This window comes from Nocardia jejuensis NBRC 103114, assembly GCF_001613145.1.
Classification (GTDB): domain Bacteria; phylum Actinomycetota; class Actinomycetes; order Mycobacteriales; family Mycobacteriaceae; genus Nocardia; species Nocardia jejuensis.
On sequence record NZ_BDBU01000062.1, the window covers coordinates 1 to 55,516 of the forward strand.

The 55,516-nt window shown below is 68.1% G+C and carries 49 protein-coding genes and 3 tRNA genes; 27 read left to right on the plus strand and 25 right to left on the minus strand.

Annotation, left to right across the window (positions count from 1 at the left end; genetic code table 11):
* Both sepH and serC read right to left on the minus strand, forming a co-directional pair.
* Positions 1–818, minus strand: an 818-nt coding sequence (gene sepH / locus NJ1_RS34865; RefSeq protein ID WP_067703739.1) for a septation protein SepH, incomplete at its 3' end; no start/stop codon positions are given.
* A 210-nt stretch (positions 819–1,028) separates the two neighbouring features.
* Positions 1,029–2,153, minus strand: coding sequence for a phosphoserine transaminase (gene serC / locus NJ1_RS34870; RefSeq protein WP_067703647.1), 1,125 nt, complete (start codon positions 2,151–2,153; stop codon positions 1,029–1,031).
* A 146-nt stretch (positions 2,154–2,299) separates the two neighbouring features.
* On the opposite strand from serC, the gene NJ1_RS34875 reads away from it, so the two are divergent.
* Positions 2,300–3,088 (plus strand): hypothetical protein, encoded by a 789-nt coding sequence (locus tag NJ1_RS34875; RefSeq protein ID WP_245717714.1) that lies wholly within the window; start codon positions 2,300–2,302, stop codon positions 3,086–3,088.
* 34 nt (positions 3,089–3,122) lie between these two features.
* Here the strand turns inward: NJ1_RS34875 and NJ1_RS34880 are convergent, their stop codons facing one another.
* Genes NJ1_RS34880 through NJ1_RS34885 form a run of 3 tightly spaced genes read right to left on the minus strand, consistent with a single transcriptional unit; the run spans position 3,123 to position 5,467 of the window.
* Positions 3,123–3,995: a polysaccharide deacetylase family protein gene (locus tag NJ1_RS34880; protein ID WP_245717715.1), complete on the minus strand. Its 873-nt coding sequence runs from the start codon at positions 3,993–3,995 to the stop codon at positions 3,123–3,125.
* A 44-nt stretch (positions 3,996–4,039) separates the two neighbouring features.
* Positions 4,040–4,273, minus strand: a complete 234-nt coding sequence (locus NJ1_RS38570) for a DUF1272 domain-containing protein (protein WP_084479173.1) — start codon at positions 4,271–4,273, stop codon at positions 4,040–4,042.
* A gap of 54 nt (positions 4,274–4,327) precedes the next feature.
* The gene (locus NJ1_RS34885) at positions 4,328–5,467 is read right to left on the minus strand and encodes a citrate synthase 2 (protein ID WP_067703650.1); all 1,140 of its coding nucleotides are present in this window, start codon (positions 5,465–5,467) and stop codon (positions 4,328–4,330) included.
* A gap of 100 nt (positions 5,468–5,567) precedes the next feature.
* Between NJ1_RS34885 and pdxH the strand changes: the two genes are divergently transcribed.
* From pdxH to NJ1_RS34905, 4 genes are all read left to right on the plus strand, one after another.
* Positions 5,568–6,293, plus strand: a complete 726-nt coding sequence (gene pdxH / locus NJ1_RS34890) for a pyridoxamine 5'-phosphate oxidase (protein WP_067703652.1) — start codon at positions 5,568–5,570, stop codon at positions 6,291–6,293.
* 195 nt (positions 6,294–6,488) lie between these two features.
* Positions 6,489–7,772: an MFS transporter gene (locus NJ1_RS34895; RefSeq protein ID WP_067703654.1), complete on the plus strand. Its 1,284-nt coding sequence runs from the start codon at positions 6,489–6,491 to the stop codon at positions 7,770–7,772.
* A 190-nt stretch (positions 7,773–7,962) separates the two neighbouring features.
* A complete protein-coding gene (locus NJ1_RS34900; RefSeq protein WP_084479174.1) occupies positions 7,963–9,276 on the plus strand; it encodes a citrate synthase in 1,314 nt (437 codons plus the stop codon).
* Between the two features lie 868 nt (positions 9,277–10,144).
* A complete protein-coding gene (locus tag NJ1_RS34905) occupies positions 10,145–11,359 on the plus strand; it encodes a GNAT family N-acetyltransferase (RefSeq protein ID WP_067703657.1) in 1,215 nt (404 codons plus the stop codon).
* A gap of 129 nt (positions 11,360–11,488) precedes the next feature.
* On the opposite strand, the gene NJ1_RS34910 is transcribed toward NJ1_RS34905, so the two are convergent.
* Positions 11,489–13,204 carry a hypothetical protein gene (locus NJ1_RS34910; RefSeq protein WP_218025309.1) on the minus strand — a complete coding sequence of 572 codons (1,716 nt, stop codon included), beginning with the start codon at positions 13,202–13,204 and terminating at the stop codon, positions 11,489–11,491.
* A gap of 259 nt (positions 13,205–13,463) precedes the next feature.
* On the opposite strand from NJ1_RS34910, the gene NJ1_RS34915 reads away from it, so the two are divergent.
* The gene (locus NJ1_RS34915; RefSeq protein ID WP_218025310.1) at positions 13,464–13,874 is read left to right on the plus strand and encodes a YccF domain-containing protein; all 411 of its coding nucleotides are present in this window, start codon (positions 13,464–13,466) and stop codon (positions 13,872–13,874) included.
* 55 nt (positions 13,875–13,929) lie between these two features.
* Here NJ1_RS34915 and NJ1_RS34920 read toward each other — a convergent pair whose 3' ends face one another.
* Positions 13,930–14,367 (minus strand): MarR family winged helix-turn-helix transcriptional regulator, encoded by a 438-nt coding sequence (locus NJ1_RS34920; protein WP_067703659.1) that lies wholly within the window; start codon positions 14,365–14,367, stop codon positions 13,930–13,932.
* 158 nt (positions 14,368–14,525) lie between these two features.
* Between NJ1_RS34920 and NJ1_RS34925 the strand changes: the two genes are divergently transcribed.
* Positions 14,526–14,765 (plus strand): DUF2530 domain-containing protein, encoded by a 240-nt coding sequence (locus NJ1_RS34925; RefSeq protein WP_067703753.1) that lies wholly within the window; start codon positions 14,526–14,528, stop codon positions 14,763–14,765.
* 112 nt (positions 14,766–14,877) lie between these two features.
* Positions 14,878–15,492 (plus strand): TetR/AcrR family transcriptional regulator, encoded by a 615-nt coding sequence (locus NJ1_RS34930; protein WP_245717716.1) that lies wholly within the window; start codon positions 14,878–14,880, stop codon positions 15,490–15,492.
* 102 nt (positions 15,493–15,594) lie between these two features.
* Here NJ1_RS34930 and NJ1_RS40740 read toward each other — a convergent pair whose 3' ends face one another.
* Positions 15,595–18,765 (minus strand): sacsin N-terminal ATP-binding-like domain-containing protein, encoded by a 3,171-nt coding sequence (locus NJ1_RS40740; RefSeq protein ID WP_067703665.1) that lies wholly within the window; start codon positions 18,763–18,765, stop codon positions 15,595–15,597.
* A gap of 430 nt (positions 18,766–19,195) precedes the next feature.
* Entirely contained in the window at positions 19,196–20,290 is a 1,095-nt protein-coding gene (locus NJ1_RS34940) for a DUF3027 domain-containing protein (RefSeq protein WP_084479176.1), read from the minus strand.
* Between the two features lie 17 nt (positions 20,291–20,307).
* Here NJ1_RS34940 and NJ1_RS34945 point away from each other — a divergent pair, with 17 nt between their 5' ends.
* The 3 genes from NJ1_RS34945 (at position 20,308) to NJ1_RS34955 (ending at position 23,660) form a co-directional block, all read left to right on the plus strand.
* Positions 20,308–21,102, plus strand: coding sequence for a glutaminyl-peptide cyclotransferase (locus NJ1_RS34945; protein ID WP_067703670.1), 795 nt, complete (start codon positions 20,308–20,310; stop codon positions 21,100–21,102).
* A 265-nt stretch (positions 21,103–21,367) separates the two neighbouring features.
* Positions 21,368–23,104 carry an MFS transporter gene (locus tag NJ1_RS34950; RefSeq protein WP_245717717.1) on the plus strand — a complete coding sequence of 579 codons (1,737 nt, stop codon included), beginning with the start codon at positions 21,368–21,370 and terminating at the stop codon, positions 23,102–23,104.
* Positions 23,105–23,123: 19 nt separating this feature from the next.
* Positions 23,124–23,660 carry a DUF2771 domain-containing protein gene (locus NJ1_RS34955; protein WP_067703675.1) on the plus strand — a complete coding sequence of 179 codons (537 nt, stop codon included), beginning with the start codon at positions 23,124–23,126 and terminating at the stop codon, positions 23,658–23,660.
* A gap of 190 nt (positions 23,661–23,850) precedes the next feature.
* Here NJ1_RS34955 and NJ1_RS34960 read toward each other — a convergent pair whose 3' ends face one another.
* Positions 23,851–24,285, minus strand: coding sequence for a cold-shock protein (locus tag NJ1_RS34960; RefSeq protein WP_174557158.1), 435 nt, complete (start codon positions 24,283–24,285; stop codon positions 23,851–23,853).
* Positions 24,286–24,467: 182 nt separating this feature from the next.
* Here NJ1_RS34960 and NJ1_RS34965 point away from each other — a divergent pair, with 182 nt between their 5' ends.
* The 4 genes from NJ1_RS34965 (at position 24,468) to NJ1_RS34980 (ending at position 28,620) form a co-directional block, all read left to right on the plus strand.
* The gene (locus NJ1_RS34965) at positions 24,468–24,698 is read left to right on the plus strand and encodes a hypothetical protein (RefSeq protein ID WP_067703681.1); all 231 of its coding nucleotides are present in this window, start codon (positions 24,468–24,470) and stop codon (positions 24,696–24,698) included.
* A 454-nt stretch (positions 24,699–25,152) separates the two neighbouring features.
* Positions 25,153–25,779, plus strand: coding sequence for a resuscitation-promoting factor Rpf1 domain-containing protein (locus tag NJ1_RS34970; RefSeq protein ID WP_067703684.1), 627 nt, complete (start codon positions 25,153–25,155; stop codon positions 25,777–25,779).
* Positions 25,780–25,976: 197 nt separating this feature from the next.
* Positions 25,977–26,165 carry a hypothetical protein gene (locus NJ1_RS34975; RefSeq protein ID WP_067703755.1) on the plus strand — a complete coding sequence of 63 codons (189 nt, stop codon included), beginning with the start codon at positions 25,977–25,979 and terminating at the stop codon, positions 26,163–26,165.
* A 97-nt stretch (positions 26,166–26,262) separates the two neighbouring features.
* Positions 26,263–28,620 carry a helicase-associated domain-containing protein gene (locus NJ1_RS34980; RefSeq protein ID WP_067703687.1) on the plus strand — a complete coding sequence of 786 codons (2,358 nt, stop codon included), beginning with the start codon at positions 26,263–26,265 and terminating at the stop codon, positions 28,618–28,620.
* A gap of 9 nt (positions 28,621–28,629) precedes the next feature.
* Here NJ1_RS34980 and NJ1_RS34985 read toward each other — a convergent pair whose 3' ends face one another.
* Both NJ1_RS34985 and NJ1_RS34990 read right to left on the minus strand, forming a co-directional pair.
* Positions 28,630–29,157: an LppU/SCO3897 family protein gene (locus NJ1_RS34985; protein ID WP_067703690.1), complete on the minus strand. Its 528-nt coding sequence runs from the start codon at positions 29,155–29,157 to the stop codon at positions 28,630–28,632.
* A gap of 293 nt (positions 29,158–29,450) precedes the next feature.
* Positions 29,451–31,034, minus strand: a complete 1,584-nt coding sequence (locus NJ1_RS34990; protein ID WP_084479177.1) for an endoglycoceramidase I — start codon at positions 31,032–31,034, stop codon at positions 29,451–29,453.
* 242 nt (positions 31,035–31,276) lie between these two features.
* Here NJ1_RS34990 and NJ1_RS34995 point away from each other — a divergent pair, with 242 nt between their 5' ends.
* From NJ1_RS34995 to NJ1_RS35010, 4 genes are all read left to right on the plus strand, one after another.
* Positions 31,277–32,935, plus strand: coding sequence for a DNA repair helicase XPB (locus NJ1_RS34995; protein ID WP_067703693.1), 1,659 nt, complete (start codon positions 31,277–31,279; stop codon positions 32,933–32,935).
* Between the two features lie 59 nt (positions 32,936–32,994).
* Positions 32,995–33,672 carry a DUF3239 domain-containing protein gene (locus NJ1_RS35000; protein ID WP_067703696.1) on the plus strand — a complete coding sequence of 226 codons (678 nt, stop codon included), beginning with the start codon at positions 32,995–32,997 and terminating at the stop codon, positions 33,670–33,672.
* Positions 33,673–33,769: 97 nt separating this feature from the next.
* Positions 33,770–34,408 (plus strand): LysE family translocator, encoded by a 639-nt coding sequence (locus NJ1_RS35005; RefSeq protein WP_067703699.1) that lies wholly within the window; start codon positions 33,770–33,772, stop codon positions 34,406–34,408.
* A 61-nt stretch (positions 34,409–34,469) separates the two neighbouring features.
* Positions 34,470–35,876, plus strand: a complete 1,407-nt coding sequence (locus tag NJ1_RS35010; RefSeq protein WP_067703702.1) for a M1 family metallopeptidase — start codon at positions 34,470–34,472, stop codon at positions 35,874–35,876.
* 28 nt (positions 35,877–35,904) lie between these two features.
* On the opposite strand, the gene NJ1_RS35015 is transcribed toward NJ1_RS35010, so the two are convergent.
* Together NJ1_RS35015 and NJ1_RS35020 are read right to left on the minus strand one after the other, a co-directional pair.
* The gene (locus NJ1_RS35015; protein WP_067703706.1) at positions 35,905–36,549 is read right to left on the minus strand and encodes a LysE family translocator; all 645 of its coding nucleotides are present in this window, start codon (positions 36,547–36,549) and stop codon (positions 35,905–35,907) included.
* A gap of 74 nt (positions 36,550–36,623) precedes the next feature.
* Positions 36,624–37,811, minus strand: a complete 1,188-nt coding sequence (locus tag NJ1_RS35020) for a pyridoxal phosphate-dependent aminotransferase (protein WP_067703758.1) — start codon at positions 37,809–37,811, stop codon at positions 36,624–36,626.
* A 191-nt stretch (positions 37,812–38,002) separates the two neighbouring features.
* Between NJ1_RS35020 and NJ1_RS35025 the strand changes: the two genes are divergently transcribed.
* On the plus strand, positions 38,003–38,236 hold the full coding sequence (locus tag NJ1_RS35025; RefSeq protein WP_067703709.1) for a hypothetical protein: 234 nt from the start codon (positions 38,003–38,005) through the stop codon (positions 38,234–38,236).
* 62 nt (positions 38,237–38,298) lie between these two features.
* Here NJ1_RS35025 and sigJ read toward each other — a convergent pair whose 3' ends face one another.
* The gene (gene sigJ / locus NJ1_RS35030; protein WP_067703711.1) at positions 38,299–39,222 is read right to left on the minus strand and encodes an RNA polymerase sigma factor SigJ; all 924 of its coding nucleotides are present in this window, start codon (positions 39,220–39,222) and stop codon (positions 38,299–38,301) included.
* A 91-nt stretch (positions 39,223–39,313) separates the two neighbouring features.
* Here sigJ and NJ1_RS35035 point away from each other — a divergent pair, with 91 nt between their 5' ends.
* Positions 39,314–39,898 carry a GNAT family N-acetyltransferase gene (locus NJ1_RS35035; protein WP_067703714.1) on the plus strand — a complete coding sequence of 195 codons (585 nt, stop codon included), beginning with the start codon at positions 39,314–39,316 and terminating at the stop codon, positions 39,896–39,898.
* Between the two features lie 98 nt (positions 39,899–39,996).
* Here the strand turns inward: NJ1_RS35035 and NJ1_RS35040 are convergent, their stop codons facing one another.
* The 3 genes from NJ1_RS35040 to NJ1_RS35050 all read right to left on the minus strand — a co-directional run bounded on the left by NJ1_RS35040 (position 39,997) and on the right by NJ1_RS35050 (position 42,593).
* The gene (locus NJ1_RS35040; RefSeq protein WP_067703717.1) at positions 39,997–41,091 is read right to left on the minus strand and encodes a 3-deoxy-7-phosphoheptulonate synthase; all 1,095 of its coding nucleotides are present in this window, start codon (positions 41,089–41,091) and stop codon (positions 39,997–39,999) included.
* Positions 41,092–41,312: 221 nt separating this feature from the next.
* Positions 41,313–41,675: a PH domain-containing protein gene (locus NJ1_RS35045; protein ID WP_067703719.1), complete on the minus strand. Its 363-nt coding sequence runs from the start codon at positions 41,673–41,675 to the stop codon at positions 41,313–41,315.
* Between the two features lie 36 nt (positions 41,676–41,711).
* Positions 41,712–42,593, minus strand: coding sequence for an oxidoreductase (locus NJ1_RS35050; protein ID WP_067703722.1), 882 nt, complete (start codon positions 42,591–42,593; stop codon positions 41,712–41,714).
* 158 nt (positions 42,594–42,751) lie between these two features.
* On the opposite strand from NJ1_RS35050, the gene NJ1_RS39910 reads away from it, so the two are divergent.
* The 4 genes from NJ1_RS39910 to NJ1_RS35065 all read left to right on the plus strand — a co-directional run bounded on the left by NJ1_RS39910 (position 42,752) and on the right by NJ1_RS35065 (position 46,465).
* Positions 42,752–42,916 carry a DUF5993 family protein gene (locus NJ1_RS39910; RefSeq protein ID WP_169813243.1) on the plus strand — a complete coding sequence of 55 codons (165 nt, stop codon included), beginning with the start codon at positions 42,752–42,754 and terminating at the stop codon, positions 42,914–42,916.
* Positions 42,917–42,942: 26 nt separating this feature from the next.
* A complete protein-coding gene (locus NJ1_RS35055; protein ID WP_218025311.1) occupies positions 42,943–43,650 on the plus strand; it encodes a disulfide bond formation protein B in 708 nt (235 codons plus the stop codon).
* Positions 43,651–43,708: 58 nt separating this feature from the next.
* Positions 43,709–45,379, plus strand: a complete 1,671-nt coding sequence (locus tag NJ1_RS35060; protein WP_067703724.1) for a (2,3-dihydroxybenzoyl)adenylate synthase — start codon at positions 43,709–43,711, stop codon at positions 45,377–45,379.
* 207 nt (positions 45,380–45,586) lie between these two features.
* Positions 45,587–46,465 (plus strand): oxidoreductase, encoded by an 879-nt coding sequence (locus NJ1_RS35065; protein ID WP_067703726.1) that lies wholly within the window; start codon positions 45,587–45,589, stop codon positions 46,463–46,465.
* Between the two features lie 198 nt (positions 46,466–46,663).
* Here NJ1_RS35065 and NJ1_RS35070 read toward each other — a convergent pair whose 3' ends face one another.
* Positions 46,664–47,998, minus strand: a complete 1,335-nt coding sequence (locus NJ1_RS35070) for a salicylate synthase (protein ID WP_067703729.1) — start codon at positions 47,996–47,998, stop codon at positions 46,664–46,666.
* A 208-nt stretch (positions 47,999–48,206) separates the two neighbouring features.
* Here NJ1_RS35070 and NJ1_RS35075 point away from each other — a divergent pair, with 208 nt between their 5' ends.
* Positions 48,207–50,621 carry a glycerol-3-phosphate 1-O-acyltransferase gene (locus NJ1_RS35075; protein ID WP_067703732.1) on the plus strand — a complete coding sequence of 805 codons (2,415 nt, stop codon included), beginning with the start codon at positions 48,207–48,209 and terminating at the stop codon, positions 50,619–50,621.
* A complete protein-coding gene (locus tag NJ1_RS35080; protein WP_157574530.1) occupies positions 50,618–52,177 on the plus strand; it encodes an HAD-IB family hydrolase in 1,560 nt (519 codons plus the stop codon). The genes NJ1_RS35075 and NJ1_RS35080 overlap by 4 nt, the downstream gene beginning before the upstream one ends.
* Here the strand turns inward: NJ1_RS35080 and NJ1_RS35085 are convergent.
* The 6 genes from NJ1_RS35085 to NJ1_RS35105 form a co-directional block, all read right to left on the minus strand.
* A complete protein-coding gene (locus tag NJ1_RS35085; RefSeq protein ID WP_067703735.1) occupies positions 52,174–52,932 on the minus strand; it encodes a polyprenol monophosphomannose synthase in 759 nt (252 codons plus the stop codon). The two genes, NJ1_RS35080 and NJ1_RS35085, sit on opposite strands and share 4 nt — an antisense overlap.
* A 93-nt stretch (positions 52,933–53,025) precedes the next feature.
* The gene (locus NJ1_RS39915) at positions 53,026–53,199 is read right to left on the minus strand and encodes a hypothetical protein (protein WP_169813244.1); all 174 of its coding nucleotides are present in this window, start codon (positions 53,197–53,199) and stop codon (positions 53,026–53,028) included.
* 87 nt (positions 53,200–53,286) lie between these two features.
* A tRNA-Phe gene (locus NJ1_RS35090) sits at positions 53,287–53,360 on the minus strand.
* A gap of 36 nt (positions 53,361–53,396) precedes the next feature.
* Positions 53,397–53,470: transfer RNA gene (locus NJ1_RS35095), tRNA-Asp, on the minus strand.
* 33 nt (positions 53,471–53,503) lie between these two features.
* Positions 53,504–53,576, minus strand: a tRNA-Glu gene (locus tag NJ1_RS35100).
* Between the two features lie 93 nt (positions 53,577–53,669).
* Complete coding sequence (locus tag NJ1_RS35105) at positions 53,670–54,335, minus strand: TetR family transcriptional regulator (RefSeq protein WP_067703737.1); 666 nt, start codon at positions 54,333–54,335, stop codon at positions 53,670–53,672.
* Positions 54,336–55,516 lie beyond the last annotated feature (1,181 nt).

Sequence of the window (55,516 nt, forward strand, 5' to 3'; positions counted from 1 at the left end):
GACGGCGCCACCGGAGCGGGCGCCGGCGCCGCGGCGGCGGGAACCGGAACGGTATCCGCGCCGACGGCGGCACGCTGCTCGTAATAGCCGTCCAGGGACTGCTGATTCGCGACGCGAGCGGAGGTGGACTCGTACTCCGCGCGCTCCTCACGCGGCGCGGGCGCGGGTGTCGGGGCCTCCGCCGCGGCGATCTCGTTCTGGTCCGGCAGGATGCTCGCGAGACCGCGCAGGGCGCGGCCGAAGTCGGGGTCGATCAGATCGGCGGCCGGATCATCGAGCGGCACAACGGAACCGCCGTGCGCGTCCGGCTGGTAGCGCCAGTGCGCGGCGATGACCGAACGTCCGGCCTGCCACTGCAATTGGGCGACCCAGTAGCCCTTCTCGTCTTTCCAGGCGTCCCATTCGGCGACCTCGATATTGTGGCCGCGCTCGGCGAACGCCGCGGACACGATCTCGATGAGGGTCTCGATGGCGGGGCCGTCGTTGCGCACGGGATGCGCCTTCTGCGCCAGCTCGGCGGCCCGAGCCCGTTCCAGGAGTACGGGATACGCGAAGCGCTCCACTCGACTGGCGGGCATGCCGGATTCATCGGTCACCTGCTCGACGGACGCACCGGCACGGATTCGAGCCTGGATATCGCGAGGGCGCATCGTGGCTTCCGTTTCGATCTCGATTTGGCCGAATCGGGCAAGGTCTCCGCGGGCCGCGGCACGCAGTTTGTCGTCGGCGGCGAGCCGGTACTTCTGACCGGTTTCGGTATCGATGCACACGATGTGCGCGGAATCGGGCGTCAATCCGATTACTCGAAGTTCACGCACCGTTACCTCCTTGTCACTGCATCACACTCAGCGCTGCGTTTTTACAGCGCACAGGCTCGCGACATCGCCCACGTTTCTGGAACAGTAGTGCACTTCTGTGGTTCGTGGGGCGAGACACGCGGCGCGAAAATCTGTCGCCAGACTCCCGCGCCGCATACTGTGTCTTCTTTGGACCTTCCGAATCTCTCCGGAGGGCTACCTGTTTCGGGTTCAGCCGATCTTCTCGACGACCCAATCGATGCAGCGGGTCAGCTGTGACACGTCCTCGGGATCGATCGCCGGGAACATTCCGATACGCAGCTGGTTACGACCCAGCTTACGGTACGGCTCGGTATCGACGATTCCGTTGGCGCGCAGCACCTTCGCCACCTGCGCGGCGTCCACCGACTCCGAGAAATCGATGGTGCCGACGACCTGCGAGCGCAGCGCCGGGTTCTGTACGAACGGAGTCGCGTACTCGCTGGTCTCGGCCCACGAGTACAGCCGCGAGGAGGAATCCGCGGTGCGCTTCACGGCCCAGTCCAAACCGCCGTTGCCATTGAGCCATTCGATCTGGTTCGCGAACAGCAACAGCGTGGCGAGCGCGGGCGTGTTGTAGGTCTGGTCCTTGGTGGAGTTGTCGACCGCGATCGGCAGCGACAGGAATTCCGGTGTCCAGCGACCCGAGTTCTTGATCTCCTCGACGCGCTCGAGCGCCTTCGGGCTCATCAGCGCGATCCACAGGCCGCCGTCGGCGGCGAAGCACTTCTGCGGCGCGAAGTAGTACACATCGGTGTCGGCGACGTTCACCGGCAGACCGCCGGCGCCGGAGGTGGCGTCGATGGCGACGAGGGCGTGATCCGAATTCGCCGGGCGGGTGATCGGGATCGCGACACCGGTGGAGGTCTCGTTGTGCGCCCAGCCGATCAGGTCGACGGACGGATCCGAGGTCGGCTCGGGGGCGTCGCCCGGCTCCGACTTGATGACGATCGGGTCGCCGATGAACGGGTTGCCCTTGGCCACCGAGGCGAACTTCGAGGAGAACTCGCCGTTGCTCAGGTGCAGCGACTTCTCCCGGATCAGGCCGAACGCGGCGGCGTCCCAGAACGCCGTGGTGCCACCGTTGCCGAGGACGACCTCGTAACCGTCCGGCAGCGCGAACAATTCACGCAGGCCGGTGCGCACCCGCGCCACTACGTCCTTGACCGGCTTCTGCCGGTGCGAGGTGCCGAACACGGAGGCGCCGGTGTCCACCAGGGACTGCAGCTGTTCGGGACGCACCTTGGAAGGTCCGCAGCCGAACCGTCCATCGGCGGGCTTGAGATCGTCGGGGATGGTCGGGAACGCAGAGGTCATGGCGACCAGAATAAAGCGTGGTAATCCCCATCCGAGCGGGTGGGTAGGCGTCTCGAATCGATCCGACCAGGCGGTTCGGCACGCCGACTCCGCACACACCGCGTAACGCTGTGTCACATGCCACATTGCTATTACGGTTTACCGCCATGGACAAGGCCGCGCACGAGCGACCCGGCACCACCTCCGACGACCCGAGCGTGTCCGCGAATCCTGGACGCGCGCAACGCAGGACGGAGAATTCCGACGATCGTCCGCGTCCCGGGCTGTTCCGCCGCGGCCTCGCCGGACTGCGACTGTCCTCCCAATTCGGCTCGCGAGGGTTGAACCGCCGGGGCCCGGCCCTGGACGACGCCGCTCGCCGCGAATTGCTCCTGCACGGAGCCGAGGGCACAGCGACGGTCCTGAGCGTGCGTGACGCCCTCCCGGCATCCGCCCAGCGCTCCCCCGCCCGGCCCGGGGGCGACACCGAATTCTGGGTCCGCATCCGGCTCGAGGATCAGCATCCGTACGAGACCCGGGTGCGTCAGCGCGTGAACAGCGCCGATCAGGAGTGGATGCGGCCGGGTTCGATCATCGCCTGCCGCGTGGATCCCGGCGATCACGAGCGCGTGGTGCTCTACGTCCCCGCCATCGAGGAGACCAGCCGCACCGGAACGGCCAAGATCCTGCGCGACGGCCGCCGCGCGCGTGCCACCGTGCTCGCGGCCACCCCGGTCGCCGCGAACTACACCGGGCGCGAGGATCCGGTGCTGCGGCTGGATCTGGAACTGCACGCCTGGGACGAGCCGCTGCCCTGGCGGGTGCGGATCGTCCAGTCGGTGCCGCTGGGCGCGCTGGAGCTGATGGATCTGGGGCAGCATCTGCAGGTCGCGTTCTTCACCGTGGATCGAGGCGAATCGGTGGCGGTGGACTGGGCCGCGTCGCACCCGCTCTGAATCGATACCGCCCGCGCGATCGATACCGCGCGCGCTACGGCAGTTTCACGAACTGGAATCCGGCCGCCTTCAACGCCGGGATCGCGGCGAACATGCCGGGCCCGGTGCCGGAGTTCGGGCGGTGCATGTGCGCCAGCGCGATGCCGCCGGGCTTGGCGTTCATCATGTTCGCCCGCACCTTGTCCGCGGCGGAGGTCGCGCCGAAGTCCGCGTTGACCGAGTAGCCGACCGGTGTTTCGCCCAGATCACGCACGATCGACACCGCGACTTCGTCGTATTGCGCTGTGCCGGTGCGGAAGAAGCGCGGCGCGCTGCCCGTCAGCGCCACGAGTCGTTCGTGGTTGCGCCACACCTCGTCCACGGCCTCCTGCGCGGACGCGGTGCCCTTGATCTCGTAGGCGGAGCGGCCGGTGACCGAGAGCGGACGGTGTGCGGTGCCGTGATTGGCGAGCTCGAACAGCGGGTTGGCGGCGAGTTGCGCGGCCCGGGCGGGGTTCGCGTCGATCCAGCGCTTGTTCAGGAACAGCGTCGCGGGCACCTGCTGAGCCTGCAGCAGCGCGAGCAGATTCTCATCGACATCGTTGTTGCCGGGGCCGCCGCAGGCGTCCAGGGTGAGCGCGAATTGTTTACCGGGGGAATCGAATCCGGTCATGATGCCGGACAGGTCCATCCCCCACTGCTGCGGTTTCTGCCCCGCGTACTTGGCGGCAACGGCGTCCGGCCCGCCCTGCGTGGCGAGCGGCATCCGGGCCGGCACCACGGTGGGATCACTCCGGCCGATCAGCGGCTCGAGCAGGCGATCGGGCGAATTGCCCTTGGCCACACCACAACCGGAGGTCACGAAACCGGCCGCGAGGGCCGCACCGGCGGCGAGCAAGCGGCGCCGGGACAGTCCTGCGTCTAGCACCGATGCAGGCTATGCGAAGAAATTCGCAAGAACCAGTCCTCGGCTCACCGTTGTTCCAACCTTCGCGGCCTGGTCACCAACTCGCCACCGCAATTGCGGCAGGTGTAATCCATCGTTCGAGCACAGTCTTCACAGAACGTGCACTCGTAAGAGCAGATCGACGCGGGGCCGTCGGCGGTGAGCTCGACGACCTCGCATCGTTCGCAGCGGGTCCGCATCTCCAGTGCCACGAAACGACTCCTCCGGGAAAGGATCCGGCGCGCGAGCCGGAGCCGCATACGAGTGTGGCCCGCGGCGCACTGCCGCGGGCCACACTCGGGGAAAATGGCGGGTCAGTGGACCACGGTCTCCCAACCGGTCACGGACTCCGGGCTGCGCGGGGCCGGGCCGGTGTAGATGGCGGCCGGGCGAACCAGCTTGCCGAGCTTCTTCTGCTCGAGAATGTGCGCACACCAGCCGGCGGTGCGGCCACAGGTGAACATGGCGGGCATCATGTGCGCGGGAACCTCGGCGAAGTCCAGGATGACCGCGGCCCAGAACTCGACATTGGTCTCGATGGCGCGGTCCGGGCGACGCTCACGCAATTCGGCCAGCGCGGCCTGCTCCAGCGCGGCGGCGACCTCGTAGCGCGGGGCGTCCAGGCGCTCGGCGGTGGCGCGCAGCACGCGGGCGCGGGGATCCTCGGCGCGGTAGACCCGGTGCCCGAAGCCCATGAGCTTTTCCTTGCGATCCAGGATGCCCTTGACCAGTGCGCGTGCGTCACCGGTCTTCTCGACGCCCTCGATCATCGGGAGCACCCGGGCGGGCGCGCCGCCGTGCAGCGGGCCGGACATCGCGCCGATCGCACCCGAGAGCGAGGCGGCCACGTCGGCGCCGGTGGAGGCGATGACGCGGGCGGTGAAGGTGGAGGCGTTCATGCCGTGCTCGGCGGCGGAGACCCAGTAGGCGTCGATGGCCTCGGTGTGCTTCGGGTCCGGCTCACCCTTCCAGCGGGTCATGAACCGCTCGGTGATGGTGGTGCACTCGTCGATCTGCTTCTGCGGCACGGCGGGCTGGTAGATGCCGCGCGCGGACTGCGCCACATAGGACAGCGCCATCACCGAGGCGCGCGCCAGATTGTCGCGAGCGGTGTCGTCGTCGATGTCCAGCAGCGGCTGGTAGCCCCAGATCGGGGCGAGCATGGCCAGGCCGGCCTGCACGTCGACGCGCACGTCACCGGTGTGAATCGGCAGCGGGAAGGGCTCCGCCGGGGGCAGGCCGTGGCCGAATTCTCCGTCGACCAGGAGCGACCACACGTCACCGAAGGTGACCCGGTTCGCGACCAGGTCCTCGATATCGACGCCGCGGTAGCGAAGCGCGCCACCATCCTTGTCCGGTTCGGCGATATCGGTGGTGAAGGCCACCACGCCTTCGAGACCGCTGACGAAGTCAGCCGGGATGACAGGGCTGGGAACCGCAGCGCTGGCAGTCATGTTGTGACTCTCCTTGCAAGTCGGGCTGCCCGATCCGTGGGCGGCCACGCCGATCGCTTAGACCTTAACGCGAGCATTACTCCGGAGTAACCTCTGCCCCATGCGCGACCAGGAGAATTCCGCCACGTCCGATCTCGACATCGCGGCCATGCGCGTGGAGTACGGCGTGGACGCCGGCGACAACCATCCGGGCCTGGAAACCGACCTGGACGAGACCTGGTTGTCCGACGGCTGGGAACCGTTGCTGCGCAATTGGATCGAGCACGCCACCAGTGCCGGGATCACCGATGCCAATGCCATGGTGCTGGCCACCGTCGAGATGACCGACGAGGGCCCGCATCCGGCCTCCCGGACCGTGCTGTGCAAGGGACTCTCGCCCGAGGGTGTGACTTTTTACACCAATTACGACTCGTTCAAGGGCCGCGCCCTGGCCACGACGCCCTGGGCCTCGGCCACCTTCGTCTGGCCGGTGCTCGGGCGGCAGGTGACCGTGCGCGGTCCGGTGCGACGGGTCGGAGCCGAGGTCACGGCCGTGTACTGGCGTTCGCGGCCACGCGGATCCCAGCTGGGCGCGTGGGCGTCGCTGCAGTCGCGGCCGATCGCCTCGCGCGAGGATCTGGACCTGCAGTTGACGGAAGTCACAGAGCGCTTCGAGGGCGTGGCGGAGATCCCGGTGCCCCCGCACTGGGGCGGATTCCAGCTGCGGCCGCACTACGTGGAGTTCTGGCAGGGGCGGCGCAGCCGCATGCACAACCGGTTGCGGGTCGTGCTGGAGCCGGGCAACACCGAGGTGACCGCCATGAAGGTGGAGCGTCTACAGCCCTAGCGGCGGTGCCGATCGATGCCTGGCGGCGGTGCCGTCCGGTGCCTGGCGGCGGTGCCGAACAGCGCTGTGACACAACGGCACCGGAGCCGATCCGAGACAAGGTAATAAGTCGTGGGATCTATCACGTCCGAATGGTGGGATGTTTCGGGCGAATGACCTAGCCAAGCACTGTTTCCCGTCGCTAATGTCACGCCGGTGAAAGTGCTCGCCGACATAACCCCGCTCCGGAATCCCCACTATCGCAGGTTGTGGACCACCGGAGTCGTCACCGTCATCGGTGCGCAATTGTCGGTGGTCGCCGTACCCAAGCAGCTGTACGACATCACGCACAGCTCGTCGTATGTCGGTTTGGCCGGACTGTTCGGCCTGGTCCCGCTCATCGTGTTCGGCCTGTGGGGCGGCGCGCTGGCCGACGTCATGGACCGGCGCAAGCTGCTGCTGATCACCAGCACCGGCACCGGACTCACCGCACTCGCCTTCTGGGCGCAGGCCGCGGCGGGGCTGAACAATCCCTGGCTGGTGCTCGGACTCTTCGCGGTGCAGCAGGCGTTCTTCGCGGTGAACCAGCCTGCCCGCAGCGCCATCTATCCGCGACTGCTGCCGAAAGAGCAACTGCCGGCGGCCAATTCGCTGTCCATGACGGTCATGCAGTTCGGCGCGATCGCCGGGCCCGTGATGGCGGGCATGCTCATCCCGGTCGCCGGGCTGGCCACGCTCTATCTGCTCGACTCCATCGCGCTGCTGGCCACGCTGTGGGCCACCTGGAAACTGCCCCCGATCCCGCCGACCGGCGAATCGCGCCGGGCCGGACTCCGCGAGGTCCTGGACGGCTTCGTCTATCTGGCGACCCAGCGAATCCTGCTGGCCTCCTTCGCCGTCGATGTGATCGCCATGGTGTTCGGCATGCCGCGCGCGCTGTTCCCGGAGATCGCGCAGGACAGCTTCGGCGACACCGCGAGCAGCGGTCACGCGCTCGGCCTGCTTTTCGCGGCGATGTCGGTGGGCGCGGTGTTCGGCGGCGTCTTCTCCGGATGGCTCTCGCGCATCCGCCGCCAGGGTCTGGCCGTGGTGATCCTGATCGTGCTGTGGGGCCTGGGCATGGTGGGCTTCGGTCTGGCCGTCGGCGCGGCCGGGCACTCGCTGAGCCTCACCGTCGCGCTGTGGATCGCCTTCGCCTGCCTGGCGTTCGGCGGGGCCGTCGACATGTTCTCCGCGGCCCTGCGCACCACCATGCTGCAGTCCGTCGCGACCGACGAGATGCGCGGCCGGTTGCAGGGCGTGTTCATCGTCGTCGTGGCCGGCGGACCCCGCATCGGTGATGTTGCGCACGGTTTCGCCGCGGCCGCCGTGGGTACCGCGGCGGCCGCTGCCGGAGGCGGCGTCCTGGTGGTGATCGGCATGGTGATCGCGGCGTTGATCTTCCCGGCGTTCGTCCGATACCGAGTAGCGCGGGCGCACTCGGAGATTCGCGTCGCGTAGGCGCGCCGAGGCGGCCGATGCATATAACACATCACCGCCCGGTACCTCACCTGGCGAGGATGTGACTGTGAGGTAGAAAAGAGAGACCCTCGTTTCTCGGGCCTACTGGACAGCGGCTAGCGTTGAACCAAGCGCGTCGTCGCTACCCGCGTCCGATGCCTACGGTTTCAAGCCTGAGAGGGATTCTTCCGTGCCCGCTGAGAACATCATCAACGTCGACGACGACGCCAAGCCGGTACTGACATACCCCGGCGGCGAGTACCCGATGACCGTTGCCAAGGCTGTCGAGGGCAATGACGGAATCGACCTGGGCAAGCTGCTGGCCAGCACCGGGTACGTCACCTACGACCCCGGCTTCATGAACACCGCGTCGACCAAGTCGGCGATCACCTATATCGACGGTGAAGCGGGCATCCTGCGCTACCGGGGTTACCCGATCGACCAGCTGGCCGGTAAGTCGACCTTCATCGAGGTCAGCTACCTGCTCATCTACGGTGAGCTGCCGACCCAGGCCCAGCTGGACGATTTCACCGACCGGATCCGCCGGCACACGCTGCTGCACGAGGATCTCAAGCGCTTCTTCGACGGCTTCCCGCGCAACGCGCACCCGATGCCGGTGCTCTCCTCCGCGGTGAACGCCCTCTCGGCGTACTACCAGGACTCGCTGGACCCGCGCGATCCCGAACAGGTCGAGCTGTCCACCATCCGACTGCTGGCCAAGCTGCCGACCATCGCGGCCTACGCCTACAAGAAGTCGGTCGGTCAGCCGTTCCTCTACCCGGACAACTCGCTGTCGCTGGTGGAGAACTTCCTGCGCATGACGTTCGGCTTCCCGGCCGAGCCGTACGAGGTCGACCCCGAGGTCGCCGCGGCGCTGGACATGCTGCTGATCCTGCACGCCGATCACGAGCAGAACTGCTCGACCTCGACCGTGCGCCTGGTCGGCTCCTCGGACGCCAACCTGTTCACCTCGGTCTCCGGTGGCATCAACGCGCTCTGGGGTCCGCTGCACGGCGGCGCCAACCAGGCCGTGCTCGAGATGCTGGACGAGATCAAGGCCAACGGCGGCGACGTCAAGGAATTCATCCGCAAGGTCAAGAACAAGGAAGACGGCGTGAAGCTCATGGGCTTCGGGCACCGCGTCTACCGCAACTTCGACCCGCGCGCGACCCTGGTCAAGAAGGCCGCGGACACCATCCTGTCCAAGATCGGCGGCGACGACCAGCTGCTCGACATCGCCAAGGCGCTCGAGGAAGCCGCGCTCACCGATGACTACTTCATCGAGCGTCGCCTCTACCCGAACGTCGACTTCTACACCGGCGTCATCTACCGCGCGATGGGCTTCCCGACCCGCATGTTCACCGTCCTGTTCGCCATGGGCCGGCTGCCGGGCTGGATCGCGCACTGGCGTGAGATGCACAGCGAGCCGCTGAAGATCGGCCGTCCGCGCCAGATCTACACCGGCTACGCCGAGCGCGACTACCGCGACATCACGGGCCGCTGATCCGCGGCCGCCGACGCGATCGGCGGCCGACACAGCTTGTCGCAGACCCGCTTCCGAGTTTCGGAAGCGGGTCTGCGTCGTTTCCGGGGCAGGTCGACGGACCTGCCTCGAATCCACACCGGCGACCCGGCTTCGAATCACGCTGGGCGACAGCGGAGCTCACCTCTCCCGCTCACCCGGCGGACCACGGGCTCGACCCGCCGCCGATGATCGTTTTTCGGGCCGTTCGTGTTTACAAGCTCTTCTTAAGAATCTTGTTGGGCGGCACCGGCATTGTTCTTCTCACGAGGTCGAAACGGCCTCAGAAGTAAGAAGACCGGGGGAACTTCGGAGATTCGGGGGAATCTCCGAAGGCAGGGGATCCGAGTCGGGGGGACGGAGTCGGGGACTCCGGGAGGAGTGGAGTCGGGGGGCTCCTGGGGAACGGGGTCGGGGGATCTCGGGGGGACCTGGAGTCGGGAGACACCGGGGCAGTACGAAATCGGAGCCGGGGGGCTCCAGGGGGAAGGGACGTCGGGGAGGCGTCGGGGGCAAGGAGTGCCGGGAGGCACTGGTGGGGGTCTTCGGTGCCGGGGGGCACCGGGGAGGTACCGGATGCTGGGGGGCGTCCGGGGGGTCCGAAACGCCGGGGGGCGGCTCGGAGGGGGAAGGGATGCCGGGAAGGCATCGGTGAGGGGAAACAGGATGCGGGGGGCGTCCAGGGGACGGTGTCGGGGGGCACCGAGGGGGTCGAGTGTGCACCACCTGCCGCGAAGGGGTCGGCAGGTGGTGCACACGTCGTTTCCCGTCACATCGTTTCCGATTCGGAAATACTCATCCGGAAATATTCACGTGCGCGGGCGCGCCGATTCGTGGCATCGTCCGAGGTATGGCATCGACGAATGGCATTACCGTGCGGTCGGCCACCACGGCGGACCGCCCCGCGATCGTTCAGCTGGTAGAGACCTGTTTCGGCATGCGATACGACAAGGACGAGCTGGAGCATCAGCCGGGAATCTTCCCCGTCGAGCGTGCCCTGGTCGCGATGGACGGCGACCGGATCGTCGGGCACACCGTGGATCGGACCATGATCGTCACGGTTCCCGGCGAGCGCACCGTCGAGGCCTGCGGCGTCTCGGCGGTGGTGGTCGCTCCCACCCATCGGCGACGCGGCATCCTGCGCGAGCTCTACACGCGACAGCACGAGCGCACCGAGGCCGACGGGCTGCCGCTCACCATTTTCACCGCCAGCGAGGGCACCATCTACGGGCGCTTCGGCTACGCGCCCTCCATCGAGAGCAGCACGTTCGAGATCCACGATCCGCGTCGCGCCGAATTCCGGCCCGGCACACCGGATCCCGGCGGGGTCGAGCTGGCCGAACCGGCCGAGGCCGAGGCCGAGGCACATCTGCGCGAGGTCTACGACCGATGGCGGCGACTGGTGCCCGGCGCGCAGGAACGGCCGCCCGCCAAGTGGTCCCTGCTGATGGCCGACCCGGAACGCAATCGGGACGGGGCCTCCTCGCTGTTCGCACTGACGCATCCGGACGGATACGTGCTGTACCGCAGACGATGGAGCGAGAGCGGAAACACCGCGTTCGTGGTGGAGTTCCGCGCGGTGACGACGGAGGCGCACATCGCGCTGTGGCGAATGCTGTTGAGCCTGGACCTGGTTCACAGGATCGAGGGCTCGATCTCGGACGACGACGCACTCCCCTACCTGCTCACCGACCCGCGCCTGGTCCGGATCACTCGCCGCCACGACGAACTGTGGACGCGAATCATGGACGTGCCGGCGGCGCTGTCCGCACGCACCTACCGGCACGACCTGGATGTCACACTGGCCGTGGCGGATTCGTTCCGGAACAAGGGCGGCACGTTCGCGTTGCGGGTGCGCGACGGCATCGCCGAATGCGAACCGACCGATCGCGCACCGGATCTGGAGCTGGGCATCGATGTGCTCGGCGGACTGTACTTCGGCGCGCACCGGGCGCGAGCCTTCGCCGCCGCCAACCGGATCCAGGTGAAGGACGCCGCGGCGCTGCGGGCCTTCGACGACGCGCTCACCACCGACCGCACCGCCGAACTCGGCTGGTTCTTCTGATCCCGCGGATCCGTCCACACTGATCCACAGCGCCTGTGCACAGGCGAAAACGGCCGGGCGTCACGGGAAGTGACGACCGGCCGTCGCGTACATATACCAGCGCGTACCGATACCAGCGCGGTCGAGCTCCTATTTCTCCGCGATGGTGGCGCGGAACGGCCCGCCGATGCTGTTGAACAGCAGGTCGCCGTTCGGGAACGCCTCGACCACCGCGTACGCGCCGTTGCCGAGGTTGGTCTGGCCGAAGATGGTGCGGTGCACCGTTTCTCCGGTCTTCCAGTCCAGGCCGGTGAGTTCCCAGCCGTCGGCCTTCGAGTAGCCGTTCACGAAAACGATTCCGGCGGTGCGAGATACGGCGGGCACCATCGAGGTGGAGACCACGTCACCGCGGGTCCACGCCGACTTCCAGCTGTTCGCGCCGGGGTCCCATTCGAAACGCTGCATACCGTGCGGCGGTTCGTCGACCGGGCCGTTGGCGAGCACGTCGACGAGCCGATCCGGTGAACCGCCCGAACCGATGTTCTGAACGACGAACGCGCCGTAGCCGTTCACCACGACCGATTGCTCCGACTGCACGAATTCCGGCGGGTTGTCCAGCCCGGCGGTCACCTGGATCTGATCGGCGATCCGGTTGGACTTGGTTCCCGGCTTCTGGGTGAAGCCATCGGGAATCTTGTTGCGCCAGAACGCGACCAATTTCATATGGTCGGAGCCGTCGGTGATCACGACGAGCTCGTCGTTGTCCTTGCCGTAACCCATCAGGGTCGGGGTGGAGCCGGTGCCGATGCCGAACTTCACCGCCGGGGGCTGGCGGCCGAAGTCGTACGGGGAGGACCAGGCTCCCTCGGATTCGTCGGTGGAGAGCTTGCCGTCCTTCCACACCGCCTTGCGCATGATCTTGTCGGAGGCGAAGTAGATGCCGCCGTCCGGGTCGACGGCCATCGAATTGGAGACGGTCTCGTCGTCGCCGATGCGAATCTGCTGCGGGTCGCCGGTCAGGTCCCGGTTGAGCACGTACAGCGCGCGGGAGGCCAGCACCACCAGGTGGCCGTCGTAGGTCATGTCCGCGCCGACGATGGTCTCCGGGATCCCGAGCGTGGTCATCGAGGTCGACAGCAGCGGCTTGAAGTCCCGCTGCGCGATGATCTCGATGCCGTCTTCGGGCTTGTCCTGATCCTTCAGCGCGAACACGAACAGTTCGGCGTTCTGGTTCAGGAAGTAGAAGTGGTTGTCCTTGTCGACCATGCCGTAGACGCCATTGGCGATGCGCTGCCAGTTCGCGCCGCCCCAGTCCTGCGCGATGGCGGCCTCGATCTGGCCGGTATCGGTGAACTGCTGGTTCAGCACCTGGTCCAGCTGCGCCGGGGAGATCGGCTGCACACCGGGCGCGTCCATGGCCGCGACCTGCTTGAAGCCGCCGTCCGAGACGTCCACGTAGCGTGGCCCGGACGTGGAGGAGATCCACATGTGGTCCGGCGACGGCGAGGCCAGCGTCATGATGCTGACCGGGCCGGTAGGCACCCGCGGCATCTGCGCGGGATCGACACGGAAGGTGCCGCGCGGCACCGGCGCATCGAAACTGTCCGATTGAGCCGGGTCGAGGTGGGTGACCGCGAGTTTCTCGGCGGCCAGGTAGGGATTGCGGGCGGGACCCGAACCCGCATCGCCCGAACCCGCACCGCCCGATGACGTGGAACCCGAGGGCGTGGAACCCGAGGGCGTCGCCCCGGAGGAGGAACTGCTGCTGGAACTGTCATCGCTGCCGCATGCGGTGAGCGCGGCGGCGGTGACTGTCGCGGTGACCAGGAGCGCCGCACCGGTTCGGCGGCGCATTCGTTTGCCCACAGTGTGCTCCTATCAGTCCGAACAAATGAATGCTCGAATGCGGGTGACTGCAAGACCATCTTTTTCCGGGAACAACGCGAAGGACGCTACCTCGAGCATGAACGTCATTGATCACTCATGAAGTAGCGGAATATTAACTATTTCCAGCCGCATAGATGTGCTGCAAATCCTCTATTTCAACGACGGCACCCATGCCGTCGAGTACCCCCACTGCCGAGTCAGGGTATTTCCCGATGGTCCGGGACCCGATCCGGCTGGCATGCTGGATGGTGTGAAACCGATCCAGTTGGTGTTGAACGTGCTCTGGCTAGTGCTCGTCGGATTCTGGATGGCACTGGGTTACATCCTCGCCGGAGTGATCTGCTGCGTGCTGATCGTGACCATTCCGTGGGGCATCGCGTCGTTCCGGATCGCGTCGTTCGTCCTGTGGCCGTTCGGGCGCGAAGCGGTCGAGAAGCCCGGCTCGGGCGTCGGCTCGATGCTCGGCAACGTCGTCTGGATCATCGTCGCCGGCTGGTGGCTGGCCCTGGGGCATCTGTTCACCAGCGTCGCGCTGGCGATCACCATCATCGGAATCCCGTTCGCCTGGGCGAATCTGAAGCTGATCCCGGTGTCGCTGTTCCCGCTGGGTCGCGAGATCGTATCGAGCGACCGGGCTTTCGGGTACTGAGCGCTTTCGAGTACGAGGGCTTTCGAGTACCGGGCGCCGCGACCGATACCGAGGACTACTCGGATTCGTCGACGATCTGCTTCATGATCGACACCGCTTCGCTGAGCACCAGCAGCTGCTCCGGGCGCAGACCCGAGAGCTGCTCGGTCATCCAGGCCTCGCGCGCGTGGGTCTCGTCGGCGATCAGCGCGCGGCCGGCCGCGGACAGCGACACGATGATCTGCCGGCCGTCGGTGGGATGCGGATTGCGTTCCACCAGGCTCATTTCCGACAGCGAGGCGATCACCCGGGTCATGGACGGCGGTTGCACGCGCTCCTTGGCGGCGAGCGAACCGGGCGTCATCGCACCCTCACGATTGAGCGTCGCGAGCGCGGACAGCTGGGTCAGCGAAATCTGAGCATCGCTGCGCCTTCCCCGCAGGTGTCGCGTCAAGCGCACCACCGCCAGCGAGAGGTCACCGGCGAGCGCTCGAATATCGGAAGGCGTTGTCACAGAGGCAAACGATACGGGACCGTTCGCGACCGGGTCGCCGGTTCGCGCGGTCCGCCCCGCACAGGCGCGACATGCAGGATCGAGGTGCCATCGGCGCGCTCACGTACCGACCGGTACGTGAGCGCGCCGCCCCACGCAGACCCTCTACCCTGGACCTCGTGACTCAGCCCGTGCCCGAGATTCCCTCGCGCCTCACCGACCCGCGCCCGGTCCTGGCCATCGGCAGCCTCGGCTGGTTGATAGCCACCATCGTGGTGTGGTGCAACGACAATTGGGCCGACGCCCGGCCGATATGTCTCATGGGTCTGGCGGTCGGACTACTCGGCTACAGCATCTTCGCCATTCAGCGTCGCGGCGCACGGCGCGGCGACAAGGGTGCACAACTCGGCTTGGAGTAAATCGCACGGGAGCGAACCGCAGGTCTGCGCGAACGGTCCAGACAAGACTTCGGGAGCGCACGAATTGACTGCGCGCGTTTGGACGACTTAACTCCCTGGAGTGTCCTCCCGATTGAGCGTCGAAGAACGACGGGCCCACCTTATCGAGGCGGCCATCGGCCTTGCCGAAAAAAAGGGCGTGGCAGGAGTAACCACGCGCGATGTTGCTCAGGCTGCCGGTGTTTCCCTCGGTGTGGTGCATTACTGTTTCGAAAACAAGGATCAGCTCATGACCGAGCTGGTCAAGGCGCTATCGATGGAATTGCGTGATTCCGTCGATGCCAACGAAACAGTATGGCAGGACGTCGGAAGCGGAAAAGAAGCGCTTCAGAAATTGGTGCGCGCCGCCCTGGAACTCATGTGGCTCAATGTCGAAGCTACTCCCGAACGTCAACTACTCACCTACGAAACCACCACCTACGCACTGCGCGAAGGCGAATCGACACCGGCGAAACTCGCTATTGCCCGCGAGCAGTACACGTTCAACGACACCACGCTCACCGATGTCATCGAGCACGCCCGCGAAGCAACCGGAAATACGTGGACGGTCCCGGTCGGCACCCTGAGCCGGTTCGTGCTCAACACCATCGACGGCATCGTGCTGCGCTGGCTGGTCGACAACGACAGTGCCGCTGTCCGTGAGCAATTGGACCTCGTCGCCGCCATGGTCACCTCGCACGCGGTCTGAGTCGCACAGCCTCCGGCCCCGCCCGATTTCCCTCGGGCCTCGAAACGACAACGCCCGCACCGGATTCCGGTGCGGGCGTTTCGGTATGTCGGGCCCGGCCGGTCAGGCCCTCGGCTGTGCCTGCACGTGGGTCACCTCGCCCTCGCGCCACCAGGGCACCGCGACGGTGCCCTCGTACGCACCCGACAGGCGGACTCGCAGATCCTCGTGCACGACGAGATCACCTGTGGCACGGGGAAGATCGAACTGCAGGCGCAGCAGCACGCCCAGCGGATCCGCACTCCAGGAGGTGGCGCGCCCCTGCCCCAGCACCTCGGCGGTGACCGCCTCGGAGACCAGCGGAAGATCCAGCAGCTCGGCCAGCGCGGGCGCGGTCTCGAGATCACCGACCACCAGGCGATCCGCGGGCACCGCGAGGCCGAACCAGGGCTGATCCAGCACCAGCGCGTCCGAGGAATCGATGACCGCACCGGACAGGGCGCGGACCTGACTCGGCAGCACCATCTGCTCGAGATCCAGCAGGCCCGCCGCCGCAGCCTCGGCCATGCGGCTGTAGGTCTGCGAAATCGCCTCGGGGACGGGCACTCTCGCCGGATCCGCGAGGGCGTCGACCAGCTCTTCCAGCAGTGCGGGAGTGATCACGTCCGGATCGGCGAGCACACCGCGCAGCACCGTCAGGTCGGGTCCGGCGAAGCCCGGGAGCTGCGGGAGCAGGCCCTGGAAGTACCGGTCGTCCGGATGCCGCATGACACCCAGTTCGATGCCGTCGATATGCGCGTGATGGCGCAGCCACCAGGCGGTGTAGCCGTCCCGGTCGGCCAGCAGCGGGCGGGTGATCTCGTCGGACAGCAACAGGCGCAAGGCTTCCGGCCATTGCGCGTCGTCGACCAGATCCAGATCGCGGACGGCCAGCAGGCGCGGCGGATCCTCCGCCAGCCCGTCCCACCAGGAGTCCTCGTCGTCCAGATCATGATCCGGGCCGGTCGGGTCGGCCTCCGCGACGACGGTGAAACTCCAGTTGACGCCGACGGCCCGCAGGGCCTCCACGCCGTAGCGCCGCACCGTCTCGTCCGAGATGGTGGCGAACGGCGAATCCGGCAGCAGCACCCGGGCGAGCGGGGCGTCCGGCAGCAGCAGTTCGTCCGCGTGCAGGAGTTCGCCTTCGGCGGAGGGCAATTCGATCAGGCCGAGCCAGGAGGGCAGCGCCCCGGGGGCGGGCAGGACGTGCGCGGCCAGGCCGAGCACGGCGTCCACGGTATCGGGATCGCCCGGATCGTCCTCGAGGTGCGCCCGCAGAGCGGGATCGTTCAGCAGTTCCTGCGCAGTGGCCGGGAGCGCACCGAGGCGGCCCAGCAATTCGTGCGCCGCCTCGGGATGCACCAGCCGGGCCCAGTGCACCGGAATCGGGCTAGCCAGGCGGTCGTCCAGCACCGTGGTGCGCGGGCCGGTCACCAGGCGGCCGTCCACCAGCGGCACCGCGAGCGCACCCAGCTCCTCCACCGACAGCGGGTCGGTGACGAAGGCTTCCAGGGCCGCGTACAGCGAAAACCACCAGCGCGGTTCACGTTCGAGGCTGTTGGACAGCTCCGCGATCCGGGCCAAGCCGATCCGGTGCACGTCCAGAACGGCCAGCGCGTCCGAGCTCTGACGGCCGGACAGCTCGGGAACGACCAGGGGCTCCACGATGTCGGCCAGCAGACCCGCCAGTTCGGTGGTGACACCGGTGAAGGCGCTCGCGCGGCGCGGGGCGGCGTCGGGGCCGTGCAGCACGGGCAGCCAATCCTGCTCGCGCAGTTCGGCGATCATCGCCTCGCGCAGCAGACTGTCGGCCTCGCTGCGCGCGAAACCGGCGGCCGGGACCAGGACCAGGCGATCGCGCACCGGCAGCGATCGGGCGAAATCGGCGTAGCCCGACACCACTTCGGCCAGCCGGGCGCCCGGGAGCAGACGGCGGCGGTCCGGCTGCATGGGGACGTCCGCGATCAGCAGGGCGGGGAGGGAGAGTTCCTCGTCCGAGCGGGTCGGAGCGCGCAGCACATCCGGCCTGGTGTGCACGGGCCGGCCGTTGCGGATCGGAATCAGCCAGCGCGCCTTGGCAGTTCGGAACTGCCACCAGACCCGGACCTCGGTGTCGGGGCCGGTGATCCGGAGTTCCTGCACGCCGGTGAATTCCGGGACCGAACCGGCGGCAAGGGTTCCCGCACCACGGATCTCGTCGTCGAGCAGCAGGACCGGGTCCGTCCGGTCGGCGACGTCACCGTCGTCCGGGTTCGCGCCGAACCCGGCTGCGGTGCCGTCGAGGTCGCCGTCGGACCGATCCGGTTCAGCGGCAGAGAAATCCGCACCCACCGACCGGTGCCCCGGCTGCGACGACCCGGTGACGGGAAGTGCCCAGTCGTCCTCGCTGTCGTCCGCCTCGGGGGTGACGGGTCGCGCCCAGTCCTCGTCGGCGGCCGTATCCGCCTCAGGTACCGGCAGAATCCAGCTGTCGATGCCACCGCCGGTCTCCGGGAGCGCCCACTCGTCGATGGCGTCGCTGCCCGGGCCGGCCAGGAACGAACCGTCGCCCGGCTGGAGATCCCGGACGGCGCTGGTGATCTCGTCCTCGCCGATCTGCACACTCCGCAGCGCGGGCAGTTCCAGCAGCAGATCGACTGCCTCGCCGCGCATTCCGGTCAGCAGCTCGTCGATATCGACATCGTCGCGGACCCGCAGCACGACCTCGCTGTCGAATCCGGCGGCGGGCTTGTCCTGACTGGGCCAGGCCAGCCGCAGTGCGGGCGGCGCGAAATCCGGGTCGCTGTCCGGGATTCGGATGCCCTCGGCGCGCAGCGCCTCCCAGGTGTCGGCCCGGGAGAACCGCACCGAACCCTGCCCCGACCGGAACTGCACCTCGTCGGACACCGCCAGCACGGCGGTGAAGCCGACACCGAACTGCCCGACCGAGGATTCGCTCGCCGTCTTCGACGACGCACGTAGCGCGGTCAGTGCGTGCACTCCCGAAGTATCCAGTGTCACACCGGTATTGGCCACATGCAGGGTCTGACCCTCGAACCACACCGAGACCCGTCCCGGTACCCCGGCCTTGGCCGCGGCGTCCGCCGCGTTCTGCGCCAGTTCGGTCAGCACCCGATCCCGGTATCCGGCGCGCACCAGATCCGCCTCGGTCGCCGCGTCCTCGCGCAACCGGGTGGGCGAATCCCGCCAGGCGGCCAGCACCCCCGCTCGCAGCGCCGCCGTCCCGAACGGATCCCCCGTCTCATCGATGCCCATGCCCCACACCCCTTCCCGACCACACAGCGCCGCAGCTCACGACATACCTCGAATTCCAGACCGTACCGACGACGAACCGCTCCGCACCACCGCTACCACCGACTCCCTGCCCAGGCCCCGGCGACGATTCCGGGGTCGGCCGGGCGGCACGCACCGCCGATCGCACCCGAAACCTCCCTCCGCCCGGCCCGCATCACACGGCCGGACGTGACCGAGCCGACCTCCGTTCGTGAACGAACGCGCCTGCGATCCCTCAGCACCATGGGCCTTTCGAGCAGCGAGACAGATCGGCGGACAGAGGACTTCCAGGACCGGGATCCCCGCCGACCACGTCGGCGTGCGAGCTCGCGCGCGGTCCATCCCCGAGGGGCCGGGGCGGATCCGGTGTGCGCCCCGGGCGCGGTGTGCCGCCGAGGGATTCGGCCTGACCTCAGTTGTGTTCCGGCGCTCCGGGCTCATCGGGGGCGGCTTCGGATTCCACGCGCACCGAGCTGACGGCCCAGGCGTCGTCGTAGGCGGCATCCGGGTCGGTGACGTCGAACAGGGTGATCGGGGCCGCGTCGGCATCGGCCGCCGGGGCGGCGGAATCGGCAACGGCGGAATCGGCAACGGCCGCTTCGGGTTCCGGATCGCCGGTCACCGAATCCACTGCCGCGCTTGCGCTGTCGGCTGTCGAACCGAGCTCGGAATCCGGCTGGGAGGCGCGCTCCTCGACCACGACGGTCTCGGTTGCCTCGGAAGCCTGTTCCGCTGCCGGGGATTCGACCCGGGGGCGGAACTCGGCGGTGGGGATGATGTCGAAGGCGGCGTCGTCGTAGGCCTCGTAGGCGGGGGAACCGCCGCCGGTGGGGAGTTCGACGTCGGAGTGCGCGCCACAGCCGTATTCGAGGCTGACCACGCGGCCGTCCGCGCCCATGGCATTGGCGCAGACGCCGAAGGCGGCGCTCAGGGAACCGGCCAGCGGGGTGAAGAAGCCGCACACCCCGCAGGTGGCGGGGGCCGAGCGAGCCATCTCGGTATCGGGACCGAATTCGGCGTACCAGCGGTCGGCGGCCTCGAGGCGGCCCTCGCGGCTCAGCACCTGCGGGCGGCCGAGGCCGAGCCGCAGGGCGACGTCGTCGACGGCCGGGTCGCCGGTGGCGACGTAGCCGGGCACGAGGCGCGGGTCGTTCCGCGGCGGCGCGAGCAGATCACCGGGAGACAGATCACCCGGGCGGATGCGCTGTTCCCACGGCAGGAAGTCCGGCGCGATGAGCGCGTCGGGGCCGGGCAGCAGCGCGGATTCACTGACGGTCGCGTAGGTGGCTTCGGGTGGTGCGGCCACCACGACGGCCCACTGCCAGCCGCGATAGCCCGGCAGCGTGGCCTCGAAGTGGTGCGTCGCGGCAGTGTCGTCCTCGGCGGTCACCCCCAGATGCCGGCCCACACCACGGGGTTCCAGCTCCACGAGCGCACGGCGAGCCAGGTCGACCGCCTCCGCCAGGATCGGCCGTACAACGGACTCCGAAACTCCAACCGCGCTCACGCCCTACATTTTGCCGTATGGAGCGCAAACGCCGTGCACCGGTAGCGGCCGTACCGATAGTGCTGACCACAGCCGTGGCCCTGGCCGTGACTACTTCCGCCTGTGGGCACTCCGGCGACACGCCGAGACTGCGCGCTGAGGTGATCGCGACACGCCCGCACGATCCGACCGCGTTCACCGAGGGCCTCGAGGTGGACGCGACCATCCTGTACGAGAGCACCGGCTTGTCCGGACAGTCCTATGTGCGCGCCACCGACCTCGAGACCGGAACCGAGCTCGGGCGCGCCGACCTGCCCGCACCCCTGTTCGGCGAGGGCATCACCCGCGCGGGCGACGTGCTGTGGCAGCTCACGTACCGCGACCACGTCGCCATCGCCCGCGACCCGGACACCCTGGCCGAGCTGCGCCGCGTCACCTACGACGGGGAGGGCTGGGGCCTGTGCGCCCGGGCCGGGCGCGTGGTGATGAGCAACGGCACCGACACCCTCACCTTCCGCGATCCGCTGACCTTCGCCGTGACCGGCACGGTGAGGCTCACCTCGCACACCGATGCCCACCCCAACGAACTCGATTGCGCCCCCGACGGTTCCCTCTACGCCAACGACTGGCCGTCCGAGCGAATCCTGCGCATCGACCCCGACACCGGCGACGTCCTGGACGTCATCGACGCCTCCGGCCTGCTCCCCCGCGGTTCTCGCACCCCCGACACGGACGTCCTCAACGGCATCGCCCACCTGCCCGGCACCGATCACTTCCTGCTCACCGGCAAGAAGTGGCCCTTCACCTACGAGGTCCGCTTCGTCCCGGCCTGACCACCGGATCCACCGACGGCACGAGGCTGCCGGACGACCGGATCCTCGCCGCCCGAATCCGGTGGCCGAATCGGACAGGGGGCTGGACGAGTCGTCCGAAAGCAGCGAATCGAGCGGATTTACGAACCGGACAGTCGGCCTTATGTGGCCGATCAGTCCGAAATGGTCGATATGACTGCTCAAAGTGAGGTTTACCGCAGGTTTGTGGCGGCACACACCTCCCGTGATGGCACCACAGCCGGACGGCACTGCAAGAATTGGGTACGTGAATGCTCCCCGTGACCCAGGCGCCGATTCCGATCGGTGGGGCGGCGAGGAGTCTCCACTGATCGATCGGCACCCGGGCTTCGACCGTTATCCACCCGCCGACTCTCCGCGGCCGGATCCGGAGGATCAGGAGGTTCCGGGCTTCCTGTCCAAGCGCACGCCGACCCGGCCGATGCGGTCCGCCGCCCCGCGCCCGGCGGCGCAGCCGGAGCCACCCGAGGAACCGCCGACGCGGGAACTGACGCAAGCGCCTCGCCCGCAACCGGATTCACCACAGCCCGGCATCGCCGACGTCACCACCACCGGCCTGCGCAAACCACCGCGCAAGCTGACCGTCACCCGGATCGCCGCGCGCCGCAGCAAGGAACTCACCGAACGCGGCATCGCCACCTTCCAGCGCGCGGCCAAGGCCGACGGCGCGGAGGAGTCCGGGCTGACCGCGCTGGTCTACGCCACCATGGCCAATTTCGCGACCGACGCCGCGGTCGCGGTCGCACTGGCCAACACCCTGTTCTTCGCCAGCGCCACCGCGGAATCCAAGACCAAGGTCGCGCTGTACCTGCTCATCACCATCGCCCCGTTCGCGGTGATCGCCCCGCTGATCGGTCCCATGCTGGACCGGCTGCAACGCGGTCGCCGACTGGCGCTGGCCGGTTCCTTCGCGCTGCGCGTGCTGATCGCCGGAATCCTGATCTTCAACGTCGACACCTGGGCGCTGTATCCGCTGGCCCTGTGCATGATGATCCTCAGCAAATCCTTCGCGGTGCTCAAATCCGCGGTCACCCCGCGCGTGCTGCCACCGGGAATCGACCTGGTGCGCACCAACTCCCGCCTCACCGTGTTCGGACTGGTCGGCGGCACGCTGGGCGCGGGCGCGGTGGCCGGGCTGATCGCCATCGTCGCGCATTCGGCGGGCGCCCTGCTCTTCGCGGCGGCCATGGCCGCGGCGGGCGCGTACCTGAGCCTGCAGATTCCGTCCTGGGTGGAGGTCACCGAGGGCGAGGTGCCCGCGACGCTGAGCTACCACGCCCGCGACTCCAGCACCGAGGTGCTCGATCCGAACCAGGCCGCGCAGATCCGCCCGAGCAGCCGCCGTCAGCCGCTCGGGCGCTCGGTGGTGACCGGCCTCTGGGGCAACGGCACGGTGCGCATTCTGACCGGCTTCCTGACCTTCTACGTCGCGTTCGTCGCCAAGGCCACCGAGCACCGCCCGGCGCAGCAGGCGACCATGCTGGGCATCGTCGGCGTGTGCGCGGCGATCGGCAATTTCACCGGCAACGCCACCGGCGCGCGCATGAAACTGGGCCGCCCGACCCTGCTGGTGCTGATCTGCACCATCGCCTGTGTGGCGGGCGCGGCGCTCGCCGCGGTCTTCGACAATCTGCTCGGCGCGGCGATCGCGACGCTGGTCGCGTCCGGCGCGAGCGCGCTGGCGAAGGTGTCCCTGGACGCGTCCATTCAGGACGATCTTCCGGAGGAGTCGATCGCCTCGGGTTTCGGCAGGTCCGAGACGGTGCTGCAGTTGTCCTGGGTGATCGGCGGATCGCTGGGCGTCCTGCTTCCGACGGACTGGTGGATCGGTTTCGCTGTGATCTCGGCGGTCATGGCGCTGGGATTGGCCCAAACCATCGTCAGTTACCGTGGGCATTCGCTGCTGCCCGGTTTGGGCGGTAATCGACCTCAGCACGCCAAGCAGGAGATCCCCGGCGCGCACGGCGCGGGGGAGCCCACGTGACGGACAGGAACCCCAGCCGGTGAGCCAACCCAAAGCCCGCACGATCGTCGCCATTCTCGCGGCCCTGCTCGTGGTGGCCGTGGCCTATTTCGCCGTGATCGTGGTGTCGGCCCGCAATGTCGACAAGCCCGAACCCGAGATCACCGCGTACGCGCACGGGAAATCGGTGACCGTGACGCCGTTCATGTACTGCAGCGTGCACGTGGAGAACAACGCGCTGGATCTGCGCGACTGCGACAACAGCGAGTCGGTGTCCGCCCTGGACGTGCCCGCCGGATATCCGTTGCAACTGTCGCTGCCGAAGGAAATCGTCGACGCCCCTTGGCAAATGGTGATGGTGTACGGGCTGCCCGACGGCACCGCCGTGCAGCGGGTGGCCACGCATCGGGACTATCCGGAGGGCGCACGCGCCATCACCATCGACACCCCCGCCGATCCGCGCCTGCAGCTGGCCGGCGTCGAGGTGCAGCTGCCGGTTCCCGCGCGTGACGAGAACGGCAACGAGGGCTTCATCCCGCACGCCATCTGGTCGATCCGGACTTCGGCTGCGGCATAGGCATTCTCGCGGCGGCCGTGCGGGCCCGTGCGCGATCCGCCGCGAACAGCGAAGGGCCCCGGTGAGTTTCGTCTCACCGGGGCCCTTCTGCTTGCGACCTGCTCGCGACTCGGCGCTTTCGGCGCCCCGCGGTTTTCGGCACTCCGCGTCGCCCGGACCGATGCGATCCTAGGGCGGGTGATCCAGCGGGCTAGTGATCCAGCTCGCGGGCGACCCCGCGCACGACCTCGGCGATGCGCTGGGCCATCTTGCGATCGGGATGCTTGCCGCGACGCAGATCGGGCTGCACCTTGGTCTCGAGCAGGGTGATCATGTCCTCGATCAGGCCGTGCAGCTCGTCGGGTTCCTTGCGGTTGATCGGAGCCTCGCCGCGACCGCCGCCGCGACGCTCGCCGCGGTCCCCGCGCTCGGGGCGCAGGGTCGGGGTTTCGAGCAACTTGAGACTCAGCGCCTGCGGGCCGCGACGGCCCGCCGCCATACCGAATTCGACACGCTGTCCGGGCTTGAGGCCCTCGACACCTTCGGGCAGCGCCGACGATCGAACATAGACATCCTCACCCTCGTCCTGGGAAAGGAACCCGAAGCCCTTGTCGACGTCGTACCACTTCACCTTGCCGGTCGGCACTGCGCTCACCCGTTCATGATTCGATGCCCGGACGCGCCGGGCACAGTCTTGGTCGGCGGACCGATCGTCCGCGCTCGGAGTACTTGCGATAAAGAACGCGCCCCGCAGCATGGCAGGACGCGATAGTCATCGAGTCTACCCCGGTGTGAATAGCCCGAGCACATGAGTTTTACGGTTCTGAGGTGTCAGACACTTCTTCCAAGCAGGCTCCGCGCAGGTCCGGGAGTTGGCTGCTGTACCTCGCAGGCGCACTGTTCGCGATCGGATTGCTGGCCATCGTGGCGATCTTCGCCATCGGGTTGCTGAGTGATTCCGAACCGGGACTGTGGCTGTATCTGCTCGCGATGGCGGCGCCGCTCGGATTCCTGGTGGGCATCGTCTTCGCGCTGTGGTCCGGTCGCCGCTCGCGCTGAGGGCGGGAGGCTCGCGAGGGACGACACATCCAACCCTCCGAACAGCCCCCTACGACACCGGTATTGCCCACTTCGTTACCCGGCCAACCCTGTGACCTTGGTCACATAACGGGGAGGTCACGGAGCGGTGACGGACCGCTACCTGACGTGACTCGCCGTGACCACCAGCGCAGACGCTAAGCGGAACCCCTTGCGCCGGTTAGCCGTCCACCGGACACGACGGTTACCAAATGGTGATTTTTCCCCGAGATCGTCGTAATGTCTCCCACCAGCCGGGTCAGCCCGGCACCACCGGCCCGCCGCACCGTACTTCGCCCCGCGGGAACCGGACCCCCAACTGGAATCAGGGGCGAAGACGAGGAACAGCGCGCATCAAGCGCGCCGGGCCGGACGACCTCTCAGTTCGACCCCGGTAGTCGGCCTCGCAGGCGCGTACGAGAGGAACGACCCGAAAATGAGTGGACGCCATCGCAAGCCGAGCAATACCGGCCGCACTGTCGCCAAGGTCGCCCTGACGGGCATCGCCCTCGGCGGCGCCGGAGTCGCCATGGCTGGCAACGCCAGCGCGGCACCCGACTCCGACTGGGATCGACTCGCTCAGTGCGAAGCCGGCGGTAACTGGGGCATCAACACCGGCAACGGTTTTCAGGGCGGGCTGCAGTTCTCCCCCGGCACCTGGACCGCGCACGGCGGTGGCGAATTCGCCTCGACCGCCAACCATGCCACCCGCGAACAACAGATCGTCGTCGCCGAGAAGGTGCTCGCCTCGCAGGGCTGGGGCGCCTGGCCCTCCTGCTCCTCGAGCCTCGGCCTCAACAGCGCCGCCACGCAGCGCAGCGCCCCCGCGCCCGCCGCGGAGACTCCGCGCTGGAACCCGAACCCCGGTGTCACCCAGGCCGCGGACAGCACCCAGGAAGTCTTCCAGGCTGTCGACCGCGCCGTGCAGGTCGCCCAGGATCAGGGTGTGAACATCCCGCAGCCGGTGCTGGACTTCTTCAACGCCACCAAGTCCAGCGGCGTCAAGCTCGATCCGACCATCACCAACTTCTTCGAGGCGAACAAGGGTCTGCTTCCCAACTGATCCCTCGGGCCGCCGATTCCGGGGATACCGATCCCACGAATCGCGACCCCCGCAGGTTCGCATCCGGCAAACGCCCCGCATCAATGACGATGCGGGGCGTTTGCTGTATCCGATGCCGGGCGACGCTGCACGCAATGCCGAGCCGATCCGGGTGCCGGAGCGGACGGTTGGCAAGTGCCCGTGCCAGAATGAGCGGCGTGGTGAACAAATCGAAGAAACCCTACGTCGACAACGGCTGGCCCGAGACGGCCAACGGCGATCACGCGGTCACCGAACTCTCGGCCACCCGCTCCGGCGGCCTCTCGCCCTACGGCGAGGACACCGAGTTTCCGCTCCCGGTCGATCAGCTGCCCTACGTGCACCCGCACACGGTCATCAATCGCTGATTCACTGCACTAACCGACCATATGCGGTCAACGGCGCGGCTCGTCTCCGAGCGGCCGCCGCGCATCCGACTTCTGTCGCCGCGGCGGCCGCCCATCCATGTCCGGATCGGGTGACGTGACCGATACCGCCGCCTCCTCGCGCCGAACCCGCACGAGCCCCAAGGCCGCTGCGGCGGCCGATCTTCCGCTGCCCGAATGGCTGGCCGCGCGCAGCGACGAGGAACTCGTCACGCTGCTGGAGCTGCGGCCTGATCTGGCGGTGCCGTTGCCCGCCTCGATGGCGGTGCTGGCCGCCCGTACCGAACAGCGCGCCTCGGTGCTCCGGGCCACCGACGAATTGGACACCCTCGACTTCGCGGTCATCGAAACCCTGGTGGTGCACGGCGCGGCCGACGGCCGCCACGGCGCACCCGTCCCGTTGACCCGGCTGCGCACGATTCTCGGCGACCGGGTCTCGGCCGCGGCCCTCGCGGCGGCCGTGCAGCGCCTGCGCGCCCGCGCCCTGGCCTGGGGTCCGGACAAGGCGCTGCGGCTCACCGCATCGGCCCAGGAGGCGCTGCCGTGGCCGCTGGGCAGTACCACCGAGCTACCCGACGCCCTGACCGAACCCGAGATCGTCGCAGCCCTGGCCGAACTCGCGCCGGCCGAACGCGGCCTGCTGGACAAGCTGGCCACCACCAACCCGCGCGGCCGCACCCGGGACGCGGCGGCCGGCACCCCCGAGGACCGGCCGGTGCAGCGACTGCTGGCCGCGCGCCTGCTCAATTGGATCGACGACGAGACGGTGGAGCTGCCCGCCTCGGTCGGTCAGCTGCTGCGCGGTGAGCCGGTCACCGATCCGCATGCCCTCTCCGCGCCGAAGGCCGAGCAGCGCAAGCACTCCCCCGCCGATGTGAACGCCGCCGCGGCCGGCGAGGTCGGCGAGGTGCTGCGGCACAGCGCCGCCATCCTCGAGGTGCTGGGTCAGGCCCCGGCCCCGGCCCTGCGATCGGGCGGACTCGGGGTGCGCGAGCTGCGCCGGGTCGCCAAGCAGACCGGCGTCGAGGAGAACCGGCTCGGCCTGCTGACCGAAATCCTTTCCGCGGCAAGGCTGCTCGACAAGGGTACTCCGGAACCGCCGCCCCCGGGCGAGCCCACCGACGACTACTGGGCCCCCACCACCACCGCGGACGCCTGGCTGGCCGTGGTGCCGCCGCGCCGCTGGGTGGTGCTCGCGCAGGCGTGGCTGGATCTGGATCGCTTCCCGTGGATGATCGGCCTGCGCGACGCCAACGACAAACCACTGGCCGCGCTCTCCGCGGAATTGCGCAATGTGCACGCGATCCGCGATCGGCGGGCCGTGCTGGAGCTGCTGGCCGAATATCCGCGCGGCACCGGGGTTTCCGCGGCCGATCTGGGCCGCGTGCTGGCCTGGCGGCAGCCGCGCTGGCGACGGCACTACCGCCTCGAATCGGTGGAACGCACACTCGCGGAGGCGGAGTCGCTGGGCGTGGTGGCACGCGGCGCGATGACCTCCGCGGGCCGGGCGCTGCTGCACGGCAGCCAGGCCGACGCCGAAACCGAGATGGCCTCGGCGCTGCCGGATCCGGTGGATCACGTCCTGGTGCAAGCCGATCTGACGGTGATCGCCCCCGGCCCGCTGGTCCCGGAGCTGCAGGACCGGATCGAACTGGTCGCGGACGTCGAATCGGCGGGCGCGGCAACGGTCTACCGGATCAGCGACACCTCGGTGCGACGCGCCCTGGACGCGGGCGCGACGGCCACCGAACTGCACAACCTCTTCACGGCGCATTCGCGCACTCCGGTGCCGCAGTCGCTGACCTATCTCATCGACGATGTGGCGCGCAGGCACGGCCGGTTGCGCGCGGGCATGGCGCAGTCGTTCGTGCGCAGTGAGGATCCCCGACTACTCGCGGAGGTGCTGGCCGCCCCCGTCGCGGCGGCGCTGGCACTGCGGGCCGTGGCGCCCACGGTCGCGATTTCGCAGGCGTCGCTGGGGGAAGTGCTCGAACAGCTGCGCGCGGCGGGATTCAGTCCCGCGGGCGAGGATTCGTCCGGGGTGATCGTGGATCTGCGGCCGCGGGGCGCGCGGCTCTCGGCGCGCTCGGCGCAGCGCCCGAACTGGCGGCCGAATCCGCCGAACGCCGATCAGCTGCACGCCCTGGTGGCGGAGTTGCGGGCCGGGGAACGGGCCGCGAGCGCCCGGCCCGGCGAGGCCGTGCGTTCGGACGGCAGCCGCAGCAGCACCGCCGCCACGTTGAACCTGCTGCAGCTGGCGGTGCGTACCCGGCGTCCGGTGCACATCGGCTACGTCGACGCCTCGGGCGTGGCGACGCAGCGCGTGGTGGAGCCGCTGAAGATCGGTGGCGGCCAACTCGATGCCCTCGACCCGGTGACCGGCGCGGTCCGGCACTTCACGCTGCACCGGATCGCGTCGGTCGCCCTGGTCGAATAGCTTTCGGGCCTATTTGGGATTACCCAGGCAGAACGTGGTCTTCGGGTCCTCGACGAGCCGGAATCCGAGTGCCGTATCGGTGGCGCACTGGAATTCGTCGGCCTGGCCGTCCACGCGCTTGGTCACCTTGAACGAGGCCTCCGGCGCCGTGCAGGCGACGAACTTGTACCCCGTGGTCTGGCTCTCGTTGTAGCAGGAGCCCTCTTTGAAATTGGGTGTCAGGCACAGGAACGCGGTGGTACCGCCGTTGAGGGTTTCCTCGTAGGACGTCTGCTCCTGTTTGCAATCGGTCTTCGTGTCGAAGATCTGGGCGACCCGGTAGACCGCCTTCTCGTTCGAGCAGTCGACCGGCTCGGTCTTGGAGTCGACCATGGATCCTTCGATGACATTGATGCAGTCACCGACCTTGGCCTTCGCCGTATCGGACTTGCTGGCGTCTTTGACCGCTGAACAACCACTCACGGCCAGTACGGCAACGGCCACCGCCACGAGGGCGAGTACGAGGCGGAGAATCGGCCTCGTTCCTGCGAACTTCACTTAGCGAAAACCTTTCTCACCGAACAATTCACGGCTGCCGTGAACGCGGTGAGAATACCCGTGAGCTGCCCGAACCGCCATAAGTCCGAATGCCGATCAGAGCATCGACAATCCGCGCATGCCCATCCAGGACAGCGCGATGATGGTCGGCAACAGGCTGTTGAGCATGTTCAGGCCAAGGAAGTTCATGAGTGTTCCCTCTCAATTTGGGCGCGCGTCCAGAAAGTAGCGCCATGGGATGTGTCGTACCCGAACAGTGACTCGTTACACATGCGAATCGACGAATGCGAGATTCAGCCCGCCGACCCCGAACCACCGGATCCCGTTCCCGCAGAACCGCTTCCGGCCGAACCGGAGTCCGAGGAGCCCAGCGCCCCGGAACCACTCGCCGAACCGCTTGCCGAACCGCTGCCGATCGGGCCGGTGGGCACCGTCGCACCCTTCGAACCCGGCCGATTCACATAGACGGTGACCGGGCCCGAGGAGCTCGCCTCGACGGTCACCACCCGGGCCCCCGGCGCAGAGGTGACCGTGCCGCCGTCCACCCGCACCTCGTAACCGCTCGGGTAATGCAGATCGGAGACGTAGATCTCGGTCGGCCCGATTCCGGCCCGCGGCGTATACCGATACGCGAAATCGCCACCGGCCGAATCGAATACCATCCGGCCGGGCGTGCCCGCCGTCGCCCGCGGATAGGTGCGCACCAGCTGCCGCCCGACATCGCCGAGGAACGGATCGGGCCGCGGTCCGCCCGCGCCGAAGCGCGAGGCGTAGTGCCAGTACTGCCAGCCGATGAAACGCTCGTCGGCTCGCACGAGGGTATTGGTGAGCACGGCCGGATCACCGTCGCCGAATTCGGTGACCAGCGTCGGCAACTGTGTCCGCGCGGTGAAGGAGTCGATATTGCCCCAGGTCTTGTCCTGCTGCACCGGACACAGCCCGCGCAGGAAGGCCGGCAGCCCGAGATAGATGGCCAGCTGACTCGGAATGCAGTAGTCGTGCGGCGCGAAGGCGATATCGGGTGCGGTGATCGGCGGGTTCTTGCCCAGATTCGAGGGCATGGTCTCGTTCCAGGTCACGTTCGGCTCCCAGAAGACGTTGATCCCGCCGTCGCGCGCTCGGACCGCGTCGGTCAGCTTCTGCATGGCCGCTTGATATTTCACGTCGAAGCCCGGGCAGCCGTTCGGGAAGCAGGACAGGAACGCGGTGCCCGGCCACGGCTCGTTCATGAGCTCGATGCCGAGCACACCCGCGTGCCCGCGCACGGCCGCAGCGAGCGCCCCCAGGGCATCGCCGAGCTGGTCCAGGACGCCGTTGTCGTTGTTCCAGACCTCGTCCCAGCCCTTGTTCATGCTGGGCATGAGGTAGTAGAGCGGGAACCCGACGTTCGGTTCGAGCGCGCCGGGGCGGGAGCTCAACGCCCATTCGGGAAATCCGTTGCCGCCCCAGATCTTCGACAATCCGTCCTGATGATTGTCGAGCAGCGTGTGAATTCCGTACTGCGCCAGCGTGTCCACCACCGAGGCCACCCGATCGAGGTACGCGGTGTCGACCACGCCCCGGGTCGGCATGAGTCCGTCGAAGGAGACGCCGAGCCGCACGGTGTTGAAGCCGTGCCCGGCCAGCAGCGCCGCGTCGTCGGCGGTGAGGGTGAAGCCGTCCCCGAGTTCCAGGTAGGGCGCGTCCTTGTCCACATTGTTCACGCCGTGCAGCAGCATCACCCGGCCCTGCGCGTCGACGAACCGGGAGCCCTCGATCGCGATCCGGCCGATGTCCGGAGTCGCCGGGGCCGCTCGCGCCGGCAGGTCCGTCATGGCGAGGGCGCATCCGAGCGCCGCCGCCGCGATCGCCAGCCACCGTCTACCGCGTCCGGACATCGGCACCTCTGTTCAGTTCACTCGATCGGACAAATGGACAAGCGTCCAATTGCGGAGTGATCGTAGCCACAGAAACTCGGGTCTTGACCGTTTTGACGGAATTGACATCGTCGTCCGACGGTTCACTCTTCGAGCGCGGCGGCTCCACCCGAGTGCCGCCACCGGTTCCGGCGGCTACCGCTGTCGGTGCCATCAGGAACAATGGACGGCGGCCCGATCGGGTCGGACAACCAGGAGGCTTCGTGACCGACGGTCCGCTGATCGTTCAGAGTGACAAGACGCTGCTGCTCGAGGTCGACCACGAGTCGGCGAACGCGGCCCGGCAGGCGATCGCGCCGTTCGCCGAACTCGAGCGCGCGCCCGAGCACGTGCACACCTATCGCATCACCCCCCTGGCCCTGTGGAACGCGCGCGCGGCCGGCCACGATGCCGAGCAGGTGGTCGATGCCCTGGTCAACTTCTCCCGCTACGCCGTGCCGCAGCCGCTGCTGGTCGACATCGTGGACACCATGGGCCGCTACGGCCGGCTGCAGCTGGTCAAGCATCCGGCCCACGGGCTGACCCTGGTCAGCCTGGATCGCGCGGTGCTCGAGGAGGTGCTGCGGCACAAGAAGATCAGCCCCATGCTCGGCGCGCGCCTGGACGAGGACACCGTCGCGGTGCACCCGTCCGAGCGCGGGCGGATCAAGCAGATGCTGTTGAAGATCGGCTGGCCCGCCGAGGACCTGGCGGGCTATGTGGACGGCGAGGCGCACGCCATCGACCTGGACTACACCTCGAACGCCTGGCATCTGCGCGACTACCAGGAGATGGCGGTCGACTCCTTCTGGGCGGGCGGCTCCGGCGTGGTCGTACTCCCCTGCGGCGCGGGCAAGACCATGGTGGGCGCGGCGGCCATGGCCAAGGCGGGCGCGACGACGCTGATCCTGGTCACCAATACCGTGGCCGGGCGGCAGTGGCGGCGCGAGTTGCTCGCGCGCACCTCGCTCACCGAGGAGGAGATCGGCGAATACTCCGGTGAGCGCAAGGAGATCCGGCCGGTCACCATCGCCACCTATCAGGTCGTGACCCGCAAGACCAAGGGCGAGTACCGGCATCTGGAACTGTTCGACAGCCGCGACTGGGGTCTGGTCATCTACGACGAGGTGCACCTGCTGCCCGCGCCGGTCTTCCGCATGACCGCGGATCTGCAGTCCCGTCGCCGCCTCGGCCTCACCGCCACGCTGGTGCGTGAGGACGGCCGCGAGGGAGACGTGTTCTCGCTGATCGGGCCCAAGCGCTACGACGCGCCGTGGAAGGACATCGAGGCCCAGGGCTGGATCGCGCCCGCGGACTGCGTGGAGGTGCGGGTGACCCTCACCGACGCCGAACGCATGGCGTACGCGACGGCCGAGCCCGAGGAGCGCTACAAGCTGTGTTCCACCGCGCGCACGAAACTGCCCGTGGTCGAATCGATCCTGGCCCGGCACAAGGGCGCGCCCACGCTGGTGATCGGCGCGTACCTCGATCAGCTCGAGGAACTGGGCGAGCACCTGAACGCTCCGGTCATCCAGGGCTCCACCCGCAACAAGGAGCGCGAGGAACTCTTCGACGCGTTCCGGCGCGGGGAGATCCCGGTGCTGGTGGTGTCCAAGGTCGCCAACTTCTCCATCGACCTACCGGAAGCGTCTGTGGCCGTTCAGGTTTCGGGCACCTTCGGATCGCGACAAGAGGAGGCGCAGCGCCTGGGCCGGCTGCTGCGACCCAAGCACGACGGCGGCCAGGCTCACTTCTATTCCGTCGTCTCACGTGACACGCTGGACGCCGAATACGCCGCGCACCGGCAGCGTTTCCTGGCGGAACAGGGGTATGCCTATCGCATCACCGATGCGGACGATCTGCTCGGGCCGACGATAGGATAAGTGGAGGGCCAGTCTCCATATCAATGGAAGGCGGACTCCGAACGCGGGAGGGAACGAGGGTGCGACGCTTCGAATTCGCGGTGGACCGTGAGCATGCCCGGGCGGTCAACGAAGTCGTCGCCGACCTGCGGCGGTTGCGGGTGGCGGCCATCGCGGCCGCCATCGTGCTCGGGCTGGGCAGCGGCTTCCTGATCTGGCTGAACCACCCCTGGTCGTATCTGCTGGCGGTGGCATTCGTACTGGGGGCGGCCACCTCGCTGTTCATCGGGCTGTGGACCCCGCATCGCGGGCGCGTCGACAAGCTGTACGCCGCAGGCGAACTCGTGCCCGCGGTGATCTCGGAGACCGACGACGGCGGCGCGACGCTACTGGCGCTGGTGACCGTTGGCAAGCCGAACGCCGACGGCCCGCGCTACGCGCTGGTCACCCGCACGGTCGGCAGCCTGCCCGGGCACCACCTCCGCACCGGGGAACGCGTTCCGGCCGTCACCGTGCGCATCGACCGCGCGCCCACCTCGGTCGGCGTCGGGGATCTGTGGCAATCGGTGAGCGCCATGCCCATCGCGTGGGGCACCCGCGACCCGAACGTCGTCGAACGGGCGCGCGGCGCCATCCGCGAGGCGGAATGGCAACTGCTGGCCGACAATCTGGATCTGGCCGCGAAGGTCCGGCGGGTCGATGCCAAGCGCCTGCTGCTCGATCCGCAACAGCTCCCCGAGGAACTTCGGCGCGGCTGAATCGGTGCTCGGCCGGGGCTCGCGAACCCCGCCCGCACCCGTCGCGACCGGTGATTATTCCCGCGACAAGCGCTCCGGCCGGACATAGACTGAATCGATGATTCCTGTCGCGAACGTGGTGACATTCCTGGTCGCGGCCTTCGTGATCGTCGTGATTCCCGGTCCCGGTGTGCTTTTCGTGATCGGCCGGGCACTCACGCACGGCCGCCGTGCCGCACTGCTGTCGGTGCTCGGGCATTCGATCGGCGTGCTCACCGTGCTGTGCCTGGTCGCGGCCGGACTGGGCACGGTCCTGGCGGCCTCGGCCATCGCGCTGGCGGTGGTGAAGTTCGCGGGTGCGCTGTATCTGATGTACCTCGGCGTGCAGGCCATCCGGGAGCGGCGCTCGCTGCGCGAGGCCCTGCAGTCCACGGCCGATCCGGTGGGCACCCGGCGGGTGCTGCGCCAGGCGATCCTGGTCGGCGTGACCAACCCCAAGGCGATCATCTTCTTCTCGGCGGTGCTGCCGCAGTTCATCGAGCCGAAGGCCGGTCCGGTGCCGGTCCAGATGCTGATCCTGGGCGCGATCTTCCTCGGGGTGGCGCTGGTGTCCGACACCGTGTGGGCGCTGGTCGCGGGTTCGGCGCGGGACTGGTTCGCCCGGTCCCCGAAGCGGCTCGAGGCGGTCGGCGGCGCGGGCGGGGTCATGATCATCGGCCTCGGCGCGAGCGTCGCCGTGTCGGGATCGACCAACTGAGCCGGGCGCCGACTAGCATCGGCTGGTCGGCGATCGGCGCCGGAAAGGGGCGGCTCGGCGTATGAGGCACAGGTGGGGGCGGTACACGGCGGTAGGGGCGGCACTGGTCGCCTTCACGAGTGCGGTTCCGGCACAGGCGGATCCGGCCGATCCCTTCACCGGCTCCTCGGGTCTGGGCGATCCCTACTACCCGATGGACGGCAACGGCGGTTACGACGCCACGCACTACGACGTCACCATCGCCTACGATCCGCCGACCCAGCAGCTGCGCGGTTCCACCCGGATCGAGGCCGTCGCCACCCAGGCGCTGCGCACCTTCAACCTCGATTTCAACGGCCCGCCGATCTCGAAGGTGACGGTCAACAACCTGCCCGCCTGGTTCGACCGGCGCGACGAGCACGAACTCGTCGTCACCCCCACACTGCCGCTGCTGCCCGGCTTGGCGTTCACGGTGCAGGTGGAGTACGCGGGCCCGGTCACCGGCAGTGACGGCGAGGGCTGGGTGCTCTCCCCCAGCGGCGGGGCTTTCGTTGCGGGCGAACCGCATTCGGCCACCAGCTGGTATCCGCTCAACGACACCCCTTTGGACAAGGCCACTTTCACGCTGCACGCCACCGTGCCGCAGGAGTGGGAGGTGATGTCCAACGGGTCCAAGGTGCGCGATGTGGTGCAGGGCCCGGACCGGACCGTCGACTTCGAGATGCGCCAGCCGGTGATCGGCTATCTGACCACCGTCGCCGTGGACAGGTTCGAATTCCTGGAGCAGCGGCGCGCCAACGGCACTCCGCTGCTGAGCGCGTTCGCCCCGGATGCGTTGCAGGCCAAGGAAATGGAGCTGCGACTGCCGGAGATCCTGGACTTCCAGGAGGAGCTGTACGGCCCGTACCCGTTCGACGTGGCCGGCGGCATCTACGTGGACACCGAGTTGCAGTTCTCGCTCGAGACCCAGTCCCGGCCGATCTACGCGCCGTGGACCGAGCTCGACACCGTGGTGCACGAGATCACTCATCAGTGGTGGGGCGACTCGCTCTCGGTGAAGCAGTGGTCCGACATCTGCCTGAACGAATGCTTCGCCAGCTACACCGCCGACTATCTGTGGCCCGAGCGCAAGGAGGGCGCGGACGTCGACGGGCAGTACCGCGAGACGCTCGCGAAGTACCGCGACGATCCGAAGTTCTGGGAGAACGCGCTGCAGAATCCCGGCGTCGGCAAGGAATTCACCTCCGTCTACTACCGCGGGCCGCTGTTCCTGCACGCCCTGCGCCGCACCCTGGGCGACGCGATCTTCTTCCCCGCGATCCACGAGTTCGCGAACGCGCACAGGTACGGCAACGCCTCCATGCCGGAGTTCCGGAAGTTCCTGCAGTCCAAGACCACTCAGGATCTGACCGGATTCCTGGCGGCCTGGCTGGATCGCACCGAGCCACCTGCGGACGAGTACCTCTACCCCGGCTCGTTGCGCTCCTGACCATCGCGCCGGACAGGGCCGCTCGCTCTCACGCCGGGAGCGGTCGCGCCCTGTCGGTCGCGACCAGGGCCGCCATCGCCCCCAGGACCGACCCCGTCACGTAGCGCTGCGCGCGCAGCCACAGCGGCCGCCCGGTCAGGAAGCTCGCGATCGCGCCCGCGCCGAGCACGATCAAAGCATCCACACCTATCCCCACCACGATCTGCACAGCCCCCAGGCTCAGGCTCTGCAACCAGACCCGGCCCTGTTCGGGCACCACGAACTGCGGGATCAGGGCCATGTACATGACGGCGATCTTGGGGTTGAGCAGGTTCGTCACCAGGCCCATGGTGAACAACCGCCGCGGCGGATCGGCGGGCAGTTCGCCCGGCACGAACGGCGATGTCCCGCCCGGGCGCAGGGTCTTGAAGGCCAGCCAGCCCAGATAGGCCGCGCCCGCGAGTTTCAGCGTCAGGTACAGCGCGGGCACCATCGCGAACACCGCGATGATCCCCGCCGTGGCCGCCGCCAGATAGACCGCGAATCCCACGAAAATGCCGCCGAGCGACACCATTCCGGCCCGTCGCCCCTGCGACACGGTCCGTGACACCAGATACATCATGTTCGGCCCCGGCGTCAGCACCATGCCCAGTGCCGCCGCGCCGACCCCGAGCACCGCAGTCATTCCGATCATGACATCGATACTGCTGCCCGCTCCCGCCCGTGTCGCGGTCCAGTCGAACCCCGGTGGCCTGCGAGCCGGTGTGGTCAGTGGGGCGCGGATCGGGCGGAGTTGGCGGCGCGGAGGCGGCGGATGCCTTCCTCGATGGTCTCTTCCTTCTTGCAGAAGGTGAAGCGCACCAGGCGATTCCACGAGTCCTTGTCGTCGGCGAAGACGCTGACCGGGACGGCGGCGACGCCGAGGCGTTCGGGGAGTTCGCGGCAGAAGGTGTAGGCGTCGGCATCGCTGAGCGGCGTGATGTCGGCGCAGACGAAATAGGTTCCGTCACTGCGCTTCACGTCGAAACCGGCCTCGGCCAGAGCCGCCGACAGGCGCAGGCGCTTCTCGGCGAGGGTGTCGCGCAGGGCAGCCACCCACTGCTGCTCGTTGCTCAGCGCGTGCGCCACGGCGGGCTGGAAGGGACCGCCGCCGACGAAGGTGAGGAACTGCTTCGCGGCCAGCACGGCGTCCAGCAGCGGCGCGGGCGCACACGCCCAGCCGATCTTCCAGCCGGTGACGCTGAAGGTCTTGGCGGCACTGGAGACGACCACGGTGCGCTCGAACATGCCGGGCAGCGTGGCCAGGCTGATGTGACGGTGCCCGTCGAAGGCGAGATGCTCGTACGCCTCATCGGCCATGACGTACAGATCGTGTTCGATGGCGATCTCGGCGATGGCGGTGAGGTCGGCTCGCGAGAGCACGGTGCCGGTCGGGTTGTGCGGCGAGTTCACCAGCAGCATGCGGGTTTTCGGGGTGATGGCGGCGCGCAGGCTGTCCAGATCGAGGACGAAGCCGTTCCCGTCCGGAATCAGCCGGGCGGTGCGCCGCCGCGCCCCGGCCAGGGCGATCCCCGCGGCGTAGGAGTCGTAGTAGGGCTCGATGAGCACCACCTCGTCACCGGGTTCGACCAGCCCGAGGATGGTGGCCGCGATGGCCTCGGTCGCGCCGACGGTGACCAGCACCTGACTGTCGGGGTCGTAGTGGGTGCCGTAGCGGCGAGCCCGGTCCGCGGCGATGGCCTGGCGCAGCACGGGCATCCCGCGCCCCGGCGGGTACTGGTTGAGTCCGTCGGCAATCGCCTGGCGAGCCACGTCGAGCATGCCCGCGGGACCGTCGGAATCCGGGAAGCCCTGGCCCAGATTGACCGCGCCGTGGCGGACGGCGAGTTCGGTCATCTCCGCGAAGATCGTCGACGCGAAGGGACGCAGGCGCGCGACGGTCGGTGTCTTGGGCATATCGGGAGGATAGTCCACCGACCTCGGCGTCCCGGCGGCTCGACATACGGTTGCGATGCCATAGCGAACAGCTATGTTTCACACTTTTTCCGGGGCCTCTACCTGGTCCGTTGTGCATTCGCCCAAGGGCGGCTAGCCTGCCCGTGTTTTGACTCACACCGCTCCCGCGGTTTTATCGAAAGGGGCGAATCATGCCCTGGTATATCGATCTTCTCCTGCATCCGGCGTCCGCCGTGGATCTCGTTCATCACATTGCGGCGCAATACATCGGCTTCTCCGGATCGTCGCTGAATGCCGGCTCCGGCATTCCGGGCACCGGCTCGGGCATCCCCACCGGCTCGGGCCTGAGCACCTGCTCCCCGACCGGGTCGGTCAGCCTGTCCGGCGGCGACTGCAGCAACAATGTGGGATCGTTCGCCAACTGACGAATTCCGATGAGCGGCAAGCCGTGTCGGGGGTGTGCCGCCCATCGGGCCAGTCGGGACGCTCAGTGCGGTACGCGAATACCCGTGAGCTTGGCGGGGTTCGCCAGATCATAAGCTGCCCAGATCTTTCCGTCCCGAACGGTGAACCCGAAGACCCGGGTCGTCGTCCCGGAGTAGCCGTCACCCGAGGCCCGCTCGTGCACCAGCACTCCCAATTGACCGTTCACCAGGACGAATTCGAGTGCGTCCGGCAGCCGCTCGGGATCACCCAGTCCGTGGATCCGCTGGATCCCCAGCCACAGGCGCGCCACCTTGTCCACGCCCGCGACCACATTGATCGCGGTGGAGGTCGTACCGCCCGCGTCTCCGATGGTGTGCACATCCGGATGCAGCAGCGCCACAACGGCATCCAGATCGGCCTGCCCCAGCGCGTCCAGCAATTGCCGCACCAGCGCCTCGTGCTCGGCGTCCGGCACCGGATCCGGGGTGCGCGCGACGGCCCTGCGCGCACGAGTGGCCAACTGCCGGGCCGCCTCGGTGGACACACCCAGGATGTCGGCGATCTCCTCGAACGGCACCGCGAACCCCTCGTGCAGAACGAAGACCACGCGCTGCGGCGGAGTGAGGGTGTCCAGCACCACCATGGCGGCGAAGCGGTAGTCCTGTTTGCGCATCAACGCGGCCAGCGGGTCCGGAGCCCCCGAGGGCGACGACGCGGTCACGATGGGCTCCGGAAGCCATTGCCCGACATACGTTTCCCGCCGGGATGCCGCGCTGCGCAGCCGGTCCAGGCAGATGCGGCTGACCACGGTGGTGAGCCAGGCGCGCAGGTCGTCGATCTCGTACTGGCGGGCCACGGCCAGGCGCAGCCAGCTCTCCTGCACCGCGTCTTCGGCGTCGGTGACGCTGCCGGTCAACCGGTAGGCCACCGACAGCAGATGCGGCCGATTCGATTCGAACAAATCGGCGAGAAGAGCGGAAACCATCGGATCGATGCTACGGAGGCGGTCCGGCACGCCCGCGACCGGACCCGGAAACCCGGTGCACCCGTGGGTGGTTCCGTGTCAGCATGACGCGATGGACGCGCGCACGCTCTCGAACGGGACGTTATGGCTCTCGCCCCCGACGGTGCACGACATCGACACCATCACCGCCTGCTGCCGGGAACCCTCGATCGGGGAATGGACCACCATGCCGGTCCCCTACGAGCGGGCCGACGCGGAGAAGTTCGTCTTCGACATCGTCACGCCCGGCTGGGCGGATCGCGCACCGACCTGGGCGCTGCGCCCGGCCGAGCACGGTCCCGTGCTGGGCATGATCGGCCTAGGTCCGCTCTACCTGCCGCGCCGAGATCGAGATACGGCCGAGATCGGTTTCTGGCTCTCGCCCGAAGCACGCGGGCGCGGACTGATGACCCAGGCGGTGGACCTGGTCTGCCGGGCCGCGTTCGACCTGACCGGATTCGCCTTCGAGCGGCTCGAGTGGCGGGCCATCATCGGCAATCACGCCTCCGCCGCGGTGGCCCGCAGTTCGGGGTTCCACTACGAGGGCCGGTTGCGCGGCGGCGGAGTGCAGCGGGGCGTCCGCCGCGATCTCTGGGTCGCCTCACGGCTGCACACCGATCCGGCCGGACCGGCCGATGGGTGGCCGCCCGGAGTGTGATCCCCACCCGTGGGACCCCCGCCGCGCGCCTTCGCACGCGACGCGGGGAGCCACGAAATCGTGTGCCCACCTGAACTTCACGAGCAGGTGGCGGGAACTCAGGACCGAGCGATCCGGCGCTGGGCGACGGCGTCGGCCAGGACCTCGAGCTGCGCGGCGGTGGTGTCCCAGTCCAGGCAGGCATCGGTGATGGACTGCCCGTAGGTGAGATCCTGCGCGCGGCCCAGGGTCAGATCCTGACGGCCCGCGACCAGGAAGCTCTCCAGCATGACGCCCACCACGGTGCCCTCACCGCCGGCGATCCGGCCCGCGATATCGGTGACCACGTCGACCTGCCGGTTGTGGTCCTTCTTGCTGTTGCCGTGGCTGGCGTCGACCACCAGGCGCTGCTCCAGCGACGACTTCTCCAGTCTCAGCAGGGCTTCCGCGCAGGAGGCGGCGTCGTAGTTGGTGCCGTTGCTGCCGCCGCGCAGGATGACATGGCAGTCCGGGTTGCCCGCGGTGCGGATCAGCGCCGAGCGGCCGTCCAGATCGGTGCCGGGGAAGACGTGGCTGGCCGCCGCGGCGCGCACGCCGTCGACCGCGACCTGCACGTCACCATCGGTGCCGTTCTTGATGCCGACCGGCATGGACAGCGCCGAGGAGAGCTGACGGTGCACCTGGCTCGCGGCGGTGCGCGCGCCGATCGCGCCGTAGGCGACCAGGTCCGCGATGTACTGCGGGGTGATCGGATCCAGGAACTCGCACGCCACCGGCAGGCCCAGCGCGGTGATGTCGACCAGCAGTCGCCGGCCCAGATCCAGACCGGTGTTGATGTCGAAGGTGCCGTCCAGGTGCGGATCGTTGACCAGCCCCTTCCAGCCCAGCGTGGTGCGCGGCTTCTCGAAGTAGACGCGCATGACCACGTGCAGCCGGTCCCCGAGTTCCTCGGATTTGGCGGCCAGGCGGCGGGCGTAGTCGATGGCGGCCTCGGGATCGTGCACCGAACACGGGCCGACGATGACCATGAGGCGGTCGTCGGTTCCGTTCAGGACATCGACGGTGGCCTTGCGACCGGCGCGCACGATATCGGCGAGGGTGTCGTCGATCGGGTGCGCGGCGCGGACCTCGCGCGGCGAGAGCAAGGGGCTCACGCTGAGGGTGCGCTGGTCGTCGAGATCGGTATGCCGGTCGAGATCGGCGTCGATAGACATGATTCGTGGGTTCCTTTTGTTCAGGCCGACCCACTGGAATTCACTCTCGAAAACCCCTTGGAGCCGGTCAAGTCATCCGGCTCGGGGTGGAGGAAGTCAGCGCAGGTTCACGCCGCTCGGCCCACCCGGGGCCGGCTGGCTAAACCAGAAATACACGCGCTGCATGCCGGGCACAGTATCAGAAATGACACAGCCGGTGTATGGCGTGCGACACGTGCGAGTCAGCGCGCGATGTAGTGCAGGATCACCTCGTGCACGTGCCGGGTCTTCTCGTCGCCACGGAACTCGACCTCGTAGCTGTGGTGCCCGGTGCTGATCGCGATGTGGCCGGAGGAGAAGAACTGGCCCGCGAAGGATTTGTTGGTGACCACGCTCACGGTGCTGATGCGGGCGTACGGAATGCTGGTGATGGCGATCTTCTTACCCACGAAAGAGTTGTCCTGGATGATCACCCGGCGGTCGGTGAGGCCCAGGAATCCGGTCCCCACTCCGATCGCGTCGTAGACGGCCAGAATCTGTTCTCCCGGTAGCAGTCCCTCCTGGATCTTCTCCAGTTGTTCACGCCGGTCGTACGGAATGCTCATGCGCCCCAGCCCTTGCTGCTCACTCTCGGAGCTTTCTCACCTTCGAACGAACTGGTAGCCGACCTTGGTCAGCTGCTCGGAGAGTTCCCAGAGTCGCCGCGCCGTAACCTCGTCGCGGGAGGCCGAGGTGGATCCGCTGCGGCCCGGATGCCCGCGCAGACCGCGTAAACCGGTGGGGCCGTAGTACCCTCCGGGTTCGACCTCGGCGGTGGCGGCGTAAAGCGTTGGGAGCGCGCCCATCTCGGCGCTCTGCGCGAACAGTTTGTTTCCGATCGCCAGGAAGGTGTCCTGGAAGGACTCGGTGTGCCCCTGCAGATCGGTGGCGGCGTAGCCGGGATGCGCGGCGAGTGAGAGCTTCGCCGAGCCGTTCGCGGTGAGCCGGCGCTGCAGCTCGTACGCGAACATCAGATCGGCCAGCTTGGACTGCCCGTAGGCGGCCCAGCGCTGATAGCCGCGGCGCTCCCAGTTCAGGTCGGTGAGATCGATGCGACCGAGGGCGTGCGCACCGCTGGACAGGGTCACCACGCGATCGCGGATCTTGTCCAGCAGCAGGCCGGTCAGCGCGAAGTGGCCGAGATAGTTTGTGCCGATCTGCATTTCGAAGCCGTCGGCGGTGCGACGCAGCGGCACCGCCATCACGCCGGCGTTGTTGACGAGCACGTCCGCGGACTCGATCGAGTCGGCGAAATCACGCACCGAGGCCAGATCGGCGAGGTCGAGCCGCCGGACCGTGGCGTTCGGGCCGATCCGATCGGCCACGCCGCGCGCCTTCACCTCGTTGCGGCAGGCCATGATCACCTGTGCGCCCGCCCCGGCGAGCGCTCGCGCGGTGACCGCGCCCAGTCCGCTGTTCGCGCCCGTGACGATGAACGTCCGGCCGCTCTGATCGGGGATGTTCGAGGTATCCCAATCGCTCACGGGTCGAGTCTAGAGGCGCTCGGGCCGCCCCGCCGGGTCTCGACCGGAAGCGCCGAGTGCCGGGAAATAGCCGATTCGGTCGCCCGCCCACCCCGCGTGCGGCGTGTCCGAATCCGCTTCGAATGCCCTGATCAGGGCACACGGTAGCGTCCGAAACCATGGACACGATCATATGGGCCGGTTTGCTGGCCACATTGGTTCTGATCTATCGACAGCGCTCCCGAGCGGTCGTCCTGGCGGCCTGGTGGGTCATGCTGATCGCCACCGCGCTGCTGCTGCGGCACCACATCACCAGCGGACTCGGATTGGGGCTGACATGGTGATCCCGCCGCCGCACGAAATCCCGCCCATGACCTCCGAGCCCCCCGCCTCGGCATCGCGCATGACCTCGCTCCCGCGCGCCCTGCCGCCGGAACCCTTTGCCCCCGAGGGCGGTAGCGGCCCGCTCGGACAGGTGCAGTACTGGCTCGCGGTCATCTTCGTGGTCGGCTGGACCGGCGTGGTCTGCGGCGGGCTCGGCGTGCAGTTCGGCAGCTGGGACTATCCGTGCCCGCTGTGCATGGTGCAGCGCAACTTCATGATCCTGGCCGCGCTCGGCGGCGCGTACATCGTGCGAAAGGGTATGAGCGGCAGGATCTCCCGGCGCGACTACATGACCGGCTGGGGCCTGTGCATCGTGGGCTGCTTCGGTGGCGGCTTCGCGGCGTGGCGCCAGACCATGCTGCACATCCTGCCCGGAGACCCCGGCTACGGCGGCGCGGTCCTGGGTCTGCACCTGTACGTGTGGGCGCTGGTGCTCTTCGTCGCGGCCGTCACCACCATCGGCGTCGTGCTGACCTTCGCCAACGAGACCGCGGCCGAAATCGTGCCGACCCGAGGGGTGTCGGCGCGACTCGGCAGGGCGGCCCTGTGGTTCTGCGGCATCGTCATCGTGATCAACCTGGTGTCGGTGTTCGCGCTGGCGGGCCTGCACTGGTACCTGCCCGACAATCCCTCCTGCTATCAGCTCTTCCACGACCTGGGCGTGATCGATGGGGAGTGTCCGATCCTCGAATGACTGAGATAGGGTTGCCTAACCTTTGTTTACGCCACCCTTACCGCTAGAGGCCAGAGCTGTGACATCGACACCAACCGCCGCCACGGACCATCGCGACGGCTTCGTCCCCTTTCCCGCCGACCTCGCCGAGCAGTACCGGCGGAACGGCTACTGGGCCGGCCGCCCGCTCGGCGACCTGCTCGGCGACGCCGCCCGGCAGTGGCCCGATCGACCGGCCCTGCTGGGCGAGCCGGACCGCCCGCGACCGGAGCTGATTCCGGCTCCGGCCGAGCCGAATGCGGCTCCCGCCGTCACCTACGCCGAACTCGACGCCGCGGCGGACCGGATGGCGCACGGGTTCCTGGCGCTCGGCATTGCGCCGGGTGACCGGGTGGTCGTGCAGCTGCCCAACGTGCCCGAATTCGTGCCCGTGCTCTTCGGGCTGCTGCGCGCGGGGATCATCCCGGTGCTGACCCTGCCCGCGCACCGGCGAGCCGAGATCGATCACCTGAGCCGGCTCTCCGGCGCGGTCGCGTACGTGATCGCGGACCGGTTCGGCGATTTCGACTATCGCACCCTGGCCACCGAGGTCACCGCCACCGCACCGACCCTGCGGCACGTGCTCGTGCTCGGCGATCCCGGCGCCTTCACCGCGCTGAACTCGATTCCCGCCGACGGTGATTCGCTGCCCGAGATCGACGCGTCGGACATCGCGCTCATGCTGGTCTCGGGCGGCACCACCGGCCTGCCCAAGCTCATCGCCCGCACCCACGACGACTACACGTACAACGCGAAGGAAAGCGCGCGGGTGTGCGAGCTCACCCCCGAGGACGTGTATCTCGCGACACTGCCTGTCGCGCACAACTTCCCGCTCGCCTGCCCCGGCGTACTCGGCACCGTGGCGACCGGCGGCGCGATGGCCTTCCTGAGCGATCCCAGCCCCGAGAGCGCCTTCGCCGCCGTCGAACGGCATCGGGTCACGGTCACCGCCGTGGTGCCGCCGCTGGCGCAACTGTGGTGCGTCGCAACCGAATGGGAGGAGGCGGACCTGTCCTCGCTGCGGCTGCTGCAGGTCGGCGGCGCGCGACTGGCCGAGGTCAATGCCCGCGAGGTCGTGCCCGCGCTCGGCGTGCGCCTGCAGCAGGTGTTCGGCATGGCGGAGGGCCTGCTCAACTACACCCGCGCCGAGGACTCCGACGATCTCGTGTGCACCACCCAGGGCCGCCCGCTCTCCCCCGCCGACGAGGTCCGCGTGGTCGACGGCGACGGCGAGGAGGTCGCGGACGGCGAGGAAGGCGAGCTGCTCACACGCGGGCCGTACACGCTGCGCGGCTACTACCGTGCCCCCGAACACAATTCCCGCAGCTTCACCCCGGACGGCTTCTATCGCAGCGGAGATCTGGTGCGCCGGTTGCCGAGCGGGCATCTGATGGTCTCGGGCCGCATCAAGGACGTCATCAATCGCGGCGGCGAGAACATCTCCTGCGACGAGCTCGAGGAGCACCTGCTGGCCTATCCGGTGGTCCGGCACGCCGCTGCCGTCGGGATCCCCGACGCGACGCTCGGCGAGAAGGTCTGCGCCTTCCTGGTGGTGGACGGCGACATGCCGACGCTGGCCGAGATCAAGACGTTCCTGACCGAGCGCGGTCTGGCCACCTACAAGCTGCCGGACGTGCTGCGCCAGGCCGACGCGCTGCCGGTGACGGCCGTGGGCAAGATCGACAAGAAGGCGCTCGCCGCGCGCGGCTGACCCCCGACTCGCGGGCGCTCGCACCGAATTCCGATACCCGATCCGGGGGTATCGGTATCCCACGCGAGCGCCCGCGCCCGCGTCATCCGACCACAGATCCAGGCCTCGCGCATGTCGAGTACGGCTGAGCGGACCCGCTGCGGCACTGTGTATTTCCTCACCGCGGTTCGGGGGGCACAGCACCGGCGCGCATCATAGAGTTCTTCTATGGGTGGGTGGAGTACAGCGGATATCCCTGACCAGAGCGGGCGGACGTTCATCGTCACCGGCGCCACCAGCGGGCTGGGCGCGGCCACCGCACGCGCCCTGGCCGCGTCCGGGGCACACGTGATCATGGCCTGCCGCAACGAGATCAAGGCGCAGGCGGTCGCCAAGACCATCGCGGGGCAGGTGCAGATCCGACCCCTGGATCTGGCCGATCTGGCCTCGGTGCGGGCCTTCGCCGACATGGTGGAGGGCGCCGATGTCCTGATCAACAACGCCGGGGTGATGGCGGTGCCCAAGGGCGCCACCATCGACGGCTTCGAAACCCAGATCGGCACCAACTATCTCGGCCACTTCGCGCTGACCGCGCTGCTGCTGGACCGGATCTCCGATCGCGTGGTGAACCTGTCCAGCCTCACGCACCTGATCGGCCGCATCGATCTGGACGACCTGAACTGGGAACACCGCTCCTACTCGCGATTCGGCGCGTACGCGCAGTCCAAGCTCGCCATGCTGCAGTTCACCTTCGAGCTGCAGCGGCGGCTGCTGGCCGCGGGCTCGCCGAAGCTGGCGCTCGCCGCGCATCCCGGGTACGCGGCCACCGAGATCTCCTCCGAGACCCAGAACCTGCTCGAGCAGATCGTCGGGCTCGGCAATCGGCTGATCGCGCAGAGCGCGGAGATGGGTGCGCTGCCGACCCTGTACGCCGCCACCGCCGAGGTCGAGCCCGGCGCCTATTACGGGCCGCGATGGCTGGACTGGCGCGGACATCCGACCCGGGTCGGCTCCAACGACGCGTCCAAGGACGAGAAGACCGCGCAGTTGCTGTGGGAACTCGCCGAACGCCTCACCGGCACCGAATTCCCGGTGCACGCTCGATGAGTCGGGCCCGGACGGGATCGGCCGCCGCCGCGCATCCGGTCTCCGGACGGGTGATCGAGCCACGCCATCGACCCGAGCCGGGTTCCAGCGTGACGTCCGGCCGGTGACGCAGGTCGAGCCGGGATCCGCCACTTGCGAATTCCGGCTCGTGCCAAGGTCGTTCGGTTCAGCAGAGGCCGCACCGGATGTGCGAGCAGATCAGGCGCGCACCACGTACGGCGCGACGCTGCCGAGCTTCTCGCAGGTCTCCTCGAATTCGCGTTCGGGCCGCGACTGCCCGACCACGCCCGCGCCGGCGCGCAGCCACGCGCCCTCACCGGTCTGATAGAGCGCACGCAGCACCAGGGTGGCCTCCATCGCGCCGTCCGGCGAGACCGTCACGACCGCACCGGAATACAGTCCGCGCGGATCGTGATCGAGACGGAACACCGCGTCGACGCCGGCGGCCTTCGGGATGCCCGAGGCGGTGACCGACGGGAACAGCATCTCCAGCGCGTCCCAGGGGCTGCGGTCGGCGGCCAGGCGGCCCTTCACGGTGGAGGCGAGGTGCTGCACGCTGCCGCGCTCGCGCACCGCCATGAAATCCGAGACCGCGGTGGTGTCCGGTTCGGCGACCGCGGCGATCTCCGAGAAGGACGTCTGCACCGAAATGGCGTGCTCCACGATCTCTTTCGGATCGCTGACCAGATCGATGCGGGCGGCCGCGTCGACCTCGGCGCCGCGCCCGAAGGCCCGGGTGCCCGCGAGCGGCTCGGTGGTCACCACCCGATCGTGGTCCACCGAGGCCACCAGCTCCGGGCTGAAGCCCGCGGCCTCGAGCCCGCCCAGGCGCAGGACGAACGAGCGCGCGGGGGTGTTGTTCACCCGGCCCAGCCGGTAGCTGGCCGGAATGTTCACGGGGAAGGGAAGATTCACCTTCCGCGACAGAATCACCTTCTGGTATTTCCCGCTGTGGATCTCCGCGACGCCGGTCGCGACGCGATCCTGATAGCCGGTCGGATCCACGCTCACGTCCACCGGATGCGCCTGCGGCAGCGGTGCGCCCTGCGAGTCCGCGATGAGCTGGTGGATGTCCCCGGTCTCCGCGGGGGTCGCGCCCGATACCCGCACACCGGTCTCGTCGATGCGCACCTCGATGCGGGGAATCATCAAGTGCGCCAGCGTGGCTCGCGGGTGCACGTGCGCGGTCGCACCCAGCGACCAGGCACAGAACTCGAATCCGATCCAGCCGTAGGCATTGCGACCGGCCAGCGGCAGTTCCGCGAGCGCCCTGTCGACGGCCTGGGCGGGGCTGCCCGTCCACGGCCCGGTGCTGGTGCGCCCGTCCCAGTTCACCCGCAGCTGGTCCGCGTCCAGTTCCACGCCGCCGATCGAGTCCGCGGCGAACACCCATTCGCCGGGCTTCTCGTACACCACGTACTCACCGAAACGATCAGCCGCCGCGAGCGCGGACATCGCCGCGACCGGATCGGTGACGTGTTCGCCCCACTGCTGCTCACCCGCGAGCCGTACCCGTTCGTCCGTGACCGACACCAGTCCTCCAAGGTTATGCTTACCTTACCTAGGTGGTGAGGTTAGCATTACCTTTCTTCAATAGGTGAAGAAGAATGGAGGCCTACGTCACCACTCCCGCCCACCGCCACACCGATTCGCACGGCTACCCAGCGAGTTCCGCCAACCAGCCGACAGGTTTTCGGCTTGAATGGGATTTGCTACAGCGCTCAGGCGGAGGGACACGGCCATGCTCGATCACGACAGTCGGCTGCCGGAAGCTGCCACTCCGCCGGGCTCCATCGTGGCCCTCGTCGAAGCCGCCGGACGGGTCGAACGCGAACTCGTCGGCAACTGGCTCGCCGAGGGCGGCATCGCCCAGGAATTCGGGACCACCGCCCCCGTCACCCAGATGGATCTGGATCCCGAGGCCGTCGCGCACCGACTGGTAGGACGCAGCGACGATCCGCTGGTGGTCCCGGTCCGGGTGCTGTGGCTGCCGCCCGAGCGGGACGGCGTGCGCCGCACCACCTTCTCCGACCTGCTGACCCTGTCCAACCCGCGCAAGCCGAACCGACTCATGCAGCGCAGGCTGATCGCCAAGGCCCCGGACCGGCACCTCGTGCTCACCGGGCAGCCCGCGCGCCTGAGCGAGTTGCGGGCCAACAACCCTGGCGCGGCCGGAGCGCCCGAGGCCTTCGCCCGGGCCATCGTGCGCGCGGGCATCGTCGCCCTCGAACGCGCCGAACGCGCCGTCATCGGCGATCGCTACAAGGTGCCGCGACTGGTCATCGAGGAGATCCTGGACTCCCCCGAATTCCTGCGACGGCTCGACGTCATCGCCGCCGACACCGGAACCGCCTCGCGCGAGGTGCATCGGCGCGCGGAGAAGGGGCTGCGCGAACTCGTCGCCGCGCAGAGCCGACTGGTGTCGGATCTGTTCACCCAGGCCATGCGGCCGGTGCACGCCTCCACCTGGAAGGTCGACTCCGACGAGACCGGGCTGGATCGGCTGCGTGCGCTGAACCGCCGCTATCCACTGGTGTTCCTGCCTTCGCACCGGTCCTATGTGGACGCGTTCGTGCTCGGAGACATTCTCGCGCACAACGACTTTCCGCCGAACCATGTCGTCGGCGGCGCGAACCTGAGCTTCTGGCCGCTCGGACCGATCGCCCGGCGCACCGGAACCGTCTTCATCCGAAGGAGTTTCGGCGAGGACGAGGTGTACAAGGCTGTCGTCGAGGAGTACTTCGCCTACCTGCTGGCCAAGCGCTTCAACCTGGAGTGGTACTTCGAGGGCGGGCGCACCCGCACCGGCAAACTGCGGCCCCCGCGCTACGGTCTGCTCAACTATCTTGCCGCGGCACTGCGTTCGTCCCGTATCGACGACGTCATGCTGGTGCCGGTCTCGATCACCTACGAGCGGCTCAACGAGATCGGCGCGATCGCGGACGAGCAGACCGGCGGCAGCAAACAGGCCGAGGGACTGGCCTGGCTCGCCAGATACGTGCGCAACCAGCAGCATTCGGCCGGGCACGTGTACGTCCGCTTCGGCGAACCGCTCTCGGCGCGGGATCGCCTCGCCGTGCACGGCGACCCGCTGGGTCGGTACGCCGCCGCCGAAAGCGTTGCGAGCCCGCAGATCATCGCCGTGGCGGACGAGGGACCCAGCGCCGCGCCGGATCGCGAGGAGCTCGAACACCGTGCGGTACAACAGCTCGCGTTCGAAGTGGCGGTCGGCATCAACGCCGTCACGCCCATCACCGTGAACGCCCTCACCACCCTGGTACTGCTCGGTGTGCACGAACGCGCCCTCACCCGCATCGAACTGCACACCGCCATCGACCCGGTGCTCGCCTACATCGAGGGCCGCGACCTGCCGAGCGGCGAACTCGCCACGCTGCGTGACGATCACGGCCTCGCGGTCGTGCTGGAGCAGCTCGCCATCGCCAAGGTCGTCACCGTCTACCGGGGCGGCATGGAGGCGGTCTACTCGATCGGCGCGGGCGCGCACCTGGAGGCGGCCTTCTACCGCAACAGCGCCGTGCACTGGTTCGTCAATCGCGCCATTCTCGAGCTGGCCATCATGTCGGCGGTCGAAGCGCCCGAGGGCGATCAGCTGCGGGTGGGCTGGGAGGCCGCCTACCGGCTGCGGGATCTGCTCAAATTCGAATTCTTCTTCCCCGAGCGCGCCGAATTCACCAGTCAGCTCACCACCGAGATGCTGCTGGTGGACCCGGAGTGGCATCGACGCACCGCGGCCGGGACCGTCGGCTCGGAAATCCTGGCCAAGCTCGCCGAATCCGGTTTCATGATGGCGCACCGCGTATTGCGCTCCTTCTTCGAAGCGCAATTGGTGGTCGCCGAACGACTGGCCGCGCGCGATCCCGCCCAGGCCCTGGACAAGAAGGCGTTCCTCGAGGAATGTCTGCTGGTCGGCAAACAGATGCTGCTGCAACAGCGATTGCACAGTCCCGAATCGGTCTCCTCCGAATTGTTCGGCAGCGCACTCAAACTCGCCGACAATCACCACCTGCTCGGCGGCGACGATCCGGAAGACCTGCGCGCCCGCCGAATTCGCTTCGCCGAGGAACTGCGCGGCATCAGCGGTCGCATCTCGCGCGCCGCCACGCTGGACCCCTCCAACCGGCAGGACTCGCTATGACGCACCGGGCTTCGGGCGATCCGCACGGCGCGCTGGCCATCCATCCCCCCGCACCGGGTGGCGGCCTCGCCGACCTGCCCGCCGGCTCCCGGAGCCTCGACGACGCCGTCGCCGCCATCCGCTCCGGTCCGCGGGGGCCGGGGATCGCCGCGGTCTTCGACTTCGGCGGCACCGTGGTGGCCGGATTCGATCCGCCCCCACTGGTGCGCCGGATACTCGGGGGCGATCGGCGCGCGCTCACGGCCGCCATGCTCGGCAGCATTCGCGGCGCGCGCAGCGAGGGCGAATACGAGCGCTTCCTGCAGAACGCCATGCACAGCTGGGCCGGCGTACCGGAGCGCGAACTGGAGGAACTCGGCACGCGACTGTTCCGCAGCAGCGTGTACGGGCACCTGTATCCGGAGGCCTGGCGACTGGTGCGCGAGCACGAGAACGCCGGTCACACCCTGATTCTGGTCAGTTCGCTCACCCGGTATCAGGTGCAGCCGGTCGCCGACGAACTCGGCATCGGGGTCGTGCTGTGCACCAGCATGAGCGTGCAGGACGGCGTGCTCACCGGGCACGTGGACGGAAAGCCGCTGTGGCGCAACGGCAAGGCCGAGGCGGTGCGCCGATACTCCGGCGCCCACGGTCTCGATCTCACGCGCAGCTGGGTCTACGCCGACAGCGCGCCGGACCTACCGCTGCTGCAACTCGGCGGGCGGCCCACCGCCGTCAATCCGGATCCGCGCGTCGTTCTCGAAGCCGCCGAAAAGCAATGGCCGGTATTACATTTCCGGCCCCGGCAATCACCGCGTGCACTGGATTACGCGCGCACGCTATCGGGTGTCACCGCACTGGTGGGCGGGGCACTGTTCGGCGTCGCGGCGAAAGCGCACACGAAACAGCGGCGGCAGATGGCCGATTCGATGTTGACCCACGCGGCGGATTCCACGCTGCGCGGAACCGGTGTGCGAGTTCGGATATCGGGCATCGAGAATACCCGCGCGCCGCGGCCCGCCGTTTTTCTCTTCAACCATCAAAGTCAATTCGACATCGTGGTACTGGCCGAGGTGCTCGGCACCGGATTCACCGGAATAGCGAAGAAGGAAGTCACCCGCAATCCGATATTCGGACCGCTCATGCGATTGGTCGAGGTGACCTTCATCGATCGCGCCGATTCCACGGCCGCCAAGGCCGCGCTGGCCCCGGTCGTGGAGACATTGCGCGGCGGGCTCTCGATCGTCGTCGCGCCCGAGGGGACCCGCTCACTGACCCCTCGGATCGGACCGTTCAAGAAGGGCGCGTTCCACATCGCCACCCAGGCCGGGGCGCCGGTCATCCCGGTGGTGATCCGCAACGCGGGCGAAATCGCCTGGCGCAATTCGGCAATCGTGCGCAAAGGCGTCGTGGACGTGGCCGTGCTGGCGCCCATCGACGTCAGCGGCTGGGACCCCGCGCACATGGACGCGGACGTGGAACGCGTCCGGCAGCTGTTCGCGGACACGCTGCTGAACTGGCCGGAGCCGGAGACCGAGCCGCAACCGGGTTCGGACTCGGACTCGGGCTCGGACTAGACCTGGCGGCCGAACAGCAGCTTCCACGGCATCAGCGCCGACTCCAACTGCACCTTCAGGCTCATCTTGGACGCGCCGACGGTCCGCTCCTCGAAACGGATCGGCACCTCGGCGATCACGATGCCCTGCTTGACCGTCCGGTAGTTCATCTCCACCTGGAACGAGTAGCCGTTGCTCTTGATCGAGGCGACGTCGATGGCGCGCAGGGTATCGGCCTTCCACGCCTTGAAGCCCGCGGTCGCGTCCTTGACGCCCAAGCGAAGCAGCAGGTTCACGTAGAAGTTGGCCCAGGCCGAGAGCGCCTTGCGGTACCACTTCCACTCCTCGGCCGTGGAACCGCCGGGGACATACCGGGATCCGAGCACGACGCCCGCGTCGGTGGTCTCCAGCTTCTCCAGCATGGCCGGGATGACCTCGGCGGGATGGGACAGGTCCGCGTCCATCTGGATCACCACGTCCGCGCCCTCGTCCAGGGCGCGGGTGATGCCGGCGATGTAGGCGCGGCCCAGGCCGTCCTTCTCGGTGCGGTGCAGGACGCCCACCTGATTCGGCAGGTCGGCGGCCAGTTTGTCGGCCACCTCGCCCGTGCCGTCTGGGGAATTGTCGTCCACGACCAGCACGTGCAGGTCGGCCACCGGTAGCGCGGTCAGCCGTTCGACCGCCACCGGCAGGTTCTCCCGCTCGTTGTAGGTCGGCACCACCACGGTCACCTTCAAGGCTTGCCCTCCCGCTCGATTCTCGCCGGACGCGCGCATGGACCGGCGCACACCTCGTCGTTTCTGCTCACGAAACCGTACCTGGTCCGCGTCCGCGCGTCTCGAGCGCCCAGTAGAGAGGGCCCGGGGAAATCAGTCGTCGTCGTCCGCGCGCTTGTTCCGCTCGCGCGCGATCTCCAAAGCCCGTTCCGCGGTGGCCTTGTCGGGGTACGGACCCATCCGATTTCCCACCCAGCCCTGCTTGCCCTGCTCGGCCTGGTGCGTGTCCAGGTTGTAGTACCAGCCGTTTTCCTCAGCGTCAGACATGCTTCCAGCATCCCACCAAGATCACGAGCTGAAACCCCTAACACGCAAGAAGGCCGCACCCTGGGGGTGCGGCCTGCTCGGATAGTGTGGCCAGAGCCGGGATCGAACCGGCGACCTTCCGCTTTTCAGGCGGACGCTCGTACCAACTGAGCTACCTGGCCGAAGGCATCCGGAGACACCTGGTCTTGACTGTCTTGCGACCCTGACGGGACTCGAACCCGCGACCTCCGCCGTGACAGGGCGGCGCGCTAACCAACTGCGCCACAGGGCCTTGCTCTGCTCCTACAACGGCACTGGACCGATGTACCCCCTACGGGATTCGAACCCGCGCTACCGCCTTGAAAGGGCGGCGTCCTAGGCCGCTAGACGAAGGGGGCCCGCCGGATTTCTCCGGACCGTTATGCTCAACGGCTTCCGTTGGGAGCGGAGATAGCTTATGACAGCATCCGCTCGATTCCCAAATCTGCTGGTCAGACTCCCAAATTGAGGTCTTCCAGTCGGGCGGACACCCGCCAGCCCACGCGCCGGAACTCCTCCGTCCACTCCGGTGTCGAGGTGGCGTCCACGATCACCTCGAGTGCCTCGGTGAAGCGGGAGCGCAGATCGGTCGGACCACCCAGGACGTCGGTGATGTAGCGCTGGCCCGCCAGAGCGGCCGCCAAAGTCCGGGTGAAGCGGTCCGGATCGGCGTCCGGGCGAAGCTGTTTGTGCTCGGTGGCGCGCACCGCGAGCAGCCGGATCGACCGCCCGAGAATACGACCGCCGCCGGCCTGTATGTCGCGGTAGAACTCCGGTTCGATGATGAGCCGGAACTCCGCCTGGATGATTATGTCGTTCTCCAAACGCAGCGCGATCTCGTCGATCATGCCGTGCAGGATGTCCAACGGACCGAGATCACTTCTGGCAAGCCATCTTTCGGTCGATACGCGGTAACGGTCGACTGCCGCCTCCAGCACCGCGCGCGCCAGATCCTCCTTGGAGTCGAAGTGAAAGTACATCGCGCCCTTGGTGGCTCGCGATCCTTCCAATATGCGGTTGAGCGATGCAGCGGCATAGCCGCTCTTGCCGAACTCAACGGCGGCCGACCTGATGATCGCCGCGCGTGTCCGGCGGGCCCGCTCTTGCTGCCGTGCCATGCTCGAAACGCCTCCGAAGCTAGCTACCGCCGCGAACTGCCCCCGGATAGGAACAATCCCCGACGCAAAGTTACGTGTCTTTCAAATACTTTTGAACGGGCTTCTGCCCGAATTACCAAACTTTTGGTACGAAAAAGCGCGAAAAACTTGAAACACACCAACGGGTATAAGTTTTCCCGCCCAGGTGCGCCGCAGGGTTGCACATCCGGGCTTCACGTCTCTGGTCGCCTCCCGCAGCCTCAATGTGTTGTTGCCGCGATCGGCCAGACCGGTCGCGACACGTTCGGGCACATCAACGATAGGCCGAATCCCGTGCCGCCGGGGCAATCCCAGTTCCTCGGGAATTCACCAGTCGGTCAAGTTACCCGGAAAGCGCACCCCGCGTGAGGTGTACCGGAAAGTCAGTTAGCCAGCACGCCCCCTATCCATCGCCGCAATTGACCAGTTACCGCATGGGCGTTTGGTCCGAAAGGGCGAATTCGCCCATATCCCAGAGATGTTCGTCGCCGAGACCCCACCCGGACCGAACCGGCTCGCGGACACCGCGACGGCGTCGGACCGAAACCCCAGCCCCCGGCCAACTTTCATCCGCTCCCACCCCCCACACCAAAATGCTTGCCACACATCACCATTGGATGAGTTTCGCATCCGGAGCCCACGAAACAAATTGGCTGGCAACGCGTTTGCCGAACGTGCAGGATGCGGCAGATCAGCGGGCGCTTACCCAGCCCGGCGCGCGAGCGCACCCGGACATGACGAAACCCGGCCCCCGACCCCGTCGGCCCCTGCCCGGACCGTGCCACGGACCACAGGGTCCGCTCTCGCTCTCCGCGCGGTCTCACAGCCCCCACCGACCGGTCCGCACTCTCACCGGCTCATCGTCCTCCCGTCCCACCGCCGCCTCGCCCGGGACCCCCGCGATCGGCACGAGCAGTCAGCCGATAGGCACGACCGGTCAGCCGACCGGTCCGATATGCCCCACCCCCGCGTCCACCCACCCCGGCCGCGCCGGACCGGACAACCCCCCGAACCCTCCCGAATCGCCCGGCGCGTCCCCCGCCCGTCCGGGGTGACCTGCACAAATATCCGGCGCCCGAACACAATCGGATACTCATTTAACAGATGTGCGAACCGCACCGTAAACTCTCATCCCGCGCCCCTATAGCTCAGTTGGTAGAGCT

What these genes read in the sequence shown, in the direction of transcription:
- NJ1_RS39915 (WP_169813244.1), bottom strand. Translation starts at nt 53,199, where the DNA reads ATGTCTGACGCTGAGGAAAACGGCTGGTACTACAACCTGGACACGCAC.
- NJ1_RS35080 (WP_157574530.1), top strand. Translation starts at nt 50,618, where the DNA reads ATGACGCACCGGGCTTCGGGCGATCCGCACGGCGCGCTGGCCATCCAT.
- NJ1_RS35085 (WP_067703735.1), bottom strand. Translation starts at nt 52,932, where the DNA reads ATGCGCGCGTCCGGCGAGAATCGAGCGGGAGGGCAAGCCTTGAAGGTG.
- NJ1_RS34875 (WP_245717714.1), top strand. Translation starts at nt 2,300, where the DNA reads ATGGACAAGGCCGCGCACGAGCGACCCGGCACCACCTCCGACGACCCG.
- NJ1_RS35045 (WP_067703719.1), bottom strand. Translation starts at nt 41,675, where the DNA reads ATGAGCATTCCGTACGACCGGCGTGAACAACTGGAGAAGATCCAGGAG.
- NJ1_RS35005 (WP_067703699.1), top strand. Translation starts at nt 33,770, where the DNA reads ATGATTCCTGTCGCGAACGTGGTGACATTCCTGGTCGCGGCCTTCGTG.
- NJ1_RS35040 (WP_067703717.1), bottom strand. Translation starts at nt 41,091, where the DNA reads ATGTCTATCGACGCCGATCTCGACCGGCATACCGATCTCGACGACCAG.
- NJ1_RS34970 (WP_067703684.1), top strand. Translation starts at nt 25,153, where the DNA reads ATGAGTGGACGCCATCGCAAGCCGAGCAATACCGGCCGCACTGTCGCC.
- NJ1_RS35065 (WP_067703726.1), top strand. Translation starts at nt 45,587, where the DNA reads ATGGGTGGGTGGAGTACAGCGGATATCCCTGACCAGAGCGGGCGGACG.
- pdxH (WP_067703652.1), top strand. Translation starts at nt 5,568, where the DNA reads ATGCGCGACCAGGAGAATTCCGCCACGTCCGATCTCGACATCGCGGCC.
- NJ1_RS35020 (WP_067703758.1), bottom strand. Translation starts at nt 37,811, where the DNA reads ATGCCCAAGACACCGACCGTCGCGCGCCTGCGTCCCTTCGCGTCGACG.
- NJ1_RS34990 (WP_084479177.1), bottom strand. Translation starts at nt 31,034, where the DNA reads ATGTCCGGACGCGGTAGACGGTGGCTGGCGATCGCGGCGGCGGCGCTC.
- sigJ (WP_067703711.1), bottom strand. Translation starts at nt 39,222, where the DNA reads ATGGTTTCCGCTCTTCTCGCCGATTTGTTCGAATCGAATCGGCCGCAT.
- NJ1_RS40740 (WP_067703665.1), bottom strand. Translation starts at nt 18,765, where the DNA reads ATGGGCATCGATGAGACGGGGGATCCGTTCGGGACGGCGGCGCTGCGA.
- NJ1_RS35055 (WP_218025311.1), top strand. Translation starts at nt 42,943, where the DNA reads ATGACCTCCGAGCCCCCCGCCTCGGCATCGCGCATGACCTCGCTCCCG.
- NJ1_RS35075 (WP_067703732.1), top strand. Translation starts at nt 48,207, where the DNA reads ATGCTCGATCACGACAGTCGGCTGCCGGAAGCTGCCACTCCGCCGGGC.
- NJ1_RS34915 (WP_218025310.1), top strand. Translation starts at nt 13,464, where the DNA reads ATGCTGGATGGTGTGAAACCGATCCAGTTGGTGTTGAACGTGCTCTGG.
- serC (WP_067703647.1), bottom strand. Translation starts at nt 2,153, where the DNA reads ATGACCTCTGCGTTCCCGACCATCCCCGACGATCTCAAGCCCGCCGAT.
- NJ1_RS35025 (WP_067703709.1), top strand. Translation starts at nt 38,003, where the DNA reads ATGCCCTGGTATATCGATCTTCTCCTGCATCCGGCGTCCGCCGTGGAT.
- NJ1_RS38570 (WP_084479173.1), bottom strand. Translation starts at nt 4,273, where the DNA reads ATGCGGCTCCGGCTCGCGCGCCGGATCCTTTCCCGGAGGAGTCGTTTC.
- NJ1_RS35035 (WP_067703714.1), top strand. Translation starts at nt 39,314, where the DNA reads ATGGACGCGCGCACGCTCTCGAACGGGACGTTATGGCTCTCGCCCCCG.
- NJ1_RS34905 (WP_067703657.1), top strand. Translation starts at nt 10,145, where the DNA reads ATGGCATCGACGAATGGCATTACCGTGCGGTCGGCCACCACGGCGGAC.
- NJ1_RS34945 (WP_067703670.1), top strand. Translation starts at nt 20,308, where the DNA reads ATGGAGCGCAAACGCCGTGCACCGGTAGCGGCCGTACCGATAGTGCTG.
- NJ1_RS34980 (WP_067703687.1), top strand. Translation starts at nt 26,263, where the DNA reads ATGTCCGGATCGGGTGACGTGACCGATACCGCCGCCTCCTCGCGCCGA.
- NJ1_RS35010 (WP_067703702.1), top strand. Translation starts at nt 34,470, where the DNA reads ATGAGGCACAGGTGGGGGCGGTACACGGCGGTAGGGGCGGCACTGGTC.
- NJ1_RS39910 (WP_169813243.1), top strand. Translation starts at nt 42,752, where the DNA reads ATGGACACGATCATATGGGCCGGTTTGCTGGCCACATTGGTTCTGATC.
- NJ1_RS34885 (WP_067703650.1), bottom strand. Translation starts at nt 5,467, where the DNA reads ATGACTGCCAGCGCTGCGGTTCCCAGCCCTGTCATCCCGGCTGACTTC.
- NJ1_RS35105 (WP_067703737.1), bottom strand. Translation starts at nt 54,335, where the DNA reads ATGGCACGGCAGCAAGAGCGGGCCCGCCGGACACGCGCGGCGATCATC.
- NJ1_RS35015 (WP_067703706.1), bottom strand. Translation starts at nt 36,549, where the DNA reads ATGATCGGAATGACTGCGGTGCTCGGGGTCGGCGCGGCGGCACTGGGC.